59 protein-coding genes (2 of these 59 running past the window's edge) are annotated in these 55,177 nt (G+C 61.7%); 38 read left to right on the forward strand and 21 right to left on the reverse strand.

Annotation, left to right across the window (positions count from 1 at the left end; genetic code table 11):
* Positions 1–478: the 3' portion of a DUF2946 family protein gene (locus tag VI26_RS08280; protein ID WP_048409330.1), read on the forward strand. 47 nt of this gene lie to the left of the window's left edge; the window shows 478 of its 525 coding nt (coding positions 48–525); the start codon falls outside the window, past its left edge; the stop codon is at positions 476–478.
* A gap of 63 nt (positions 479–541) precedes the next feature.
* On the opposite strand, the gene VI26_RS08285 is transcribed toward VI26_RS08280, so the two are convergent.
* From VI26_RS08285 to VI26_RS08320, 8 genes are all read right to left on the reverse strand, one after another.
* Complete coding sequence (locus VI26_RS08285; RefSeq protein ID WP_048409266.1) at positions 542–1,813, reverse strand: MFS transporter; 1,272 nt, start codon at positions 1,811–1,813, stop codon at positions 542–544.
* 71 nt (positions 1,814–1,884) lie between these two features.
* Positions 1,885–2,583, reverse strand: coding sequence for a FadR/GntR family transcriptional regulator (locus VI26_RS08290; protein ID WP_053074323.1), 699 nt, complete (start codon positions 2,581–2,583; stop codon positions 1,885–1,887).
* A 93-nt stretch (positions 2,584–2,676) separates the two neighbouring features.
* Complete coding sequence (gene fliD, locus VI26_RS08295) at positions 2,677–4,155, reverse strand: flagellar filament capping protein FliD (protein ID WP_197081421.1); 1,479 nt, start codon at positions 4,153–4,155, stop codon at positions 2,677–2,679.
* Positions 4,156–4,325: 170 nt separating this feature from the next.
* A complete protein-coding gene (locus tag VI26_RS08300) occupies positions 4,326–4,589 on the reverse strand; it encodes a hypothetical protein (protein WP_048409269.1) in 264 nt (87 codons plus the stop codon).
* 179 nt (positions 4,590–4,768) lie between these two features.
* Positions 4,769–5,446 (reverse strand): molybdate ABC transporter permease subunit, encoded by a 678-nt coding sequence (gene modB, locus VI26_RS08305; RefSeq protein WP_048409270.1) that lies wholly within the window; start codon positions 5,444–5,446, stop codon positions 4,769–4,771.
* Entirely contained in the window at positions 5,443–6,171 is a 729-nt protein-coding gene (modA, locus tag VI26_RS08310; RefSeq protein WP_048409271.1) for a molybdate ABC transporter substrate-binding protein, read from the reverse strand. Before modA ends, modB begins: the two co-directional genes overlap by 4 nt.
* A 56-nt stretch (positions 6,172–6,227) precedes the next feature.
* On the reverse strand, positions 6,228–6,908 hold the full coding sequence (locus VI26_RS08315) for a DUF3313 family protein (RefSeq protein ID WP_082150956.1): 681 nt from the start codon (positions 6,906–6,908) through the stop codon (positions 6,228–6,230).
* 107 nt (positions 6,909–7,015) lie between these two features.
* Entirely contained in the window at positions 7,016–7,591 is a 576-nt protein-coding gene (locus tag VI26_RS08320; protein ID WP_048409273.1) for a DUF3313 family protein, read from the reverse strand.
* 303 nt (positions 7,592–7,894) lie between these two features.
* Here VI26_RS08320 and mltG point away from each other — a divergent pair, with 303 nt between their 5' ends.
* From mltG to VI26_RS08355, 7 genes are read left to right on the forward strand one after another with little or no spacing between them, the layout of a single operon-like run.
* The gene (gene mltG, locus VI26_RS08325) at positions 7,895–8,887 is read left to right on the forward strand and encodes an endolytic transglycosylase MltG (protein ID WP_048409274.1); all 993 of its coding nucleotides are present in this window, start codon (positions 7,895–7,897) and stop codon (positions 8,885–8,887) included.
* Entirely contained in the window at positions 8,887–9,522 is a 636-nt protein-coding gene (gene tmk, locus VI26_RS08330) for a dTMP kinase (protein ID WP_048409275.1), read from the forward strand. The genes mltG and tmk overlap by 1 nt, the downstream gene beginning before the upstream one ends.
* Positions 9,522–10,535, forward strand: coding sequence for a DNA polymerase III subunit delta' (locus tag VI26_RS08335; protein WP_048409276.1), 1,014 nt, complete (start codon positions 9,522–9,524; stop codon positions 10,533–10,535). The genes tmk and VI26_RS08335 overlap by 1 nt, the downstream gene beginning before the upstream one ends.
* A gap of 20 nt (positions 10,536–10,555) precedes the next feature.
* A complete protein-coding gene (locus tag VI26_RS08340) occupies positions 10,556–10,930 on the forward strand; it encodes a PilZ domain-containing protein (protein WP_048409277.1) in 375 nt (124 codons plus the stop codon).
* Between the two features lie 46 nt (positions 10,931–10,976).
* Positions 10,977–11,747: a TatD family hydrolase gene (locus VI26_RS08345; RefSeq protein WP_048409278.1), complete on the forward strand. Its 771-nt coding sequence runs from the start codon at positions 10,977–10,979 to the stop codon at positions 11,745–11,747.
* Between the two features lie 14 nt (positions 11,748–11,761).
* Positions 11,762–12,145 (forward strand): hypothetical protein, encoded by a 384-nt coding sequence (locus VI26_RS08350; protein WP_048409279.1) that lies wholly within the window; start codon positions 11,762–11,764, stop codon positions 12,143–12,145.
* Positions 12,146–12,175: 30 nt separating this feature from the next.
* Positions 12,176–12,952, forward strand: a complete 777-nt coding sequence (locus tag VI26_RS08355; RefSeq protein ID WP_048409280.1) for an MBL fold metallo-hydrolase — start codon at positions 12,176–12,178, stop codon at positions 12,950–12,952.
* 44 nt (positions 12,953–12,996) lie between these two features.
* On the opposite strand, the gene VI26_RS08360 is transcribed toward VI26_RS08355, so the two are convergent.
* The 5 genes from VI26_RS08360 to VI26_RS08380 all read right to left on the reverse strand — a co-directional run bounded on the left by VI26_RS08360 (position 12,997) and on the right by VI26_RS08380 (position 16,426).
* Complete coding sequence (locus VI26_RS08360) at positions 12,997–13,461, reverse strand: CreA family protein (RefSeq protein ID WP_048409281.1); 465 nt, start codon at positions 13,459–13,461, stop codon at positions 12,997–12,999.
* 92 nt (positions 13,462–13,553) lie between these two features.
* Complete coding sequence (locus tag VI26_RS08365; RefSeq protein ID WP_048409282.1) at positions 13,554–13,859, reverse strand: chorismate mutase; 306 nt, start codon at positions 13,857–13,859, stop codon at positions 13,554–13,556.
* Between the two features lie 14 nt (positions 13,860–13,873).
* Positions 13,874–14,896: a tryptophan--tRNA ligase gene (trpS, locus tag VI26_RS08370; protein ID WP_048409283.1), complete on the reverse strand. Its 1,023-nt coding sequence runs from the start codon at positions 14,894–14,896 to the stop codon at positions 13,874–13,876.
* Between the two features lie 225 nt (positions 14,897–15,121).
* A complete protein-coding gene (locus VI26_RS08375) occupies positions 15,122–15,415 on the reverse strand; it encodes a hypothetical protein (protein WP_048409284.1) in 294 nt (97 codons plus the stop codon).
* Positions 15,416–15,601: 186 nt separating this feature from the next.
* A complete protein-coding gene (locus VI26_RS08380; protein ID WP_048409285.1) occupies positions 15,602–16,426 on the reverse strand; it encodes a pyruvate, water dikinase regulatory protein in 825 nt (274 codons plus the stop codon).
* A gap of 323 nt (positions 16,427–16,749) precedes the next feature.
* On the opposite strand from VI26_RS08380, the gene ppsA reads away from it, so the two are divergent.
* From ppsA to VI26_RS08395, 3 genes are all read left to right on the forward strand, one after another.
* On the forward strand, positions 16,750–19,137 hold the full coding sequence (ppsA, locus tag VI26_RS08385; RefSeq protein ID WP_048409286.1) for a phosphoenolpyruvate synthase: 2,388 nt from the start codon (positions 16,750–16,752) through the stop codon (positions 19,135–19,137).
* Positions 19,138–19,280: 143 nt separating this feature from the next.
* Positions 19,281–19,664 carry a hypothetical protein gene (locus VI26_RS08390; RefSeq protein WP_156183807.1) on the forward strand — a complete coding sequence of 128 codons (384 nt, stop codon included), beginning with the start codon at positions 19,281–19,283 and terminating at the stop codon, positions 19,662–19,664.
* A gap of 61 nt (positions 19,665–19,725) precedes the next feature.
* Entirely contained in the window at positions 19,726–20,073 is a 348-nt protein-coding gene (locus tag VI26_RS08395) for a NirD/YgiW/YdeI family stress tolerance protein (RefSeq protein WP_048409288.1), read from the forward strand.
* Between the two features lie 73 nt (positions 20,074–20,146).
* On the opposite strand, the gene VI26_RS08400 is transcribed toward VI26_RS08395, so the two are convergent.
* The 4 genes from VI26_RS08400 to VI26_RS08415 form a co-directional block, all read right to left on the reverse strand.
* Positions 20,147–20,737, reverse strand: a complete 591-nt coding sequence (locus tag VI26_RS08400; protein WP_197081422.1) for a thiol peroxidase — start codon at positions 20,735–20,737, stop codon at positions 20,147–20,149.
* Between the two features lie 126 nt (positions 20,738–20,863).
* Positions 20,864–22,201, reverse strand: coding sequence for a dicarboxylate/amino acid:cation symporter (locus VI26_RS08405; RefSeq protein ID WP_048409289.1), 1,338 nt, complete (start codon positions 22,199–22,201; stop codon positions 20,864–20,866).
* Between the two features lie 453 nt (positions 22,202–22,654).
* The gene (locus VI26_RS08410; RefSeq protein ID WP_019100349.1) at positions 22,655–23,257 is read right to left on the reverse strand and encodes a MarC family protein; all 603 of its coding nucleotides are present in this window, start codon (positions 23,255–23,257) and stop codon (positions 22,655–22,657) included.
* A 194-nt stretch (positions 23,258–23,451) separates the two neighbouring features.
* Positions 23,452–23,766 (reverse strand): DUF1484 family protein, encoded by a 315-nt coding sequence (locus tag VI26_RS08415; protein WP_048409290.1) that lies wholly within the window; start codon positions 23,764–23,766, stop codon positions 23,452–23,454.
* Between the two features lie 979 nt (positions 23,767–24,745).
* Here VI26_RS08415 and VI26_RS08420 point away from each other — a divergent pair.
* The 10 genes from VI26_RS08420 (at position 24,746) to VI26_RS08445 (ending at position 33,282) form a co-directional block, all read left to right on the forward strand.
* A complete protein-coding gene (locus VI26_RS08420; RefSeq protein WP_369799199.1) occupies positions 24,746–28,096 on the forward strand; it encodes a DUF6531 domain-containing protein in 3,351 nt (1,116 codons plus the stop codon).
* An 11-nt stretch (positions 28,097–28,107) separates the two neighbouring features.
* Positions 28,108–29,028 carry an RHS repeat-associated core domain-containing protein gene (locus VI26_RS23790; protein ID WP_082150959.1) on the forward strand — a complete coding sequence of 307 codons (921 nt, stop codon included), beginning with the start codon at positions 28,108–28,110 and terminating at the stop codon, positions 29,026–29,028.
* Positions 29,029–29,034: 6 nt separating this feature from the next.
* The gene (locus VI26_RS08430) at positions 29,035–29,337 is read left to right on the forward strand and encodes a hypothetical protein (protein ID WP_156183808.1); all 303 of its coding nucleotides are present in this window, start codon (positions 29,035–29,037) and stop codon (positions 29,335–29,337) included.
* A 64-nt stretch (positions 29,338–29,401) separates the two neighbouring features.
* The gene (locus VI26_RS24450; protein WP_156183809.1) at positions 29,402–29,593 is read left to right on the forward strand and encodes a hypothetical protein; all 192 of its coding nucleotides are present in this window, start codon (positions 29,402–29,404) and stop codon (positions 29,591–29,593) included.
* A complete protein-coding gene (locus tag VI26_RS24455; protein ID WP_156183810.1) occupies positions 29,590–29,961 on the forward strand; it encodes a DUF6869 domain-containing protein in 372 nt (123 codons plus the stop codon). Before VI26_RS24450 ends, VI26_RS24455 begins: the two co-directional genes overlap by 4 nt.
* Positions 29,962–30,233: 272 nt before the next feature.
* Entirely contained in the window at positions 30,234–30,635 is a 402-nt protein-coding gene (locus VI26_RS08435) for a hypothetical protein (RefSeq protein WP_048409294.1), read from the forward strand.
* A gap of 227 nt (positions 30,636–30,862) precedes the next feature.
* Positions 30,863–31,180 carry a hypothetical protein gene (locus tag VI26_RS08440; RefSeq protein WP_156183811.1) on the forward strand — a complete coding sequence of 106 codons (318 nt, stop codon included), beginning with the start codon at positions 30,863–30,865 and terminating at the stop codon, positions 31,178–31,180.
* 581 nt (positions 31,181–31,761) lie between these two features.
* Positions 31,762–32,139 carry a hypothetical protein gene (locus VI26_RS24460; RefSeq protein WP_156183812.1) on the forward strand — a complete coding sequence of 126 codons (378 nt, stop codon included), beginning with the start codon at positions 31,762–31,764 and terminating at the stop codon, positions 32,137–32,139.
* A gap of 224 nt (positions 32,140–32,363) precedes the next feature.
* Positions 32,364–32,732 (forward strand): hypothetical protein, encoded by a 369-nt coding sequence (locus tag VI26_RS24465; RefSeq protein ID WP_156183813.1) that lies wholly within the window; start codon positions 32,364–32,366, stop codon positions 32,730–32,732.
* A gap of 229 nt (positions 32,733–32,961) precedes the next feature.
* On the forward strand, positions 32,962–33,282 hold the full coding sequence (locus tag VI26_RS08445) for a hypothetical protein (RefSeq protein ID WP_048409296.1): 321 nt from the start codon (positions 32,962–32,964) through the stop codon (positions 33,280–33,282).
* A gap of 231 nt (positions 33,283–33,513) precedes the next feature.
* On the opposite strand, the gene VI26_RS25310 is transcribed toward VI26_RS08445, so the two are convergent.
* Entirely contained in the window at positions 33,514–36,291 is a 2,778-nt protein-coding gene (locus tag VI26_RS25310) for a THUMP domain-containing protein (protein WP_048409297.1), read from the reverse strand.
* 126 nt (positions 36,292–36,417) lie between these two features.
* On the opposite strand from VI26_RS25310, the gene mutY reads away from it, so the two are divergent.
* From mutY to VI26_RS08525, 15 genes are all read left to right on the forward strand, one after another.
* Positions 36,418–37,458, forward strand: a complete 1,041-nt coding sequence (gene mutY / locus VI26_RS08455) for an A/G-specific adenine glycosylase (RefSeq protein ID WP_048409332.1) — start codon at positions 36,418–36,420, stop codon at positions 37,456–37,458.
* A 44-nt stretch (positions 37,459–37,502) separates the two neighbouring features.
* Positions 37,503–39,707 carry a bifunctional (p)ppGpp synthetase/guanosine-3',5'-bis(diphosphate) 3'-pyrophosphohydrolase gene (locus VI26_RS08460; protein ID WP_048409298.1) on the forward strand — a complete coding sequence of 735 codons (2,205 nt, stop codon included), beginning with the start codon at positions 37,503–37,505 and terminating at the stop codon, positions 39,705–39,707.
* A gap of 312 nt (positions 39,708–40,019) precedes the next feature.
* Complete coding sequence (deoC, locus tag VI26_RS08465) at positions 40,020–40,787, forward strand: deoxyribose-phosphate aldolase (protein ID WP_048409299.1); 768 nt, start codon at positions 40,020–40,022, stop codon at positions 40,785–40,787.
* 100 nt (positions 40,788–40,887) lie between these two features.
* Complete coding sequence (deoA, locus tag VI26_RS08470; RefSeq protein WP_048409333.1) at positions 40,888–42,213, forward strand: thymidine phosphorylase; 1,326 nt, start codon at positions 40,888–40,890, stop codon at positions 42,211–42,213.
* Between the two features lie 15 nt (positions 42,214–42,228).
* Positions 42,229–43,443, forward strand: coding sequence for a phosphopentomutase (locus VI26_RS08475; protein ID WP_048409300.1), 1,215 nt, complete (start codon positions 42,229–42,231; stop codon positions 43,441–43,443).
* Positions 43,444–43,511: 68 nt separating this feature from the next.
* Positions 43,512–44,222, forward strand: a complete 711-nt coding sequence (gene deoD, locus VI26_RS08480; protein ID WP_048409301.1) for a purine-nucleoside phosphorylase — start codon at positions 43,512–43,514, stop codon at positions 44,220–44,222.
* Positions 44,223–44,722: 500 nt separating this feature from the next.
* On the forward strand, positions 44,723–45,151 hold the full coding sequence (gene rplM, locus VI26_RS08485) for a 50S ribosomal protein L13 (RefSeq protein ID WP_019102901.1): 429 nt from the start codon (positions 44,723–44,725) through the stop codon (positions 45,149–45,151).
* 15 nt (positions 45,152–45,166) lie between these two features.
* The gene (rpsI, locus tag VI26_RS08490; RefSeq protein ID WP_019102900.1) at positions 45,167–45,559 is read left to right on the forward strand and encodes a 30S ribosomal protein S9; all 393 of its coding nucleotides are present in this window, start codon (positions 45,167–45,169) and stop codon (positions 45,557–45,559) included.
* A gap of 156 nt (positions 45,560–45,715) precedes the next feature.
* Complete coding sequence (gene argC, locus VI26_RS08495) at positions 45,716–46,744, forward strand: N-acetyl-gamma-glutamyl-phosphate reductase (RefSeq protein ID WP_048409302.1); 1,029 nt, start codon at positions 45,716–45,718, stop codon at positions 46,742–46,744.
* Between the two features lie 213 nt (positions 46,745–46,957).
* A complete protein-coding gene (erpA, locus tag VI26_RS08500) occupies positions 46,958–47,290 on the forward strand; it encodes an iron-sulfur cluster insertion protein ErpA (protein WP_197081424.1) in 333 nt (110 codons plus the stop codon).
* A 62-nt stretch (positions 47,291–47,352) separates the two neighbouring features.
* Positions 47,353–48,204 carry a CheR family methyltransferase gene (locus VI26_RS08505; protein WP_019102897.1) on the forward strand — a complete coding sequence of 284 codons (852 nt, stop codon included), beginning with the start codon at positions 47,353–47,355 and terminating at the stop codon, positions 48,202–48,204.
* A 210-nt stretch (positions 48,205–48,414) separates the two neighbouring features.
* Entirely contained in the window at positions 48,415–49,671 is a 1,257-nt protein-coding gene (locus tag VI26_RS08510; protein WP_048409304.1) for a D-amino acid dehydrogenase, read from the forward strand.
* A 116-nt stretch (positions 49,672–49,787) separates the two neighbouring features.
* Positions 49,788–50,996, forward strand: a complete 1,209-nt coding sequence (gene purT / locus VI26_RS08515; protein ID WP_048409305.1) for a formate-dependent phosphoribosylglycinamide formyltransferase — start codon at positions 49,788–49,790, stop codon at positions 50,994–50,996.
* A complete protein-coding gene (locus VI26_RS08520) occupies positions 50,993–51,385 on the forward strand; it encodes a group II truncated hemoglobin (protein ID WP_231460869.1) in 393 nt (130 codons plus the stop codon). The genes purT and VI26_RS08520 overlap by 4 nt, the downstream gene beginning before the upstream one ends.
* Before the next feature lie 74 nt (positions 51,386–51,459).
* Positions 51,460–51,750: a hypothetical protein gene (locus VI26_RS08525; RefSeq protein WP_048409306.1), complete on the forward strand. Its 291-nt coding sequence runs from the start codon at positions 51,460–51,462 to the stop codon at positions 51,748–51,750.
* Positions 51,751–51,767: 17 nt separating this feature from the next.
* On the opposite strand, the gene VI26_RS08530 is transcribed toward VI26_RS08525, so the two are convergent.
* The gene (locus tag VI26_RS08530; RefSeq protein ID WP_048409307.1) at positions 51,768–52,193 is read right to left on the reverse strand and encodes a PaaI family thioesterase; all 426 of its coding nucleotides are present in this window, start codon (positions 52,191–52,193) and stop codon (positions 51,768–51,770) included.
* Positions 52,194–52,276: 83 nt separating this feature from the next.
* Positions 52,277–52,636: a dihydroneopterin aldolase gene (locus VI26_RS08535; RefSeq protein ID WP_048409308.1), complete on the reverse strand. Its 360-nt coding sequence runs from the start codon at positions 52,634–52,636 to the stop codon at positions 52,277–52,279.
* A gap of 73 nt (positions 52,637–52,709) precedes the next feature.
* Between VI26_RS08535 and plsY the strand changes: the two genes are divergently transcribed.
* On the forward strand, positions 52,710–53,339 hold the full coding sequence (gene plsY / locus VI26_RS08540; protein ID WP_048409309.1) for a glycerol-3-phosphate 1-O-acyltransferase PlsY: 630 nt from the start codon (positions 52,710–52,712) through the stop codon (positions 53,337–53,339).
* Between the two features lie 63 nt (positions 53,340–53,402).
* Here plsY and VI26_RS08545 read toward each other — a convergent pair whose 3' ends face one another.
* Positions 53,403–54,362 (reverse strand): histone deacetylase family protein, encoded by a 960-nt coding sequence (locus tag VI26_RS08545; protein ID WP_231580980.1) that lies wholly within the window; start codon positions 54,360–54,362, stop codon positions 53,403–53,405.
* A 73-nt stretch (positions 54,363–54,435) separates the two neighbouring features.
* Here VI26_RS08545 and VI26_RS08550 point away from each other — a divergent pair, with 73 nt between their 5' ends.
* Positions 54,436–55,177, forward strand: partial view of a MoxR family ATPase gene (locus VI26_RS08550; protein ID WP_048409310.1) — the 5' portion only. The gene runs 155 nt beyond the window's last position; 742 of the gene's 897 nt are visible here — the first part of the coding sequence; the start codon lies at positions 54,436–54,438; the stop codon falls past the right edge of the window.

Here is a 55,177-nt window from a genome sequence, read left to right on the forward strand (position 1 = left end):
GGCGGTGTTCGGCTGGCTGCGGCTGGATGCGCGCGGCCAGTGGTGGATCAAGGACGAACGTCTGCAACACGAGGCGATAGTGGAGTTTTTCGGCCGCAACTACAGCCGCGACGGACTGGGGCGCTGTTATGTGCAGAATGGGCCGCAGAAAGTCTATGTGACGCTGGACGCTGCGCCGCTGGTGGCACGGCGCACGCCATCGGGCTGGAGCACGCTGCCCTACGACGACGACGTGCCGGCGCGCGCCGCCTGGTTGACGCCGGAAGGCATGCTGCTGATCGAGATCGGCGGCGAACTGGCGGCGGTGGACGACCGCGATCTGGCCGCGGTGCTGGACGAGGGCGCGCCGGGATGGAATGGTGAGATGGCCTCGCTGCCGGCGCGCTTGGCCTTGGGCAAGGCGATGATTCCGCTGGGGCAGGCCAGCCTGCCGGATCTGTGGCAGCGCTACGGCATCATCGGCCGGCCCAAGGGCTGAGCCTGGCCGTCAAGCACAAAGAAACCCCGGGGCGCGCCCCGGGGTTTTTTGTCGCCAGTTGGTTTATAGCGGGCGGGATTCCACCTGCACCAGGCGCTTGCGTCCGGCCAGCATGCCCATCGCGCAGGTGGCGGTGGAAATCAGCAGGAACAGCAGGCCCAGCGGCCACAGGCTGTGGGTCTGGTCGCGGATCAGGCCCACGCTGAGCGGGCCGAGCGAGGCCAGCGCATAGCCGACGCCCTGGGCCATGCCGGACAGGTGGGCGGCGACATGGGGATCCGGCGAGCGCAGCGCCAGCAGGCTCAGCGCCATGCTGAACAGGCCACCCTGGCCCAGGCCCAGCAGCACCGCCCAGAGCAGCAGGCTGTCGGTGGGAGCGAACAACATGCCCAACAGGCCGCTGAGCACCAGCGCCACGGTGGCGGCGATAGGCGGGCGCTGATCGCGGCAGCGCTGTCCCAATGCCGGCACCAGCAGCGAGGAGGCCACTTGCACCATGATGGAAATGGACAGCAGCAGGCCGGCGTGCAGCGGCGTTTCGCCGCGGTCTATCAGGATGGACGGCAGCCAGCCGAACACGATGTAAGCCATGGACGACTGCAAGCCCATGAACAGCGTCACCTGCCAGGCCAGCGGGTCGCGCAGCAGGCCGCGCACCAGCCATTGGCCGTGGTGGGCCGCTTGTTGTTTTCGCGTCTGCGGCCACCAGGCCAGCAAGGCCAGCAGCGCCGGGGTCGCCCAGATCGCCAGCGCGCCCTGCCAGCTGTCGCCCATCCAGTGCATCGCCGGCACGGTCAGGCCGGCGGCCAGCGCCGCGCCCAGGCATAGCGCCATGGTGTAGACCCCGGTCATCAGGCTGACCTGACGCGGAAAGTCGCGCTTGACGATGCCGGGCAGCAGCACGCCGATGATGCCTATGCTGGCGCCGGCCAGCGCCGAGCCGGCGAACAGGCCGAATTGGCCGAACTGGGTGCGCAGCAGGATGCCCAGCGCCAGCGTCACCAGGATTAGCGCGATGGTCTTTTCGCTGCCCCAGCGGCGGGCCAGCCGCGGCGCCAGCGGGCCGAACAGGCCCAGGCAAGCGACCGGCAGCGTGGTGAGCAAGCCGGCCATCATGCCGCTGAGCCCGCGGCTGGCGGCGACATCGCCCAGCACCGGGGACAGGCTGGACAGCGCCGGGCGCAGATTGATGCCAACCAGCATCAGGCCCAGCAGCAACAGCCAGGGCCGGCTTGGCGCGGGATTCTGGCTTTGCACGCCGGCGTCGTCGATCTCGGCGTCGATCAGCGTGTCTTCTACCGGCAGGTGATCCGGCATGGATTTGGGTGTGGACATGGGTTTTCCTTCTGCGCTTTTGTTGTTGTCGGAGCCGGCTCCCCGCGCCTGGGGGCCGGCTCGAATCAGGCTCAAATGGTGCTGGGACGATCCAGCAAGCGGTCCAGTGCCTCCAGCAAGGGGCGGGTAATGGCGGCGGCGGCTTGCCCGGCTTCATCTGGCCGCCGCTGGCGGATGGCTTCGTAAATGGCCTGGTGGGCGGCGAGGTCGGGGTCCGGCAGTGCCTCGTCCAGGATGGACTGCTGCACATGCTGGCGCACCGCGCGCGAAAAATAGGCGTAGAGCTCGGCCAAGGCCTGATTGCCGCTGGCGTTGGCGATGGCGAGATGAAACGCCAGGTCGCGCTCGATGAAGGCTTCCAGCGGCTCCTGCGGCAGGCGCTCGCCGCGCAGCGTCAATGCGTCCGCTATCGCGCTGAGGTCCGCTTCCGGGCAGCGGCTGGCGGCCAGCCGCGCGGCGGCTTCTTCCAGCATGCAGCGCACTTCCAGGTGTTCGCGCAGGCTGGCGCGGCTGATGGCGCGCATCGCGTCGCCGGGGTTTACGGTGGCGCGCACATAACTGCCATCGCCCTGGCGCACTTCCAGCAGCCCGGCATACAGCAGCACCCGCACCGCTTCGCGCACGGTGTTGCGGCTGACGCCCAGTTGTTCGGCCAGCTCCGGTTCGGTGGGAATGCGCGCGCCCAATGGCCAATCGCCGTCGGCCAGCCGTTTGGCGATGTTCTCCACCGCGATATCGACCAGCGAGCGTTTGTAAGGTGAGGCCGTCATGGCTCGCTCCTTATTCATCCAATCATCCGATGAATTTTAGCGAGACAATACTGGCTAGGCAATGCCGATGTGAAAGTAAATAGCGGATATCAATCAGGCATAAGTGGAAATGCCGTTGCCGCTGCTATTGCCGGGCAGGCCCAGGCCGTTGTTCAGAATCTGGGCGTTGATGGCATAGGGCGCGCCCAGCGAATACACCATCGCGTACAGCGACAGCGCGGTGATCTGCTGCGCGCTCAACTGGATGGTGCCGCTCTGGCCCGAAGTCAGCGATGCCAGATTGGAGGGGATGGTGTTGGAGCGTGGCGTGGCGGATTGGCCCAGCTGCTGGCTGATCTGCATGTTCTGCAAGGCGGTCAGCGTCAGCGGAATGGTGCCGTTGCCATAGGAGGCGTAGCTATTGGCCAGCCAGTTCAGCGCGCGCGCGGAGGCATAGAGCAGATTGGCCGTGCCTTGGGAGTCGCCGCTATAGGCGCTTTGCAGGCTGCTGGCGTTGAAGCTCAGGCTGCCCATCTGGCCGAACTGCTGCGGGTACTGGAAGCTGAGGCCGATCTGGTTCAGATTGCTCAGCAAGGAGTTGCCGTTGCTATAGCTGGCGGTGGCCTGTTGATTCAGGCTGACCGCCACCTGTTTGGCGATGGGATCGTTGGACAACAGGCCGCCGCGGATCAGCAGCGCGTTCAGGCTGCCTTGCAGCGTGTTGTAGGCGTCGGCCAGCGATTGCGCGTGATCGTTGAGGCCGCTCAGATCGATATTGACCGCGACATTGGTGCTGCCGGTGGACAGCAGGTTCATCGATACCGAGGAGCCCAGCGTGATGCCGCTATTATTGGCGCTGGAACCGGAGGCGCCATTGATCAGGAAGTTGGCGTTCTGCGCCGCCTGGGTCTGGCTCAGGTTCTGGCCGCTGCCCACTGCCTGGGTCTGGTCGAAGGCCAGCCGCGACAAACCGTTCTGATCGGTGTTGTTGCCGTCGTTGTCGCTGACCAGGATCTGGAAGTTGTTGCTGGCGCCGGTTTCGGCGGAACTGACTTGCAATTGGTAGTTGCCGGCGGCGTTTTGCACGATATTGGCCACCACGCCGATGCCGGCGCCATTGATCGCGCCGGCGATGCTGGACAGGGTACCGTTGCTGATGGACAGCGTGGCCGAGCCGTTGGAGGTGAAGCTGGTGGCCGAGGTGGGCGAAGTGTAGGCGTAGCTGCCGGTCTTGATGGTCAGACTGCCACTGCCCACGACGCTGCTATTGGTGTCCGGCAGCGAAAAGGTGGAGAGCGCGCTTTGCGCCTGCGCCAATTGCGACACCGACACGCTGTAGTTGCCGTTTTGCGCGCCGGCGGCGGCGGAGACGCTGGCGACCGACGGATTGCTGCTGGTGGCGCTGATGGAGTTGCTGATCGAGTAGGGCGAGTAAATCTGCTGCAGGCTGGTCTGGAAGATATTGAGGCTGGACAGCAATTGGCCCAGGCCGGAGATCAGCACCACATTGGGATCGGTGCTGGCGCTCTGGGTGCTGGACGCGCCGTTGATCAGCGGCACGATGGGCGAGCTGGCGCCCAATAAACCACTCAAGCTTTGGCTGTTATTGCCGAAAAGCGATAACAGTGGATTGTAATTCCCAAGGATAGTGTTTGCCATGGCTCACCTGCTGAATCCCTGTTGCCACCTCTCAGTGTAGGCGATCAATCAGGGATTTGCCGGCAAGCGGGCTGTACCGGCGGCCAGGCCGCCGGCTAGCGGGATTACTTGGCCGGAGCCGCGTCCTTCACGCACTTCTTCACGAAGCTGCTCTTGGCCGCGCCGGCGAGTTTCTTGTCGGCGGCCTTGGCGTCGCAGGTCTTCTGGGCATTGGCGGCGGCGCTGTCCTTCTCGCATTTCTTCAGGAAGCTGGTCTTGGCGGCGCCGGACAGTTTTTTCTCGGCGGCCTTGGCGTCGCAGGCGGCGTCGGCCAGGGCGAGGTTGGCGGAGGTCAGGGCCAGAACGGCGATCATCAGGTATTTGCGCATGGTTCATCCTTGTGAGGGTTGGCAGGCCCATGACGGGCGTGGAAAACGATACTCCAAGTCATGGCGCATGAAAACAGCATTTTGTTGACGCTATGTAACGGTTTGCATCGACAGATATCAGCAATTAGAACAAGCACTGCGACGCAGCCCCCGAGCCAGGGTGGGGCGGGGCTTCCCGCTCAGCCGTCATAGCGTCGCTGGCGCGCATTGAGGCGATACACCAGCGCCAGCGTGGAAAAGGCGAACAGCACCAGCAACAGGCCGAGCCGGTGGGCGCTGGCATAGTCCGCCTGCTCCACATGGTTATACAGCGCGATGGATATGACCCGGGTTTCGCCCTCGATATTGCCGCCTATCATCAGCACCACGCCGAACTCGCCCACGGTGTGGGCAAAGCCCATGCTGGCGGCGGCCAGCACGCCGGAGCGGCAACTGGGCAGGATGACCCGGCTCAGCCGCTGCCAGCGGTTGGCGCCCAGCACCATCGCGGTTTCGATTTCCTCGCGCCGCACCGCGTTGAAGCTGACGATCAGCGGTTGCAGCACGAAGGGCAGCGAATACAGCACCGAGGCGATGATCAGACCCTGGAAGGTAAAGGCGAGGCCGGGCCAGCCCAGCCAGGCGGTCAGCTGGCCGATGGGGCCGTGCGGGCCGAAGGCGACCAGCAGGTAAAAGCCCAGCACCGTGGGTGGCAGCACCAGCGGCAGCGTGGCGCCGGCTTCTATCATGGGCTTGAAGCGCGAACGCGTGCGTGACAGCCACCAGCCCAGCGGTATGCACAGCAGGAGCAGGATCAGGGTGCTGATGGCGGCCAGCTTCAGCGTCAGCGCGATGGCCGCCCATTCGGATGTGCTCATTGGGCGAAGTCGTAGCCCGCTTTCTTGATCAGCGCGCGCGCCTTGTCTCCCTTGAGGAAGGCGAGGAAGGCCCTGGCCGCCGGCGTGTCGCGCACCAGCAGCGCATCCTGGCGTATCGGCTGGTGCAGCTTGGCCGGCACCAGCCAGTAATGGTTGCCAATGCCTTGTTCCAGCAACTGGGCGTAAGCGACGAAGGCGAAGTCGGCGCCGCCGACCTGGGCGAATTGCATGGTCTGGCTGATATTGTCGCCGGTGACGAATTTGGGCTTGAGGGTATCGGCGAGTTTCAGCGCGGCCAGGGTTTCCATTGCCGCGCGGCCATAGGGCGCGGCCGCGGGGTTGGCGATGGCCAGCTTGTTGAAGTTGCCGCCGCGCAGCACCGCTTCGCCGGCGTCGTCGCGCAGCTTGCTCCACAGCACCAGCTTGCCGATGGCGTAGGTGAAGCGGCTGTCGGCCTTGCCTATCTTATCGCGCAGCAGCTCGGCCGGGCGCTCGTCGTCGGCGGACAGGAACACGTCGAATGGCGCGCCCTGGCGGATCTGGGCGGTGAGCTTGCCGGAAGCGCCGCCGCTGGCCTTGATGTCGTGGCCGCTGGCGGCCTTGAACTCCACTGCGATCTTGTCCAGCGTCTGCTGGAAATTGCTGGCCACCGCCACGGTGACGGTGTCGGCGGCGGCGAACAGTGGGGACAGCAACAACAACAGGCTCAATATCTTGCGCGGCATGGTTGGCTTCCTGAGAAGAGCAAAACGCCCATTATGCCGGCAGGCTGGACGACGGCCTACCCCCCAAACGGCGTAGCGGCCGCCAGGTGCTGGGCCATCTGCCGCGCGTGATGGCGGCTCCACAGGTCAACGCGTTGCTGCAGCCACTCCGCGCTGGACGGCTGCGCATCGGTGGGTGCCCTGTCATTCCCCAGCAGGTTGACGCCGCCGGCCAGCAGCAATCCGGATTCGGAGTCTTCCAATTGACCGATGGTGGAAACCTGGGCCAGGTAGGGGTCGATGTCATCGGCGAAGCGCGCCAGATTGAGCGCGGTTTTCATGGAGCGATGGGCATCGGGTTCGGCCAATTCCCACAGCTTATAGCCCACCGCCACGCGCAGCCGCGCGATGCCGGGGCCGGGCGCGGCTGCCACCGGCAGACCTTCGCGGCAGAGCGCATGGGCCAGGCTGCTGTGGTAGCAGGCGTCGAAACGATTGTGCTCGTCGGCCGTCGCCGCCCGCCATTGGCCGTCCGCTTGGCGGCCCAGAAAGATCAGCGGCTCGATCAGGATGCCGTGATAGTGCTTCAGATCGACGCCGGGCTGCAGATACAGCACCTGGCCGGCATGGTCCGGGCTGGGATGGAAGGCCTCGCTGGGCAGCAGGACCAGATTCTCCGGCTTGTCCCCGGCGTGGCTGATATTGGCCAGCAAGGCGGAGGCCATCAGCGCGCAGGCAAGTTTAAAGAATGGTTTCATGATGCGGGCTCGGTGGCGGATTCAGAAGGTGATGGACTGTGCCCGCCACGCGGTGTTCCATCGATATTGTTGCGACTTTGTGACGAAGCGGACTATCTCCATACGGTTTATTGCGCCGACGAAGCCGCGCCGCGCCGCGTCGCCGGACCCAGTTGCCGGCACAGCAGCGGCGACCAATCCTGGACCAGCAATTGCCGCCAGCCGTCGCCATCGTCGGCGTCGCCGGCCTCCACTTGCGACTGCATGGTGACGCCGCCGGCCACCACGCCTTGCTCCATCGCGTCTTCCAATTGGGACACCGAGGACACCAGCTGCAGATAGGGTTCGATATTGGAGGCCATGCAGGGCAGCTGCAAAGCCACATGGCTGCTGCTCAGCGGCTGGCCGCCCTGGGCGATCCGCGATTGGCGCGCCGCCACCGCGATGCGCAGCCGCAGCACGCCGGGGGTGGCGACATCGGTCAGCGCGATCGGCCACGGCTGCAGCAGGGCGGCAACCTGTTGCCGCACGATCTGGTTGGCGGATTCCTGCTCGGCGATTTGCAGCAACTGCCAGCCGCCGTCCTGCTGGCGGTTCAGCAGCAGCAGGGGTTCGACGATCAGCGCGTGATAGTCGCTCAGCGCGGTGGGCGACTGCTGATACGTCAGTTGTTGGGCATGCCGGCCTGGCCGGAACGCCTCCATGGGCAAGCGCCATAAATTTCTGTCGGTCTGTCGGACTGCCGCCAATCTGGCCAGCGCCGTCCAGGCCACTAATGCGCATCCCAGATTGAAGAATGGCTTCATGAAAAGACTCGCATCATTTAAGCAGTCCATTTAATCAGATATAGAACGCGAGCAAAACTATGCAAAATGGAAAGGTGGCCAGTTGATCTGGCGCAAACTTTGCTTGATTGCAAAGGCCCGGCCTGACATGTCGATCAGGAGGGCTTGTCTGGTATCATGCGCGCTCGTCCCGCTGCGTTGTTTTACTCTTCCCGCCATTAAATGATGAAAACACTGTTTCGCCTGTTGTTGCTGTGCCTGGCGCTGGGCTGTGCCTGGCTGGCCTGGGTGGTTCTGCTTCCGGTTGGCCTGCCGGAAGCCGGCTATAAGCTGACCGTTGGACCCAATCGCACCCTGAGCCAGGTGGCGCGCGGTCTGGAGCAGGAAGGCGTGATCCGCAGCCGCCAGGTGATGGTGGCGCTGGCGCGCGCGCAAGGGGTGGACCGCAAGATCAAGGCCGGCCTGTATCGTTTCGACGGCCAGACCTCGATGCTGGAGATTCTGAACCGGTTGGCCGACGGCCACCCGGACGAAGCCAGCCTGACGGTGATAGAGGGCTGGACCTTCCGCCAATTCCGCCAGGCGATAGACCGCAATCCCGATATCAAGCACAGCGCCAAGGGCTGGAGCGATGAGGAGATCATGCAGCGGCTGGGCTTTGGCGACGCCAAGCCCGAGGGCCTGTTCTTCCCCAGCACCTATTTGTTCTCGCCCGACACCGAGGACGTGGAGCTGTACCGCCAGGCCTTCGGCGCGATGCAGCAGCGGCTGGAAGCGGCCTGGGCGGCGCGCAAGCCGGAGCTGCCTTACCGCACGCCTTATGAACTGCTGATCATGGCCAGCCTGATCGAGAAGGAAACCGGACAGGACGCCGACCGTCCAATGGTGGCGGGAGTGTTCGTCAACCGCCTGAAGCAGGGCATGCGCTTGCAGACCGATCCCTCGGTGATCTACGGCATGGGCAGCTTGTACCAGGGCAAGATAGGCAAGGCCGACCTGCGCCGCGACACGCCCTACAATACCTATACCCGCGCCGGCCTGACGCCGACGCCCATCGCCTTGCCGGGCAAGGCGGCGCTGGACGCGGCGGCCAATCCGGCCGCGACCAACGCCTTGTACTTCGTCGCCCGCGGCGACGGCACTTCGCACTTCTCGGCGACGCTGGACGAGCACAATCAGGCGGTGCGCAAATATATCTTGAAGAAAGGACAGTAATGGCGCTAGAGCAGCAACGCGGCCGTTTCATCAATCTGGAAGGCATAGACGGCGCCGGCAAAAGCACCCACCTGGCCTTCATCCGCGACTGGCTGGCGCAACACGGCGTCGACGCCGTCTTTACCCGCGAGCCGGGCGGCACCCCGCTGGGCGAGAAAATCCGCGAACTGCTGTTGGCGGTGGATACTGAGGTGTCGCTGGACGCCGAAACCCTGCTGGTGTTCGCCTCGCGCCAGCAATTGCTGCACAGCGTGATCGAACCGGCGCTCGCCGCCGGCCAGTGGCTGGTGTCGGATCGCTTCACCGATTCCACCTTCGCCTTTCAGGGCGGCGGCCGCGGCGTGCCGGCGGAGCGCATCGCCGCACTGGAACAATGGGTGCAGCATGGCTTGCAGCCGGATCTGACCTTACTGTTCGATCTGCCGCTGGAAGTGGCGGCCGAACGCATGTCCAAAACCCGGCAGCTGGACCGCTTCGAACAGGAGAAGGCCGATTTCCACGTGCGCGTGCGCGAAGCCTATCTGCGGCGCGCCGCCGGCCAGCCGCGTTTCGCGGTGCTGGACGCCAGCCGCTCCATCGCCGAAATCCAGGTCGACATCGCTGCCTGCCTGCAACGCCTGCTGGAGGCTAACTGATGCTGCTGCCCTGGCAACACCAAGATTGGGAACGGCTGAACGCCGAGCGCGAGCGCCTGCCCAATGCCTGGCTGTTCACCGGCGCCGCCGGCATCGGCAAGCTGGAGTTCGCCGAGCACCTGGCCCAGTCGCTGCTGTGCGAGCGGCCGCGCGCCGGCCACCAGCCCTGCGGCGAGTGCGAGGCCTGCCGCTGGTATCGGCACGGCACCCACCCGGACTTCCGCCGCTTGTCGCCGCTGTGCGATGAGGAAGAAGAAGGCAAGGACGGCGCCGAGGGCAAGAAAGTCAGCCGCAAGCTGCCGGTAATCAAGATCGAGGCGGTGCGCGAAGTGATCGAATTCGCCCATCTGAGCGCGCATCGCGCCGGCCGGCGCGTGGTGCTGGTGGAGCCGGCGGAAAGCCTGAACCCTGCCGCCGCCAACGCTTTGTTGAAAATCCTGGAGGAGCCGCCGGCCGAGGTGTTGTTCCTGCTGGTGGCGCACGCGCCGCAACGCTTGCTGCCCACCATACGCAGCCGTTGCCGCCAGTTTCCGCTGACCCGGCCGGATCAGGCGCAGGCGCTGGCCTGGCTGCGCGAGCAGGGCGTGGCCGACGCCGAACTGGAACTGGCGCACAACGGCGGCGCGCCCATGTTCGATCACGACCCGGCGCTGGCCAAGCTGCGCGGCCAGTTCGTGCAGGGCCTGGTCCAGCCCAGTTTCGCCAATGTGCTGCAGCTTGCCGAGGCGGTGGACAAGCAGAAACTGCCCTTGCTGCTGCCCTTGAACTGGCTGATGAAGTGGCTGCATGATCTGGCGGGTTTGAGACTGGCTGGTCTTGTCCGCTATTATCCAGATCAGGAGCGCGCCTTGCAGCAGCTGGCCGCGCGCGCCGATATCGCGCAATTGATGGAATGCCAGCAAACGCTGAGCCAGTTGGCTCCGTTCGGGCAGCATACCTTGAATACCCGCTTGCAATTGGAAGCGGTGCTGATGGACTATCTGAAGATATTCGCCAGCGGCAAAGCCGCCTGACACAGAGGTTAAGCCACGCTATGGACAACTCCGCCTCCCGCCCGGACCTCAATCCCAACCGACCCGGGGTGCTGTCCCTGCACATCAAGGAGCGCAGCGCGCTGTTCGCCGCCTATATGCCCTTTGTGCGCCACGGCGGCATTTTCATTCCCACCAACAAGGAAATGAAGCTGGGCGAGGAGGTGTTCCTGCTGCTGACGCTGATGGACGACCCGCAACGCATCGCGGTGCAGGCCAAGGTGGTGTGGCTGACGCCGGCCGGCGCCAACAACAGCCGGGTGCAGGGCATAGGCGTGGAGTTCGTCGCCGGCGACGCCGGCAAGCAGGCCAAGGACAAGATTGAAGCGCTGCTCAGCGGCGTGCTCAACTCCAGCCGGCCCACCCATACCATGTGATTGTTTTCGCGGCGCGCGTGTGCGCCGCAGCCTGATTGACGCAAAAATGTTTATCGATTCCCACTGCCATATCAATTTCCCCGATCTCGCCGCGCGCATGCCGGAAGTGTTGGCCAATATGCAGGCCAAGCAGGTCAGCCACGCGCTGGTGATCGGCGTCAGCCGTCCCAAATATCCGCAAGTGCTGGAACTCGCGGAGAGCCACGGCAATCTATACGCCACCGTGGGCGTGCACCCGGACGATCCGGAGGCCGAAGAGTACAGCGAGGACGAACTGGTGGCGCTGGCCGCGCATCCGCGCGTGGTCGGCATCGGCGAAACCGGGCTGGACTACCATTGGTGCAAGGGCGATCTGGAGTGGCAGCACCAGCGCTTCCGCACCCATATCCGCGCCGCCAAGCGCGTCGGCCTGCCGCTGGTGATCCATACCCGCGAGTCCGCCGAGGACACCATCCGCATCATGCGCGAAGAAAACGCCGAGGTGTGCGGCGGCGTGATGCACTGTTTCACCGAAACCTGGGAAGTGGCGCAAGCCGCGCTGGAACTGGGCTTCTACATCTCCTTCTCCGGCGTGGTCACCTTCAAGAACGCGGCCCAGGTCAAGGACGTGGCGCAGCGGGTGCCGCTGGAGCGGATGCTGATCGAAACCGATTCGCCGTATCTGGCGCCGGTGCCGTTCCGCGGCAAGGTCAACGAGCCGGCCTATGTGCGCCACGTGGCCGAGCACATCGCCGAGCTGCGCGGCATCGAGCTGGCCGAAGTGGCGCGCGCCACCAGCGATAATTTTTTCCGGCTGTTCGCCAAGGCCAGCCGCTGAACCAGGGAAAGCGCATGAAGCGAATCTTGCTGGCCTTGCTGACGGTGTTGCTGTCGGCCCAGGCCTGGGCCAACTGCATCAACCTGAATGGCCGCAGCTATTGTTCCGAGGATGGCGGCATTGCGCTATTGCAACGGGGACAGGCGGTGTGCGGCAAGGGCGAGTGCGCGATCGACGAGTTCGGCAATGCGCTGTGCTCGCCCTATGCGGGCGGCGGCGTGGTGCGCGCCGGCGGCGCTACCTACACCGGTCCTGGCGCCTGCGTGCTATCCCGCGACGGCAACGCGTATTGCGCCAAGCAGCCACGCGGCAGCTGCCAGCAGGATGCCGACGGCAGCGTCCGCTGTGACGGCGGCTGGGTGCGGGAGGCGGCGGTGCGTCCTCCCCTCTGCCGTTGACTCGACGGCGTTTACACAGGAAATCACGCATTGGGTTCGCTTGAAGTCACCATTCTGGGCTGCGGCTCCAGTTCCGGCACGCCGGCGATAGGCTGCGACTGCGCCACCTGTCTGTCGCCGGACCCGCGCAATCGCCGCACTCGCGCCAGCGCCTATATCAAGGTGGGAGGCCAGGGCCTGCTGATCGACACCGGGCCGGACCTGAGGCAGCAGGCGCTGCGCGAAGGCATACGCCAGGTGGACGCGGTGCTGTACACCCATCCGCACGCCGATCATCTGAACGGTATCGACGATCTGCGCGCCTTCTGCTATGTGAAGAAAGGCCCGATCACGCTCTACGGCAATGCCTTCACCCTGGACAATATCAAGACCCGCTTCGACTACGCCTTGCTGCCGCCGTCCAAGATGTGGGACAAGCCGGTGCTGCTGCCGCAGCAGGTGGACGGGCCGGTGGATTGCGGCGGCGTCACGCTGACGCCGGTGCCCCTGCAACACGGTTCCTGGCCCTGCCTGGGCTGGCGCGTCGGCGACATGGCCTGGCTGACCGATGTGTCCGATATCCCGGACAGCAGCCTGCCCTTGTTGCAAGGACTTAAGCTCTTATTCCTGGACTGCCTGAACCACGATCCCTATCCGTCCCACCTGGGCGTGCAGCAATCCTTCGCCTGGGCCAAGCGCATCGGCGCCGAACGCACGGTGCTGATCCATATGACCCACCGCCTGGAGTTCGGCGCGCTCAGCGCCGAGTGCCCGCCCGGCATCGAGGTGGGGCATGACGGGCTGCGCATCGAGCTGCCGTTTAGCTGATGCCCGTCATGCAAAGAAAGCGTTAATAATCAATCGCTTTTATTTCAGGGTTGCAGCGGGATCTTTTGGTCCAGCACCGCCACCGCGGTCAGCGCATTGTCCGGGCTGCCGTCGATCAGCTTGTCCGAGTAGCTGAGATAGGTCAGCGTATTGCGTTTGGCGTCGACGATGCGCACCACCCGCACATGCTTGAAGATGAAGGACGCGCCTTCCTTGAACACCTGCTCCTGCTTGGGCAAGGGCCGCGAGAACTTGATCGCGCCCACCTGGCGGCAGGCCACCGAGAAGCGCGACGGATCCTTGGCCAGGCCCAGCGCGCCCTTGTAGCCGCCGGTCTTGGCGCGCGAGATATAGCAGGCCACGCCTTGCACCGCCGGGTCGTCGAAGGCTTCCACCACCACCTTGTCGTTGGGGCTGAGCAGCTTGAAGGTGGTGGACACCTCGCCCACTTCCTCGGCCATCGCGGGCGCGGACAGGCAGGCGAGCAGAAACAGGGCAATCTTGTTCATTCAGGTTCTCCGGCGGCGGGAAAAGAGCCGGCCGCGAGAGGCGGCCGGTGGTTAGCGGATGAAAGCGATTGTAGGGAAAGCCGGGCTTCGCCTCAATCGGCAGCCGCTTTGGCGCGGAAGGCCGCCATTTCATCGGCGATGAAGTACTCTATCATCGTGCGGTAGACCGCCGCGGTCAGCGCCGCGTCGGCGCCCAGTTCGCCGGCCAGACGCTCGACGCGGCGCATCACCTGATCGACGCGTTTGCCGCCTTCCACTTCTTCCCGGCTGTGCTTGAACGCCGCCGCCTGGCGCACGTAAAGGCCGCGCTCGGCGATCAGCGCCACCAGCGCGCGGTCGATGCGGTCGATCTGGCCGCGCACCTCTTCCAGGTTTTGGCATTGGTAGAGTTGTTCCATTCCGAGGCCTTCTTTTAGTAGTAGTTCAAGCCCATCGCCGCCTTCACCTCGGCCAGCGTGGCGGCCGCCACTTCGCGCGCGCGCTGGGTGCCGGTCTTCAGCATCGCCATCACCGCGGCCGGGTCGCGCGCGTACTGCTCGCGGCGGGCGCGGATCGGCTCCAGCAGTGTCTGCAGGCATTCTTCCAACTGCTTCTTGATCACGGTGTCGCCCAGGCCGCCGTGGCGATAATGCTCCTTCCATTCCGCCACCTGCTCCGGGTCGGAATGGAACACGTCCAGATAGGTGAACACCACATTGCCTTCCACCTGGCCGGGATCGGCGACGCGTAGGTGATTGGGGTCGGTGTACATCATCTTCACCGCCTGGCGGATATCATCCGGCGTGGCCGACAAGGTGATGGTATTGCCCAGCGATTTGGACATCTTGGCCTTGCCATCGATGCCAGGCAGGCGCGAGCCTTGCTCCGGCACCACCGCCCGCGCTTCCACCAGCACCGCCTGATCCACGCTGCCGTTGAAGCGGCGCACGATCTCATTGGTCTGCTCGATCATCGGAATCTGGTCTTCGCCCACCGGCACGATGCTGGCCTTGAAGGCGGTGATGTCGGCGGCCTGGGCGGCGGGATAGGTGAGGAAACCGGCGGGGATGTCGCGCTCGTAGCCGCGCTGCTTGATCTCGTCCTTGATGGTGGGGTTGCGTTCCAGCCGCGCCACGGTGACCAGATTGAGGTAGTAGGAAGACAGCTCGGTCAGTTCCGGCACCAGGCTCTGGATGAAGATGGTGCTTTTCTCCGGGTCTATGCCCACCGCCAGATAGTCCAGCGCCACTTGCAGCACATTGTCGCGCACCTTCAGATAGTTGCCCATATTGTCGGTCAGCGCCTGAGCATCGGCGAGCAGCAGGAACTGGCGGCAACGGTCTTGCAGGATCACGCGGTTGCGTAGCGAACCGACATAGTGGCCCAGATGCAATTGCCCGGTGGTGCGGTCGCCGGTGAGGATGATGTCTTTGGCTGTGATGCTGTCCAGATTCATAACAGTGGTCTCCAGTAAGCTTGAGCTTGTTGGAAACTGCCGATCCGGGGAGGAGTGCTGCTGGAAACCCTATGCCGCCGTATCGGCAGCTTCCGGGTTTGGGGTATGCAAACGCCGGTGCCGCCTTAGTTCAGGCGCCACCACCAAAAGAAGGTTGCGGATGCGGTTGCGTAGTTCATGGGCTTTATCAGAGCACGGCGGGCAAAGCAGCGTCAAGTGCCGCGTTCACACCGCCACGTGCAGCAGGCTGCCGGCGGGGGGCATGGTTTCCTGCGCATAAGGCATTGCGGCGTCCTGGCGCGCCGCGGCCTGAGCCTGGCGCAGCAATCGGGCGAAAGCCTCGCCATGGGCGCCGGGGCGCTCGCCCGCGGAGGATGGCGGCGGCGCGGCGAACTCGGCCATTTCCTTGCGCGGGTCGCTGGCGGCGGCGCGGCTGTCGCTCTTGGGCGCCACCGCGCCCACTTCCTTCAGCGGGGAAACGGTGGGTTTGGCGAGCGCGGCGATGGAGACGATCTGCATCGGATGTCCCGGTCCAGGGATTCAAGATGCTTGTTCGAGAGCGGCTGCTTGCTATATGTTCCGGAGGGAATTGTAAAAAAATGATAAGAAACAAAGTGCTATCTGGATATTGGCGCTGATTGCACCAGGCATCGGGCATGAAAACGGCCGGGCGAAGCCGGCCGGGTCCGTGGCGTGTGGGCCGTGCTAGAAACGGCGGCCCAGCGCGGCCTTGTGCATGATGGTGGACGCGATTTCCTCGATCGACTTATGGGTGGTGCTGATGAAGGACACGCCATGGTGGCGGAACATGGACTCGGCCTCGTTCACCTCGCGGCGGCAGTTGTCCATGCTGGCGTATTTGGAATCCGGCCGGCGCTCGGAACGGATGTGATGGAGGCGGGCGGGGTCAATGGTCAGGCCGAACATCTTGTCCTTGAACGGCAGCAGCATCTTGGGCAGCGTCGGGCTGCCCAGGTCTTCCGGCGTCAGCGGATAGTTGGCGGCGCGGATGCCGTATTGCAGCGCCAGATACAGGCAGGTTGGCGTCTTGCCGGAGCGGGACACGCCGACCAGGATCACGTCCGCCTCGTGCAGGTCCTTCAGCTTGACGCCGTCGTCGTGGTTCAGCGAGAAGTTCACCGCCTCGATGCGATGATCGTACTTTTCCTCGTTGACCATGCCGTGAGCCTTGCCCACGCTCAGCGACGCGCGCTGACCTATCTCCTGTTCCAGCTGGCCGATGAAGGTGTCGAAGAAATCTATCATCACCGCGTTCTCAACCTGCAGCGCGCTGCGCACCTCCGGGTTGATGATGCTGGTGAACACCAGCGGCTTCAGGTGATCGGTTTCCGACACCTGGCGGATGACTTCCGCCAAGGCCTGCGCTTTTTCCACGGTATCGACGAAGGGAATGGTTTCGCGCTTGAATTCCACGGTGTCGAACTGGGTCAGCAGCGTGTGGCCCAGCGATTCGGCGGTGATGCCGGTTCGGTCGGAAACGAAGAAGGCGGAACGGAGGTGGTGTGGCATGCAAGCACCTGTATTGCGAGTGAACGAGGCCGGAACCGCGTCTGCCGCGCAGTGGCGGCGCGCCCGGAGTTGTGGGAATTCTATACTTTGAATGGCCGCGGCGACAGCCAACGATGCCTGATTACGCGCAATGTAGTGAGGGAATTACACGGTTTTGACAATCATTTTCATCAGGAATGCTCGTCAACTTATTGATTCTGTTGCAATGCTTGTCCTTGTCAGGCCGAAAACCCGTGTTGCGCTGCAAAAGACGCTACGCATTCGGCACGTAATTCGGCTAGAATGCGGCCCTATCGTCCCAATCCAACACAGGAAGTGAAGTGATGGCTGAGAACTACGTCATCTGGTTCGAGAAACTGCGCATGACCGATGTGGAGCAGGTAGGCGGCAAGAACGCCTCCCTTGGTGAAATGATCAGCCAACTGGCTGGCTCCGGGGTTCGCGTCCCGGGCGGCTTCGCCACCACAGCGCAGGCTTACCGGGATTTTCTGCAGCACAATGGCCTGGCCGACAAGATCAGCGCCGCGCTGGCCAAGCTGGACATCGACGATGTCAGCGAACTGGCCAGGATAGGCAAGGAAATCCGTCAATGGATCATCGACACCCCGTTCCCCGCCAAGCTTGATGCCGATATCAAAGAGGCCTGGGATCAGATGGTGGCCGATGCCGGAGGCGCCGATATCTCCGTTGCAGTCCGTTCCTCCGCCACCGCAGAAGACCTCCCCGACGCCTCGTTCGCAGGCCAGCAAGAAACCTTCCTGAATATCCGCGGCCTTGACAATGTCAAGGATGCGATGAAACACGTTTTCGCCTCCCTCTACAACGACCGCGCCATTTCCTACCGCGTGCACAAAGGCTTTGAGCACGACGTAGTGGCTTTGTCCGCCGGCGTGCAGCGCATGGTGCGCTCCGACTGCGGCGCGGCCGGCGTGATGTTCACCATCGACACCGAATCCGGCTTTGACGACGTGGTGTTCATCACCGCCTCCTACGGCCTGGGCGAAACCGTGGTGCAAGGCGCGGTGAATCCCGACGAATTCTACGTGCACAAGCCGACGCTGAAAGCCGGCCGTCCGGCGGTGCTGCGCAAGACCATGGGCTCCAAGCTGATCAAGATGGAGTTCACCGACGCCTCGCAAGCCGGCCGCTCGGTCAAGACCGTGGACGTGTCCCCGGCGGAGCGCCAGCAGTTCTCCATCAGCGACGCCGAAGTGGCCGAACTGGCCGAATACGCGCTGATCATCGAGAAGCACTATGGCCGTCCGATGGACATCGAATGGGGCCGCGACGGCCACGACGGCAAGCTCTACATCCTGCAGGCGCGTCCGGAAACGGTGAAGTCGCAGGAAGACCGCAAGGACACCCTGCGCCGCTATCGCCTGAACAGCAAATCGCAAGTGCTGTGCGAAGGCCGCGCCATCGGTCAGAAGATCGGCCAGGGCGTGGTGCGCACCATCAAGGACGCGTCCGAGATGGACCGCGTCAAGCCGGGCGACGTGCTGGTCACCGACATGACCGACCCGGATTGGGAACCGGTGATGAAGCGCGCCGCCGCCATCGTCACCAACCGTGGCGGCCGTACCTGCCACGCGGCCATCATCGCGCGCGAGTTGGGCATCCCGGCCGTGGTGGGTTGCGGCGACGCCACCCAGGTATTGTCCGAAGGCATGCAGGTGACCGTATCCTGCGCCGAAGGCGACACCGGCAATATCTATGACGGCCTGCTGGACGTGGAAGTGATCGATCTGGAACTGGACAAGATGCCCAAGGCCCCGGTCAAGATCATGATGAACGTCGGCAACCCGGAACTGGCTTTCGACTTCGCGCAGCTGCCGAACGAAGGCGTGGGCCTGGCGCGCATGGAATTCGTGATCAACCGTCAGATCGGCATCCACCCGAAAGCGCTGCTGGAGTTCGACAAGCTGCCGGCGGATCTGAAAGCCACCATTAGCGACCGCATCGCCGGTTACGCCAGCCCGGTGGACTTCTACGTCGACAAGATCGCCGAAGGCGTGTCCACCCTGGCCGCCGCCTTCTATCCGAAAAAGGTCATCGTGCGCATGTCCGACTTCAAGTCGAACGAGTACGCCAACCTGATCGGCGGTCAGCTGTACGAGCCGCACGAAGAAAACCCGATGATCGGTTTCCGCGGCGCCGCCCGCTACGTGGCCGAATCCTTCCGCGATTGCTTTGAACTGGAATGCCGCGCCATCAAGAAAGTGCGCGACGTGATGGGTCTGACCAATGTGGAAGTGATGATTCCCTTTGTGCGCACCCTGTCCGAAGCCGAGCAAGTGGTGGAGATCCTGGCCGCCAACGGCCTCAAGCGCGGCGAAAACGGCCTGCGCCTGATCATGATGTGCGAACTGCCGACCAACGCCGTGTTGGCCGACAAGTTCCTGCAGCATTTCGACGGCTTCTCCATCGGCTCCAACGACATGACCCAGCTGACGCTGGGCGTGGACCGCGACTCCGGCGGCCCGATCGCCACCACCTTCGACGAGCGCAACGAAGCGGTCAAGGTCATGCTGCACATGGCGATCCAGGCTTGCCGCAAGCAAGGCAAGTACATCGGCATCTGCGGCCAAGGCCCGTCGGACCATCCGGACTTCGCCAAGTGGCTGGTGGAAGAGGGCATCGAAACCGTGTCCCTGAACCCGGACACCGTGGTGGAAACCTGGTTGTACCTGGCGCGCGAACTGAACAGCTAAGCTCGCTGTCTCGCCGCTTTCAAACCGCCCGCTTGCCGGGCGGTTTTGTTTTGTCCGGCGTTTCTTGCAAGCCGGCGCGGGAACGGATGCATATGCTGGGCGGCATCAATGATCTGATTCATCACCTTTATCAGGATGCTCCCATGCGACTCCCCTTCCTCCCGGTTTCCCATCACACACTGGATGTCTTGATCCCGCGTTATCTGAACGCGCCGCAGGCCAAGGAAGCCAGCGCGCTGGCCAAGGTATTGACCGCGTGCTCCAATCAGGCGGTGGAGCGCGGCAGCTATGCCAATCTCGGCGCCTTGCGCGATGCCATCGCCGCCGAGATCAAGCCGCTGCCGGCGAGTTTTGGCCATAAACAGCTGAGATTGAATACCGAGCTGCAAGTGGCGCTCAAGGGCGTGAACAAGCGCATCGCCAGCGAGCAAGCGCATTACCGCCAGCAACTGAGCCACGCCCAACAAGGCTATGCGGTGGATCTGGCTCATTCGAGCCGCTTATTGGGAGAGCAGGCCAACGCTTAAGCTTGGGTTAAGCCGACACTGTTTTAATGGCACCGTCAACCAACGCTTAAGGAAGCACCACATGAAAACCATCACCGTTCTGCTCACCGCCGCCGCGCTGTCCCTGCCTTTCGCCGCTCAGGCCGAATTCGCCGGCCCCGGCGTGCCGGCCGCCGTCACCACCGTGGCCGCCGCGCAGAAAGCCGCCGACGATACCCCGGTGACGCTGGAAGGCAAGATCGTGCGCCAGATCGACCACAAGCGTTACGAATTCCGCGACGCCACTGGCACTATGACGGTGAAGATCAGCCAGAAGCGCCTGCCGGCGCAAAAGTTCGACCAGAACAGCAAGCTGCGCATCGTCGGCGAAGTGGACAAGGAACTGACTTCGACCAAGGTGGACGCCAAGCTGGTGGAAGTGCTGCCGTAAACCGTTGTCCCCCTGCAACGCGAACGGGCCCGGCGCTGCGCAAGCAGGCCGGGCCCGTGTCTTTACTGGGGGCTTACTGTGATGGCCCTTCGTCCTTCAACTGTTCCTCATGCTCCAACTCCTGCTGCGCCTCCAGCGCCTGCTCCTCGGCCTCGCGCAGCATATGGTTGATCTGGTCGAAGTCGAACAGATCCTGAGTATTGCGCAGCCGCTCGGCGTAATGAATGACGTTGCCGCCATCGGCCAGCAGCAAGGAAGGCGCGGTATAGCCGCTGAGCGGATACTCGCGGATCAGCACCCCGTAGTGCTTGTGGAAATCGCGGCCGCGCAGCGTGGACAGCAGGGTGACATGGGGCAGGCCGTGTTCGCGGCGCGCGCGCGCCAGCGAGGATGGCGAATCCACGGTGATCACCACCAGGCCGATCTGCGGCCAGCGCTCCAGAAAACGCCGCGTCTCCTGCAATAGATACTGGCCGCCATGTTCGTATTCATCCAAGGACAGCAAGGTCAGGATCAGCTTGGGCACGCCGCCCAGGCTTTCCAGCGCCACGTCCTGCTTGCCATCGCCCACCAGCATGAAACTGGGCAGATAAGCGCCCACCTGAGGGAAATCCCCTTCCACCGGCAGCAGCTCATCGCCGTATTGCAACATGAAGTCGCTCATTCTCTGTCTCCCTATACCCCAGTTTCTATCGTGGACCACGCGGCGGCAAAAGCAAGGCGGCACTGCGCCGCGGGCATAAAAAAAGCCTGCGCGAGCGCAGGCTATAACGGCTGGGAAAACAAAAGCTTAGGAGCGGGCGCCGTCTGTCGCGGCGGCCAGTTGCGGCTGCAGCGGCGCGGCGGTGGCTTCCTCCGGCAGCACCGGCTCGCCGGCCAGCACGCGGCGCATGCGTTCTTCGTCCAGCGCCTTCTCCCAGCGCGCCACCACGATGGTGGCCACGCCGTTGCCGATCAGATTGGTGATGGCGCGGGCCTCGGACATGAAGCGGTCGATGCCGATCAGCAGCGCCAGGCCGGACACAGGCAACTTGCCGCCCAGCGTGGCCAGCGTGGCGGCCAGGGTGATGAAGCCGCCGCCAGTCACCGCCGCCGCGCCCTTGGAGGTGAGCAGCAGCACGCCTAGCAGGCCTAGCTCCTCCGCCAGCGTCAGGTCCACATTGGTGGCTTGGGCGATGAAGATGGCGGCCATGGTCAGATAGATGGAAGTGCCGTCCAGATTGAAGGAGTAGCCGGTGGGAATCACCATGCCCACCACCGGCTTGGAGCAGCCCAGGTTTTCCAGCTTCTTCATGATGCCCGGCAGCGCGGATTCCGACGAAGACGTGCCCAGCACCAGCAGCAGCTCTTCCTTGATGTAGACCAGGAAGCGCCACAGACTGAAGCCGTTGAGCTTGGCGATGGTGCCCAGCACCACGAACACGAAGGCGAAGCAGGTCAGGTAGACGCAGAGCATCAGGAAACCCAGCTGTTTCAGCGAACCCACGCCGTATTTGCCGATGGTGAAGGCCATCGCGCCGAAGGCACCGATGGGGGCCAGCTTCATCAGCATATTGATCACGCCGAACAAGGCGTGGGAGAACTCGTCCAGGATGTGGACGATGGTCTTGCCGTTGTCGCCCATCTTGGTCAGCGCCAGGCCCAGCAGCACCGAGAAAGTCAGCACCTGCAGGATTTCGCCGTTGGCGAACGCGCCCACCACCGTATCCGGAATGATGTGCATCAGGAAATCAATGCTGCTCATTTCCTTGGCGTTGGCGGCGTACTTGGCCACCGAGTGCGCGTCCAGCGTGCTCGGGTCCACATTGAGGCCGGCGCCGGGCTTGAGCACATTCACCACCACCAGGCCGATCACCAGCGCCAGCGTGGTGACGGCTTCAAAGTAGAACAGCGCTTTCACGCCCACGCGGCCCACTTCCTTCATATCGCCCATCTTGGCGATGCCCACCACCACGGTGGCGAAGATGATGGGCGCGATCATCATCTTGATCAGCTTGATGAAGGCGTCGCCCAGCGGCTTCATCTTCGCGCCCAGATCGGGAACGAAGGCGCCGAGCATCACGCCGAGGAAAATGGCCAGCAGCACTTGGAAATAGAGGCGCTGGTAGAGAGGGGTTTTGGTCTGCATCGCGATCCCTGTAGCGTTGTCTGACTCCGGCTCGGGGCGGGCCGGAGTTGTTATGCAATCAAAAGCGGGCTCTTAACGGCCCATGACTGCGGATGCTAGCAAGAGGCGGGGCGGTGACGAATTGCCGATATCCCTATGCGGGATAACCCCAATGCGAACAAATTCATGTGCTTGGCATTGGGAATGGCGCGCCGCGGACGAAGCCGGGCGGCGCGGTTGAGGCAAGCCTTTGTGACGGGAGAAGGGAAAGCTAGAGGGCGGATGAGCGTTTAAACGCCATTCTTAAAGCCCTTTACTAGTCCTCCCGCCGAGGCGCCGCAGATAATTGACCAACTGTTTAGACCCGCTAACAAAACCCCTGATCCCGCGTTGCGCCTCCTTGTCGTACGACTGGTACTGCCTGCGTCGGCGCGCCTTGGCTCAGGTTCTCTGCGAGGTTTTATTTAGCGGCTCTTAATGGAATTGCTTGATGTAGGACGCCACGCCGCCCAGCAGCATCTCGATCGAGATCGCGGTCAGCACCAGGCCCATCAGCCGCTCCAGCGCGGTGATCGCCTGTTCGCCCAGCAGCTTTTGCAGCTTGCCGGAAAACAGGAACACCAGCAGCGTCACCAGCATGCAGATGGTCAAGGCGCCCAGCCATTCCAGCATCCGTTCCGGCTCGCGGGTGGACATCAGCAGCACGGTGGCCATCGCCGACGGGCCGGCGATCAGCGGCACGGCGATCGGCACGATGAAGGGTTCGCCATGCATCTTGTCGCCGCCGAACACGCTGCCCTCGCCGGGGAAGATCATCTTGATGGCGATCAGGAACAGAATCACGCCGCCGGCCACCCGCATCGAATCATCGGTCAGATGCATCAGGTCCAGGAAGTTGCGGCCAAAGAACATGAAGGCGGACAGCACCAGGAAGGCGATCAGGCATTCGCGGTAGACCACGCGGCGGCGGCGCTCCGGCTTGACCTGCTTGAGCGCGGCGATGAACAGCGGAATATTGCCCAACGGATCGGTGATCAGGATCAGCAGGACGGTAGCGGACAGAAAAGAGGTTTGCATGGTGTGTGCTTGCGGCGTTGGGGGGTGACGATGGCGCGCAGGCCCTGAGTGCAAGGCTCTGTAATTATTAAGCGCGCGTCCGGGCGCGATTATCTCATGCGGATGCCGAATGGGTGAATCCGGATTGCGACGGTTTTATTTGCCTGGCGGCACGCGGCAAGCCCCGGCCGGCGGGGCTTGCGTGGATTAAGGGATTAAACCAGCCGTTGCAACTGCTCGGACGATTGTCGCAAGCGGCGGGCGAAGGGTTCCAACAGGCAATACACCTGCTCGCATTCCAGGCTGTCCAGGCCGGACTGGTCCAGCATGCTCAGCAGGCCGGTCAGCGCGCTGCTGATCTGGCTGAGCTCCAGCGCGACGGCATGGCTGGTGTCGTGGATGTGCTGGCTGCAGTATTCCAGCCGTTTCAGCGCGGGATCGATCAGGTGCAGCGCCTCGTGTTGCTGGCGCAGCGTTTGCAGGCCGTGGACGATGCGGTTCAGTTCAACGGCGGTGGGCGTGGCGTTCATTGCTGAGCCTCCTCTATCCGGGGCCGGACTGGCGCGCCTGGAGGCGGAGGGGCATTGAACAAGGTCAAGGTCAACATGGCAAAGCTCCTTTTTCGTGGTCCGCCTGCCTGCTCGCTGTCAAACGGGCAGGCAGGCGCGTGACGAGGTTGACAGACCGGGAAAAAGGGAACCGGCAGGCGCTAGGCCTCCCCGCCACGGCCCGCCGGATGGCAAGACAATGGCATTCCGGACGCGTCTGCCTAAGCAGCGGCGCCCGCCCTAATTCCGATTGGACTGTCAAACCCAGCGCCGTTAAGTGAAACGGCACCTGGCGATTGTTGCTGAAGGGGATGACGGGGTCAAGCGATGGGGTCCGGCACAAGCGACAGCGAGAGGTTCAAGGCCTGGCTCGGCTGCGGCCATGAGCTTGAACGCGGGAGGAACAGCGCCTAAGCCGCGCGCGTGCCCAGCTAAGCCAATGCCAAGAACTTGCGTGATATCAATGGAAATACGCATCCCAACCGCGCCGCCTTGCTTTTGAAATGATGTGGGCATAGCGTGTCTGCGCTCAATGCCAAATGGTCGTCCGTCGAGAGGCGTGCACGCCGGCGTGCTTTTAGCTGCCGCGGGCTGTTTTGCTGCTGTCTTCTCCTCCAGGCATCAAGGTCTGCTTTAAGGTCGCTTAATCACTGCCGCTTCCGGTTTGCATGGTCGTGAAGGCGTGATTGGCTCAATTCCCGGCGATGAGAGCCTTAGTGCCGAAGTGTGATGCTGGATGGTGAAAACCGATCACCAAATCAGAACGCTTGCCACGAAGTGAGTTTGCACAGCTCCACGTTTTCCCTATTCGAAGCATTAGCTGCTCTTGAAACACCAAAGGTGATGAATGATGAAACTCAGGCGTATCGTGTTACTCGCTTTTATTTTGAATGAGGCTTGTGGTATTGCTCAAGCGGACGTGCAGACCCCTGACTACTCTAAATTCCGTGGATGGGATCAGATGGTGGGAGCCTATACTACGGTTGATTTACATATATTGGGATGTCATGCGTGGTACCAGAGGATCGATCCAGAGCGGGCGCCACGATGTGATCTTAGGCTTTCATATTATACCCGTGAGTGGTGCCCAGGCTATAATTACCAATACCCCTGCTATGACCTTCTTGTGGGCAGCTATTGGGGGGGCGGGTTGGATGTGCTGCCTAATAGTGCTCCTATCTGTCCAGAAGGTTATTCCATTGGCCAAGATGCCTTATGCCACTCCTCCCCAAAGGGTCAAAGAAATTTTGGCGAAGCAAGGTGTGATAAATCATTGTTGAAGCTGGACCCTATCAATATTGCCACTGGCAATGTTTTTGAGTCTTACCACGACTCAAACACCCTGGGTTTGGTTTTTTCCAGATTCTATAACTTTACCAATGATCCAGGGGTATTGGGTTATGGCTGGCAGCATAATTACAATCGTAAAATCAGCATGGTGTGGTCTGCTAGTGGGATCGCAAGCGCGAGCGTGATGCGATCTGATGGAAATAGTATTCCATTTTCCTTGAGTGGAAATGGATGGACGCCGCCATCGGACATAAAGGATTCCCTCTCCAAGCAAACGGATGCCAATGGCACAACAACCGGCTGGCAATACCGGGTAGCTAGTAGCGGAGATATCGAGTTCTACAATGCCTACGGTCAATTGATTCAAGTGCAGCGTTTGAATGGCCAAACTGAAACCCTCAGCTACAACTATGCTAATGGGCAACTGATCTCGGTAAAAGACCAGTGGGGTAATGCTCTCAGTTTCACTTACAACACGAGTTCACTGTTGAGCACCATGGCGGATGGAGCGGGCCAGCTTACCCAGTACAACTACGATGCGGCTAATAATCTCTCTACGGTGACCTACCCCGATGGAAAATCCATCCAGTACTTGTATGAAAACACGGCCTTTCCACATGCGTTGACGGGCCTCATCGACGAGAATGGCAATCGCTACTCCAACTGGGAATATGATCCGCAAGGCAGGGCAGTCGGCAACAGCCATGCCGGAGGGGCGAATGCGGGTACCGTCAGCTACCTTTCTCCTACCAGTTCCGCGGTAACCGATGCCCTGGGAGCCACCCGCACTTACCACTACACCACCATTAACGGCCTCAAGCTGCCCACCGGCACCAGCCAGCCTGGCGGTTCCGGCTGCGCCGCGGCCAGCTCCGCGATCAGCTATGACGATCAGGCGAACATCGCTGCCCGCACCGACTTCAACGGCGTCAAAACGACTTACCAGTACGACCTGAGCCGCAACCTGGAAACACAGCGCATTGAAGCCGCCGGCACGCCGCAGGCGCGCACCATCTCCACGCAATGGCACGCCAGCCTGGCGCTGCCGCTCAAGATAGCCAGCCCCAAGAAGCTGGAAACCTACGCCTACGATGGCCAAGGCAACCTACTGACGTATACCGAGCAGGCCACGGAAGACGCCACGGGCGGCGCGGGCCTGAATGTGGCCGCAATAGGGGAGGCGAGAAGCTGGAGCTACACCTTCAATCGTCATGGCCAGGTGCTGACCATGACCGATCCCATGGGGGCCAAGACCCGCTATGGCTATGACGACAAAGGTAACCTGACCCAGGTCGTCAATGCGCTGGAGCAAGTGACAACCCTGGACCAGTACGACGCCAATGGCCGGCTGGGGCGCCTTACCGACGCGGCCGGCATCGTCACCCGCTACCGTTATGACCCGCGTGGCCGCCTGCTGGAAACCAGCCGCTACGCCAGCGCCAAGCCCGACGCCGTGACGACGACGAGCTACCAATACGACGGCGTGGGAAACCTGAACCAGATCGTCTTGGCGGATGGCTCGCTGCTGTCCTACCGCTACGACGCCGCCCACCGCTTGACCGGCATCACCGACGCGCAAGGCAACCGCATCGACTACCAACTGGACAATGCCGGCAACCGCACCCAGATCAAGGTGAGCGATCCGGCGGGCAAGCTGGCCCGGCAGCAGAACCGGGTGTACGACCAACTGGGCCGCTTGCAACAGATCATCGGCATGGCGGGACAAAGCTACAGCTATCAATACGATGCCAATGGCCGGCTGACGCAAGCCAGCGATGCGCTGAACCGGACCACGATCAATCAATACGACCCGCTGGGCCGCTTGATCAAGCAGACGGACCCGCTGGGCGGCGTGAGCCAGTACGGCTACGACTTGCTGGACCAACTGAGCAGCGCAACCGACCCGCGGCAACTGACCACCCGCTACACCACGGACGGCCTGGGCAAGCGGAGCGTATTGACCAGCCTGGATAGCGGAGAGAGCCGCTATGTCCATGACGCGGCGGGCCGCCTGACGCAAATGACGGATGCCCGCAAGGTGAGCGCGCATTACCAGTACGACGCCCTGGGCCGGATCACCGCGACGCGCTACCCGGACCAAACCGTCAACTACGTTTGGGACGACAAGCTGCCGGGCTATCTGAGCCGCATCAGCGACCAAAGCGGCACGCTGGCTTACGACTACGACGCGCTGGGCCGGATCAGCCAACTGACGCACACCTTGCCGGCCGCGGCCTATGCCGGCGCCCCGGGACTGAGCGTCCAGTACGCCTACAACCCCGCCAACCTAGTGCAGCGACAGACGCTGCCGTCCGGGCAAGTGCTGAACTACCAGTACCAGCACGGCGAAGTCAGCGCCATTGTCCTGGGCGACAAGCCCTTGGTCAGCAACATCGTCTACTTCCCGCTGGGCGGGGTGCGCAGCTACCGCTACAACGGCGCGCAAGTATTTGCCCGCAGCCAGGACGCGGATGGCCGCATCAGCTCCACCTCCAGCCCGGCGCTGAACAAAAGCCAGCACTACGACGCGGCGGATCGCCTGCTGCAGTTGCGGGACGAAGGCGCGCCGGCTCGCACCCAGGAATACGGCTATGACCCGCTGGACCGCCTGCTCAGCCAGCGGCTGGGCACAAGCAACTGGAGCTACCAATACGACGCGAACGGCAACCGCACCCAGGCCGGCAGCAATGGCGGCACGCTGGCGCAGACCCTGGCGGCGGACAGCAACCGCTTGCTGCAAATGGGCGGCAAAACCTACCGCTACCTGGAGGATGGCAAGCAAAGCAGCGACGGCCGGCTGGAAGACAGCTACGACGGCGCGGGCCGCCTGAGCAAGACCCTCCAGGGCGGGGCGAGCCACCGCTATCTCTACAGCGCCAACGGACAGCGGAGGGTGAAGAACGACACGCGCTATGTGTACGACCAGTGGGGACATCTGCTGGGCGAATACAGCCTGCAGGGGCAGCCACGGATGGAGTATGTGTGGCTGGGGGATGAAGTGGTGGCGGTGCTGAAATACTGAGGGAGCGGAGCATGATGAAAAGAATGATTGCGCGGCTGACGCGCTTGGGTGGCTTGGCAGCGCTGGTGTTGATCAGCCACTGGGCGTGGGCGGCGACGCCGGAAGTGTTCTATGTCCACAACGACCAGCTGGGCACGCCACGAGCGGTGGTGGACGGCAATAATGTGGAGGTATGGCGCTGGGAGGGAGATGCCTACGGCGAACAGCCGCCGGAGCAGGACCCCTCGGGGACGGGCCAGGCGTTTGTGTTCAACCTGAGGTATCCCGGACAGTACTATGATGTCGAGACGGGGAGGATGTACAACGGCTGGCGGGATTATGATCCGTCGACGGGCCGGTATGTGCAGAGTGATCCTTTGGGTTTAGAGGGAGGGCAGTGGTCGACGTATGCTTATGTTGAAGGAAATCCAGTACAGGGAGTTGATCCGCTGGGATTATGGGAAGTGGCTGACGTGTTTCCTGATCAAGCGCCAATTGTTACGATCGGCCGCGCTATGGGCGGAGTGGCTGCATACATGGCTGGGATGCTCTCAGGGGACCAGATGCTTGCCAGTACCGCATTGCAGGGCTTGTCAGAAACTCGAGATAAAAATACGGAAGTGCTCGTTACTCTGGCGACAATGGGCCGGTGGCGAGGGGCTGCACAAAGCGAAGCATGTCCAGCAGCGACATTCCCTCGAGGAGGTCCGCCGCGAGATCCGAAAACAGCAAACTATTTGCCACTACCAGGAGCAGAGGGGGCTCATACCACGTTAGGGACCAGAACGGGGCGCAACGGAAGCTATACGCAGGGAGCAACGTTCGGCGAGAAAGGAAATTTCCTGGGGAGAACCGATGTGACAAACCACGGCCGCGGTGATCACACAAACCCACACTGGCATCCGGCACTTGGACCAAATTCTGTCGGGTCTGCGCAACCACTACCTTGGTAAAACATCATGTGGAAACCAATTGATGAAGCAAAAATGTGGGCTCAACTTCAAGTCGACATCCTGGAGTTGTCACCTGTCGCGCGATCGTTGCTTCCCGAACTGTCGCGTCCTCTAGTTGCTCTGGGCTGTGAGAGGATAAAGGGAAGCACTGAGCAGCTATTCGTTGTTGCTCGTGTAGGCAACAAAGCTTTGATTTATGACGATGTAGAGGACGAGTATGCAATTGCAAATATTCCTCATGCCGGGCCTTTGCGTCATTGGCAGCTCTTCGGGCCTCTGGAGGCCGCTCTACTTGCTGCCTTTGGCTAAACGTCTACAAAGGCAGTGCCGTAAGCGCAGCAGCGATGGGTATGAGCGATTGTAGGTGCCAATGATGAATGGATCGATTCTCAACTGGGTGGCGCATCCGTGGAATCGCCTGTTTACGGGCAAAAAGCTGTTGCCTTATGAACGTCTGGTGCTGGATGCGTGGAGAGCCTCACTACCGGGGGAAGGTCAGCGTATTCTCGACGCGCAGCTCGAAGCTGTCTCGTTCGTTCAGCATCAAGCTGGTGGTATGCCATGATCGATATTAAAAATACGGCCGAGTCATGGATTCTCATGCACCATGCAAAAGAAGGGTCTAGTACATATACAGAAAATTTTTGGGCTTTTGATGCGCTATCAAACCTTTGTGATAGCTCTCCAGAGCAATGTTTGGCGGTAATTAATCAAATAATTTTAATTGACGCCAGTGATGTTGTTCTGTCCAATTTGGCTGCTGGACCAGTTGAAGATTTACTTGTAGAGCATGGTGAGCAGGTTATCTCATCAGTAATACAGTCGGCAAAGAAAAGTACAGACTGGGAAAAAATGCTTGGGGCTGTATGGAAAAATGACATTTCTGATCATATATGGCAACAACTAAAGTCGGTGGCAAATTCTAGCTGGTGATTAATAACGACGACTTTAACTAAAGTAGCCGCTATGGGAACTCGGTTTCCTAATTTTTGGGTGGGACTGCCTCGTGGCCTAACCGATGCAAAAAAATTTACGACAGTCTCTAGTTGATTGGCTCACTTAACTGGCTGTACTCGTGTTCTTGGTGCTGCTCTGAGAATGGGCGGTCGTATTTGCTCCCTATTGTGGATTGCATATGGTAGTTACATGGCAGGCGTTACTGCGGTTTGTGCTGCAGATTGTGTGAGCCAGTATGAGGTATAACAATGAAGTTATTGCTGTTTGTCGTGGTGGCTTTGTTGATAGGTGTTTGTTACTTTCTGGATTGGCAGAGGCGTAACAAGGTATTGCAATTGAAGCCTGACCGAGAAGAGCTGGATGATTTGTCGGTGTATCAACAGTTTTATGCTACAGCGGAGTTAATGGAGCCGGATGTAATAATGCTGTGGCATGAGATTGCTGACACATTAAAGGTGCCTGCAGGGAAAATTCGTCCAACAGATGTTTTTGGTGAAGACATTGGGGGGGGCGTTCTTGTTACCACTGAACTCGATGAATTGTCCTGGCTGGGTGCCCAGAGGGCAAGAGGGCTGAAGTTGTCAATAGATCTCCAAGCGGTCAAGACAGTTGATGATTATATTCGGACATTTGCCAGGAAAGTCAATTAGCTAGGAAGTGCAAGCTTCAAGACTACACGCCAGACAAGGTTTTGTTGTGGTTTTGTTCTAGCTGGTGCACGGACCAGGCTAGGTAATATGGGAGCAGGAGGCGGCCTCGCGCCGATACTGCAATGTTAAGCTTTAGCCTGATGAATCATACGGCGGCAAGTCGCGAGTGGTATTCCGTTGCAAAGCGGAGCAGTATTGCCGACGTTCTAGTGATGGGGCATCTTTAAATGAAAAGTGAAATGATAACTCCTGAAATTATCAGGGTAGTGCAAGTTGCTTTACAGACAAAGACAAGCTTCAAGAACGATGAGATTGCATATGAAATTCAAGACAACCATCAGCATTTGCTGATATCAATCCAAGTTGCTAGTAATGTTGGCACTTCTCAATCTGTTCGCGATTTTAAGCTGATTGCAAAAATGTTGGACTCTATAATTCCGCGCCGCAGTGGCGAGTACACTTGGATGGTGAACTTTTATAATAAAGAAACATTGCTAGACAGCTACTTTGGTGGAGATTCGGACTTTCCGGATTCTGGCTTGTAAGGGCGGTCGCTAATATAAGCCTGAATCGCTCAACTTTTCCTAGACACCTCAAGACCCCACACTAGGCTCTGCAGTGAGTTGTCAAGTGCCGTATTGAGATTAGGCTGTGAAACTGGAGGGTGGGCTCCGTGGAATCAGTGCCAATCATTTGTTAAAGATGCGATTGCGGAGTGTACGAAATGAGTGAATTTCCAAGAATCATAAAAACATACCTTTCGATTTTTGTCTTGGCTATAAGCTGCCTAGTGTTTTTATATTCGATCCTTGGTATATTTCAGGCTATAGATTTAGGTGTTGGACCTGGCTATTCAAGGGGTAGGTTGCTTACGAATTTAGGTGTATGGGGCTTGCTGTCTATTATTAGTCTTTGCGTAATTTTTTTGTCTTTTAAAGATGTTGTATTTTTTATGAAAAAGACATGATTCATTGGGTGAATCAGCATGATCTGGGAAGAAAATCTTGCCTAATATGATCATAGGTATGTCTTTGTGTGCTGGATTGCACACGCTTGTGCATGAAAACTTGCTGATAAGTATTGTAAATTTGAGATGGTAAATTTTGGGTTGGGGTGATGTTTCAAAATGCAAAAATTTTCCTCGGTTTTTCATGATAAATTTGGAGTGTCTCCCTATGATTGCATTGAGCTAAAAGACTCTTGCAATGGTTTGGAAATTATTTTGATCGATGAAAATGATTGCAAGCTTATTGTTAGATTCGAAACGCATCTTGCATACCGGCGTATTGATGAGGGGGATGCATTGGTGACGCTTGCTTTTTTAAAAAAAATAGGTTGTTCTGGTGGTCCATTTTATCAAGTTAAAAACTCTAATTTCCTTAGATGGTTTAATCGGGAGAGTTGTGGTATGCATGATGGGCAGCCATTAAAGCACTATGCAATTATTGCAATGAATGATGTGATTGATGTGATTGCGTGCGATGAGCCTGTACTGATAAAGTAATTGGTCGGGCTTGGTGCAGGGTAGAATAATTGATTTGGCTCTGCTGGTGGTATTTTTTGCGGATTATAATAGTGATTTATAAATCTGCTGTTGCTATGGGAGTTATGTTAAGGAGCTCCGCTGTCGTAGGGACATTCTCAATGAGGTGTGCGATTCAGGCTTGCATGCGGGATAAGGTCAGTGATGGTTTATTTTGTCTGCCACAGCAAAAGAAAGCTTAAAGCATGAGCTTTGATATTCGGCCGGAAACATCTGTCGCCGTGTTATTCTATGTTGATGCGGGGGAGAGGATGGAAGCTCTTGTTGGGAAAATGCCAGTTTGGGTAGTCGATAGTGCTAAAAATAGAGACGCAGTTCAAAGAGTAAGAAGTCACTATAAACTATCTAATATTACTTTGTTTTTTGATTTTGAAGGCGAGTCAAAAACATCAATGTGCTCAAGGCTTATTTATGATATCAGTGACCATCATGAATTCTCCACAATTGAGCTGCATGGCATCGCAGTTGCCGATGTGAACCAAGATATTATTACTGATTTGGAGTTTAAAAGGGTGGTCCCAACTCATTATGGGTGTGTGCTTATTAAGGTGTAGACGAGATGGCCTGATGCTCTATCAAACAGCGCTTTTTGTTATTGAGGCATGTAGGAGCATATGATCAGCAAGTGGTGAGCGCACCTTTTCATCTCTGTATCTTGCGTAATGACATAGGATGACTCGGGGGCGAGTAAGGGCGCTTGTTACTGATGGATTGTACAACTAGTACGTAATCGACAAGGCCGCATCTCGATGCGACTTCGAGCTGTGGCTGTGGAGATAAGCAATGGTGCCTCATGAAGATTTGATTCGTAGCTTGTCTCTAAAGCGTGTTGCGTGTCTGTTCAACGTTGCTGTCGAGTCACTGAGTCTCGATGCGCGATTCGGAACAGACTTACATGCGAAGCCCCGAAGTTTTTTCAGAGATAATGAATTTGATGAGATCGAAGGCGATATTATGGATGTGGCTGACAAGAAACTGCGGAACGAGATGGGACGAGGCGAGTACAAAATTTGTACGGTAGGGGATTACTGTGAGCATATGGTTCGATGTTACTCCTTGAGGCCCAAAGTGGTTGAGAAGATTCTTGGTTTGATGGATGTTTGATTGCACAGACTTTGTTGCAAAAATAAAATTGGATTGTGAATCGCTCCTCCTTTCCTAGACATCTCAGGATCCTACACTAGGCTCTGCAATGAGTTGCCAAGTGCCGCAGGGTTTAGGGCGCGGCGATCAAGTGGGAGAAAAGCAACTGATTGCATTGCGCCTCCAGCTTACTTGGAGGTACCAAGAAAAACGGCGAGCCATGGCTCGCCGTTTTGCTGTCCGCGCGCAGAGTTATTCCGCGGCGTGATCGTCCTGCTCGATGATTTCAGCCTGCTCGCCCGGTTTTTCCTTGCGGGCGCTGCCTTCCACCATATTGATGACGAACAGTCGGCATTGCAGCGAGCCGTTGTACAGCGGAGTACGGCGCTTGGGCGACAGGTGGATTAGCTTGGCCAGGCGCAGGTCGCCGCTGAACAGGTTGGCGTGCCAGCCGGCGAAGTGGGCTTTCAGCCAGTCGCCCAGCAGCGGATACCATTCGGCCAGTTGCTCCAGTTCGTCCATGCGCACGCCGTAGGGCGGGTTGGCCACCAGGATGCCGTTTTCGCCGTTGGGGCGGGCGTCCAGCACGTCCATCGCTTGCAGTTCCACCAGGCCGGAGAGGCCGGCGCGTTCCAGGTTGTCCTTGGCGACGTTGATGATGGCCTGGTCGCGGTCGGAGCCGTTGATCGCCAGCTTGGCCAGCGGTTTTTCCGCGTGCTGGGCGTCCAGCAGCAGCGCTTCCCAGCTGGCGGAATCGAAGCCGCGCAGTTTCTGGAACGCGAATTTGCGTTGGCGGCCGGGCGCGCGGTTGAGCGCGATGTCGGCGGCTTCCACCAGGAAGGTGCCGCTGCCGCACATCGGGTCCAGCAGCGGCTGGCTGCCGTTGTAGCCGGTCAGCATCAGGATGCCGGCGGCCAGGTTTTCACGCAGCGGCGCATCGCCGGTTTCCTGGCGCCAGCCGCGCTTGAACAGCGGTTCGCCGCTGGTGTCCAGGTAGATGGTGGCGCTGTCTTCGGTCAGGAACACATGAACGCGCACGTCCGGGTGGCGGGTGTCTACATTGGGCCGGCCCAGTTGCGCCTGGCGGAAGCGGTCGCAGATCGCGTCCTTCACCTTCAGCGAGATGAAGTCCAGGCTCTTGAAGTGGCAGCGGATGGCGTCGGTCTTCAGCTTGATGCTGTTGGATACGTCGAACCAGCGCGGCCAGTCCACATTCATCGCCAGGCGGTAGATGTCTTGCTCATTGCGGTAGCCGCCCTGAGCCAGTTGCAGCAGCACGCGGCTGGCGGTGCGGCTGTGCAGGTTGGCCGCCATCAGCAGATCGCGGTCGCCGGCGAAGGCCACGCCGCCGTCGGCGGTGGCGATGTCGCGCGCGCCCAGGCCGCGCAACTCGTCGGCCAGGATGGCTTCCAGGCCGCGCGGGCAGGGGGCGAACAAGGACAGCACGCTGTCGCGCACCTGGGTCAGGCTCGGGGCCTGGCGTTCGGTCGGCGCGTGGCGCGGCGCGTCGGCGTGGCGGTGCTCGCCGCGGGTTTCCACGCGGTGTTGGTCGCCCAGCGGTTTCAGGCTGCCGGCGCCCGGCTTGCCGAACAACTGACGGGCTTCGCCTTCGCGACGCTCGTGGCGCGGGCGTTCTTCCTGTTGCCAGCTTTGGCGCGGCGCGCGTTCGGCGTCGTCGCGGCGGACGTCGTTGTCGCGATAGGACGGTTTGCTGAACAGCTTGCGCGTGCCGCCTTCGCTACGCTCGGCCGGTTCGCCTTGCGGACGGTCCTGGTGCGGCGCTGCTTCGGCGTCGTCGCGGCGGAAGCGGTTGTCGCGATCGGCGGATTTGCCGAACAGCTTGCGCGGCGCTTGTTCGGCGTCGTCGCGCTGGAAGCGGCTGTCGCGGTCGCCGTGCTGGCGTTCCTGCCAGGGCTTGCGCGGCGCTTGCCCGGCGTCGTCGCGGCGGAAACGGTTGTCGCGGTCGCCGTGTTCGCGCTCCTGCCACGGCTTGCGCGGCGCTTGCTCGGCGTCGTCGCGGCGGAAACGGTTGTCGCGGTCGCCGTGCTGGCGTTCCTGCCAGGGTTTGCGCGGCGCGTGTTCGGCGTCATCACGCTGGAAGCGCTGGTCGCGGTCGCCGTGCTGGCGTTCCTGCCACGGTTTGCGCGGCGCCTGCTCGGCGTCGTCGCGACGGAAGTTGTTGTCGCGATTGGCCGGCTTGCCGAACAGTTTGCGCGGACCCTCTTCGCGCTGCTCGCTGTGCTGGCGTTCCTGCCACGGCTTGCGCGGCGCCTGTTCGGCGTCGTCGCGGCGGAAGCGCTGTTCGCGGTCGGCGGACGGGTTGAACGGCTTGCGCGGCTGATCGACATGGCGTTCGCCGTCGCGTTGCTGCCAGCGCGGCTTGCCCTGCGGCGCGCCTTGCTCGCCGTCCCGCTCCAGGTGCAGCGGCTTGCGGCCGGACGGGCCGCGGTCGCGGCTATAGGGCTTGCGTTCCGGCTCCACGTCAGCGGCGGCGTTCAGCGGCTTGCGGCCGGATGGGCCGCGGTCGCGGCTGTAGTCGCGCGGTTCGCGGTCTTCGCGGTGATGGAAGGGCTTCTTGGGGCCGTTGCCTTGCGGGCGTTCTTCGCCGTCGCGGGCGAAGCTGCGCGGCTGCCAGTTGTTGCCGCGCTCTTTATTGAAGCGGTCTTTCTTGAAGCTGTCTTGGTCTTCGTTGCGCTCAAAGCGCTGCTGGCCTTGCGGCCGACGGTCGTTGCCATACGGCTTGTCGCGCCCGGCCTGTTGGTCGCGTCCTTGATAAGGGCCGCGCTTGCCGCCGTCGCGCGGAGCTTGTCCTTGTCCAGCGCCACGGTCTTGCCAATTAGGCTTGGCGTTGCCCGGACGCGGGCCGGAATAGGGCGCGCGCGGCGAGGTGTCGGCCGAGGGCGCTTTCTTCTGGATCACTGGACCTTTGCCGGCCGGGCTGTCTCCGCCTGCCGGCGAGCTGGCCTCATTGTCGCGGCTATTGAATTCGCGGCGCATAGTGGCACGCTGGCGGGAACGGAAACTGGACATGGAACTTCCTTGAGTAAGCAAACTTTTAAGCAATTCTTTGATTTTAACTTATTTGTCCGGAGGCTGCTTGGTGACAGCGAGGGTTTCCGCTACCATATCCGGTTCGATTCAAGATGATAGACGATGCTGCACAGCTCCTTCGCCGCGCGCCTGACCGCCTGGCAAAAAACGCATGGACGCCATGATCTGCCATGGCAGGTCAGCGACCCGTACCGGATCTGGCTGTCCGAGATCATGTTGCAGCAGACCCAGGTCAAAAGCGTGCTGGAATATTACCCGCGCTTTGTCGCCCGCTTTCCGGACGTGGCGGCCTTGGCCGTCGCGCCGCAGGAGGACGTGCTGGCCTTGTGGAGCGGCCTGGGCTATTACAGCCGGGCGCGCAATCTGCACAAGGCGGCGCAGATGGTGATGGCCGAGTTTGGCGGCAGTTTCCCGACCGAGCGCTTGCAACTGGAGCGCCTGCCCGGCGTGGGGCGTTCCACCGCGGCGGCGATTGCTTCTTTTGCCTTTGGCCAGCGGGAAACCATTCTGGACGGCAACGTCAAACGGGTGTTGAGCCGCTGTTTCGGCATCGATGGCTTCCCCGGCGAGAAGCCAGTGGAACAGCGTATGTGGCGGCTGGCCGAAGAGCTGCTGCCGCGGGATGCGGCGCTGATGAGCGCCTACACTCAAGGTTTGATGGACTTGGGCGCCACGGTGTGCAGCCGTGGCAAGCCGGCCTGTACCGTCTGCCCGATGGTGGACGCTTGCGTGGCGGCGCGCGAAGGGCGCACCGGCGAGCTGCCGACGCCGCGGCCGAAGAAGACGGTGCCCACGCGCCATACGGTGATGTTGCTGGCCACCCATGGCGATCAGGTGTGGCTGCTGCGGCGGCCGCCGACCGGCATCTGGGGCGGTTTGCTGTCCTTGCCGGAGTTCGAGACTTCGCTGCAGATCGAGGACTGGCTGGCGCGCAACGGCCATGGCGATGTGTTGCCGGCCTGGCCTGAGCTGGAGCATGTGTTCACGCATTACCGTTTGATCATTACGCCGGTGCCGGTGCGCTTGGATGCGCTGCGCGCTGAGGCCGTGATGGAGGACAGCGGGCAGTGGCTGTCCTTGTCCGCCGCTCCGGACGCCGGGGTGCCGGCGCCGGTGCGCCGGCTGCTGTTGCGCTTGGCCGAGTAGCCGGGCGCTGTCGAAACACGATTTGATTGAGTTACTGGGTTGATATGGTTTCCGTAGTTCGTTCGATGGCAGATACCCTGGCCGACGCGGCCAATCCGCAGCGTTGGCTGGAGGGCTTGTCTTCTTCGCTGAGCGGGGAAGAGCAGGCGATGCTCACCCGCGCCTTTGACGAGGCGCGGACGCTTTACTGCGGCAAGACCATGGCCCAGACCGGCGAGGACTTGTTCAATCACGCGGTGGCCGCTGCCGCCATCGTGGCGGATCTGAACCTGCTGCCGGACGCCATCGTCGCCACCTTGATGTTCGCCGCTTCGGATTACCGCGAGGACTGGCAGCCCTGGCTGAGTGAAACCTTCAACCCCACGGTGGCGGTGTTGGTGGAGGGCGTCAACGGCGTGCGCCGCATCACCGAGCTGGCGCGCATCGACAAGCTGTCCACGCCGGAGGAGCGCGCGCGCCAGGCGGAAACCATGCGCAAGATGCTGCTGGCCATGGTGGCCGATATCCGCGTGGTGCTGATCAAGCTGGCCTGGCGCACCCAGACCATGCATTACCTGGCCGAGGTGGAGGATGAGACGGTGCGCCGCCGCATCGCCACCGAGACGCTGGACCTGTTCGCGCCGCTGGCCAACCGCCTGGGGGTGTGGCAGATCAAGTGGGAGCTGGAGGACCTGGGCTTCCGCCATACCGAGCCGGACAGCTATAAGCGCATCGCCAAGCTGCTGGACGAACGCCGGCTGGAGCGCATCGACTATATCGACCGTTTGCTGGACACCCTGCGCGCGGAGCTGAAGAACGCCGGCGTCAAGGCGGAAGTGGCCGGCCGGCCCAAGCATATCTTCTCCATCTGGAAAAAGATGAAGAAGAAAAAGCTGGATTTCTGCGAGCTCTACGACATCCGCGCGGTGCGCATCCTGGTGGAGCGGCTGCCGGATTGCTATACGGCGCTGGGCATCATCCACGGCACCTGGCAGCCGATTCCCGGCGAGTTCGATGACTACATCTCTCATCCCAAGGCCAATAATTACCGCAGCCTGCATACCGCGGTGATCGGTCCGGAGGACAAGGCGGTGGAGGTGCAGATCCGCACCTTCGAGATGCACGAGCACGCCGAGTTCGGCGTGGCCGCGCATTGGCGCTACAAGGAAGGCGGCAAGGGCGACGCCGCCTACGAGGAGAAAATCTCCTGGTTGCGTCAATTGCTGGAATGGCGCGAGGAGATGTCGGACCGCGAGGGCCTGGCCGAGGCGTTCAAGACCGAGCTGTTCGCCGACACCATCTATGTGTTGACGCCGCAGGGCCGGGTGATGGCCTTGCCGTTTGGCGCCACGCCCATTGACTTCGCCTATTCGGTGCACACCAATCTGGGCCACCGTTGCCGCGGCGCCAAGGTGGAAGGGCAGATAGTGCCCTTGTCCACGCCGCTGCAAAACGGCCAGCGGGTGGAAATCCTCACCGCCAAGGAGGGCGGGCCGTCGGTGAACTGGCTGCACGACGGCTGGGTGAAGAGCCATCGCGCCATTTCCAAGATCCGCCAGCATATCCGCCAGCTCAACGCCGACACCGTGCGCGAAACCGGCAAGATGTTGTTTGAGCGCGAGCTGGCGCGCCACAGCCATATGCAGCCCAATCTGGGCGCGTTGGCGGAGAAGCTGGGCTACGACAAGCTGGAAGAGGTATACGGCGCGCTGGGCCACGGCGAGCTGACCACGCGGGTGGTGTCCAACGCCATCGTCAGCTTCGCGCCGCCGCCGCCGGCGGACGTGGCGCCGGAAAGCCTGGTCAAGGCCAGCAAGGGCGGCCACGATGCGGGCGGCGTGCTGATCGAGGGCGTGGACAATCTGATGACGGTGCTGGCCAAGTGCTGCAAGCCGGCGCCGCCGGACGGGGTGATGGGCTTCGTCACCAAGGGGCGCGGCATTTCCATTCACCGCACGAGCTGCCTGACCTTGAAAAAACTGTCGGTGGAAGCGCCGGAGCGCTTGATCGCCGCCGAGTGGGGCGATCAGCGCAGCAGCGTGTTCCCCATCGATATCGAGATCATCGCGATGGACCGCCCCGGCCTGTTGCGCGATCTGTCCGATGTGCTGTCGCGCGAGAAGCTGAACCTGATCGGCGTCAACACCCTGTCGCGGGATACCCGCGCCCGCATGCGTTTCACCGTGGAGGTGCGCCAGGTGCAGGACATCAGCCGGGTGCTGTCGCGGATGATGGAGTTGAGTGGGGTGCAGGAGGCGCGGCGTTTGTAAGAACTTGTTCAAAGTCTGCTGCGCTTCGGCGATACGGCGTTGAAAACAACTTCGAAATGCTCATGTACCGTGTGTACATTCCGCTTTCTCAGCCGTTTTCGCCTTGTCTCGCTCTTGCTCGCGAGACTTTGAACAGGTTCTAAGGCGCGGCCGAGTTTGCGTTGGCACAAGTTCACTGTGGCTGTGCATTGCTTTGACTTAAAGAAATTTTCATAATGGTTTTTTTGCACCGCCGCCCGTCGGCGGCGCTGAGGCTTTGGAATGGCTGGCGAAGCGCGGCTGGCCGTTCAATTTTGAAAGGTTTGTTAGCTCATGTCCGAACTGATCGCCGCGGCCCGCCGCGCCCTGTCCCTGATGGATCTCACCACGCTGAACGACGACGACACCAACGACAAGGTCGCCGCGCTGTGCCGCAAGGCCAAGAGCGGCGCCGGCACCGTGGCCGCGGTCTGCGTGTATCCGCGTTTCGTGCCCATCGCCAAGAAAACCCTGCGCGAGGCCGGCTGCCCGGAGGTCAAAGTGGCCACCGTCACCAACTTCCCGGCCGGCGATGAGGACATCGCCGTCGCGGTGGCGGAAACCCGCGCCGCGATCGCCTACGGCGCGGACGAAGTCGATGTGGTGTTCCCGTATCGCGCGCTGATGGCCGGTAACCGCGAAGTGGGCGCGCAACTGGTGGCGGCCTGCAAGGACGCCTGCGACGGCAAGATGCTGAAAGTCATCATCGAAAGCGGCGAGCTGAAGGACGAGGCGCTGATCCGCGAGGCCAGCCTGATCTCGATCCAGGCCGGCGCCGATTTCATCAAGACCTCCACCGGCAAGGTGCCGGTGAACGCCACGCTGGAAGCGGCCGGCGTGATGCTGTCCGCCATCCGCGAAACCGGCGGCGCTTGCGGCTTCAAGGCCGCCGGCGGCGTGCGCACCGCGGCCGAGGCGGCGGAATACCTGGACTTGGCAGAGCATCTGCTGGGCTCGGGCTGGGTGAGCGCCGAGCGCTTCCGTTTCGGCGCTTCCGGTCTGCTGGGCAATTTGCAGGCGGAGATTGAAGGGGGCGAGGTTAAGCCGATCAGCGGCTACTGATCGCTCGCTGTTTCAAACAATGGCCGTGGCGTTGGTCCCGGCCATTATTCATTGCTCGCGGCGCATTTCGCCGCGGCAGGCGCAAGGCAGGGAGAATGCCATGTTTTTGCCTCAGGAAATCATTCGCAAGAAACGCGACGGCCAGGCGCTGTCGCAACAGGACATCCAGCAGTTCGTCGCCGGCATCACCGACGGCAGCGTGGCGGACAGCCAAATCTCCGCGCTGACCATGGCGGTGTACTTCAACGGCATGGCGCTGGAAGAAAACGTGCACATGGCTTTGGCGATGCGCGACTCCGGCCGCCGCATGCAGTGGAGCGACCTCAATCTACCGGGCCCGGTGGTGGACAAGCATTCCACCGGCGGCGTCGGCGACGTGGTGTCGCTGATGTTGGGGCCGATGGTGGCCGCCTGCGGCGGCTTCGTGCCGATGATCTCCGGCCGTGGCCTGGGCCATACCGGCGGCACGCTGGACAAGCTGTCGGCGATCCCCGGCTACAATCCCTTCCCCAGCCCGGACGAGTTCCGCCGCGTGGTCAAGGAAGTGGGCGTGGCCATCATCGGCCAAACTTCTGACCTAGCGCCGGCCGACCGCCGCGTTTACGCGGTGCGCGATGTGACCGCGACGGTGGAATCGGTGGCGATGATCACCGCGTCCATCCTGTCCAAGAAGCTGGCCGCCGGCCTGGATGCTCTGGTGATGGATGTGAAGGCCGGCACCGGCGCCTTCATGCCGACGATGGAAAAATCCGTGGAGCTGGCCGAGCGCATCGTCAAGGTGGGCAACGGCGCCGGCGTCGCCACCAGCGCGTTGATCACCGAGATGAGCCAGCCCTTGGCCTGGACCGCCGGCAACAGCATAGAAACCCGCGAGGCGGTGCGTTACCTGAAGGGCGATGAGCGCAATCCGCGCTTGCATGAGGTGACCATGGCGCTGTGCGCCGAAATGCTGGTGGTGGGCAAGCTGGCCAAGGACGAGGCCGAGGCGCGCGACAAGCTGCAGACCGCGCTGGATTCCGGCCGCGCCGCCGAGATCTTCGGCCGCATGGTGGCCGCGCTGGGCGGCCCGGCCGACTTCATGGAGAACTATGATTCCCATATGGCGCCGGCTCCCATCGTGCGCCCGGTGCTGGCCGAACGCGCCGGCTTCGTCGGCGGCATGGACACCCGCGGCATCGGCATGGCGGTGTGTGCGCTGGGCGGCGGACGCCGCTTGCCCAGCGACGAGCTGGACTTCCGCGTCGGCCTGTCCCGCTTCGTCGAACTGGGCCAGCGCATCGACGCCGGTGTACCCTTGGCTTATATTCACGCGGCTGACGAGAACAGCTTCGCCGACGCGGAGCGCCGCCTCAAGGCGGCGATCCAGCTGGCTGACGCGGCACCTTCCGCGCTGCCGCTGGTCTATCAGAAGATTCGCCAGCAGTAATCCCGGAGCGGCAATATGAAACGAGCCATCATTTTGATTCTGGACTCGCTGGGCATCGGCGCCGCCGCCGACGCCCCGCAGTTCGGCGACGCCGGCAGCAACACGCTGGGCCACATCGCCATGGAGGCGGCCGCCGGCCGCGCCAACGTCGGCCGCAGCGGCGCGCTGAAACTGCCTAATCTGTCCCGCATGGGCCTGGGCCATGCCTGCCAGCTGTCTTCCGGCTATTTTCCGGAGGGCATGGACCCGGCCGAGCCGGTGGCGGCCTACGGCTATGCGCGCGAGCTGTCCAGCGGCAAGGACACCCCGTCCGGCCACTGGGAAATCGCCGGCGTGCCGGTATTGTTCGACTGGGGCTATTTCAGCGACCACGACAACAGTTTCCCGCAGGAGCTGCTGGATGCCATCGTCGCCAAGGCGGAACTGCCCGGCTATCTGGGCAACTGCCACGCCTCCGGCACCGAAATCCTGGACCGGCTGGGCGAGGAGCATATGAAGAGCGGCAAGCCCATCTTCTACACCTCGGCGGATTCGGTGTTCCAGATCGCCTGTCATGAAGAGACGTTCGGCCTGGAACGCTTGTACCAGCTGTGCAAGATCACCCGCGAACTGCTGGAACCCTACAATATCGGCCGTGTGATCGCGCGGCCCTTCGTCGGCGAGGGCAAGGGCCAGTTTGTGCGCACCGGCAACCGCAAGGACCTGGCGGTGGAGCCGCCGGCGACGACGGTGCTGGAAAAGCTGGCCAAGGCCGGCGGCGACGTGGTGTCCATCGGCAAGATCGCCGACATCTACGCCCATGTCGGCATCACCCACAAGCACAAGGCCACCGGCTTCGACCAGCTGTGGGACGCCACCCTGGGCGCGATGCGCGACCATGGCGAACGTCCGGCCATCATCATGGCCAACTTCGTCGATTTCGACTCCAGCTATGGCCACCGTCGCGACACCGCCGGCTACGCCCGCGCGCTGGAGGAGTTCGACGCGCGGCTGCCGGAAGTGATGGCGGCGTTGGGCGACGACGATATCCTGATCCTGTCCGCCGACCATGGTTGTGATCCCACCTGGGAAGGCACGGACCATACTCGCGAACATATCCCGGTGCTGTGCTACGGTAAGCGCGTGCCGGCGGGGCCTATCGGCGAGCGGGCAACCTTCGCTGATATCGGTCAGACCGTGGCGGCCCACCTGGGCCTGAACGCGATGGATTACGGCCAGTCCTTCCTGTGAGGCGCGGCTGAATGAAATATGCCCCGGCGCCCAGGCACCGGGGTTTTTTGAATCTAGAGGAATACATTATGGCAACTCCGCATATCAATGCCCAAGCGGGCGACTTCGCCGAAACCGTATTGATGCCCGGCGATCCGCTGCGCGCCAAGATGATCGCGGAAACCTTCCTGGAAGACGCCAAGCTGGTGACCACGGTGCGCAATGTGTTCGGCTACACCGGCACCTACCAGGGCAAGCGCCTGTCGGTGATGGCGCACGGCATGGGCATTCCGTCCGCCAGCATCTACACCACCGAGCTGATCAAGGATTACGGCGTCAAGAACATCATCCGCATCGGCTCCTGCGGCGCGGTGACGCCGGACATCAAGCTGCGCGAGTTGTTCGTCGCCATGGGCGCGTCCACCGACAGCAAGGTCAACCGCATGCGCTTCAATGATCACGACTATGCCGCGATTGCCGATTACGGCCTGCTGCGCACGGTGGTGGACACCGCGGAAGAGCAGGGCAAGCCGGTGACGGTGGGCAATGTGTTCTCCGCCGACCTGTTCTACGGCGTGCAGCCCAATATGCTGGAAGTGCTGGACAAGATGCAGGTCAAGGTGATCGAGATGGAACTGGCCGGCATCTACAGCGTGGCCGCGCAGTACGGCGCGCGCGCGGTGGGCATCCTGACCGTGTCCGACATCATCCCCACCGGCGAGGCGACCAGCGCCGAAGAGCGACAGACCACGTTCCGCGACATGATGGAAGTGGCGCTGGCCGCGGCGATCAAGCTGTAAGCATTGAGGTTTTGTCAGGCCATTGTCTGACAATGTGACGGGGCGCGCAGCGCCCCGTTTTGCTGCCCACTCCAGGGAGAGCCAGCTTTTTAGTGATGTGCTTGTTGCGTTGCAATTTGGTTTTTATCCATTGCTGTACAATGGCTTAGTATGGGGTTGTGGCAAAAGCGGTGACGTTTTATAGTGCGATGCACAAAAATCTTGCAATGCAGCAAAAGTGTGCCGATAATGAAACCTGCATCAGGACGTGGCATGCAAAGTGTGCGTTTTGGTGTTGTCTCCTCCATCCTCCTTCTTTAGGTGGAACTTGGCGCAACAAAGCTAGATGTTGCGCTTTTTTTTTGCCTATCGGCATTATTTCCTTATTTCAACGGCATTTTTCTCCTGCTTGCGCCTCCATCGTCAGAGTGTCGGATTTCTGTTGTCGCACAAGGGTTTGACAGCCGGATAAGCGCTGTAATAGAATCCGTAACTTTCAAGAATTACGATGGAAGAGTTCCATGAAGACCTTTTCTGCCAAGCCGCATGAGGTTAAACGCGACTGGTTTGTGGTCGATGCCAACGACAAGGTTTTGGGCCGCCTCGCTGCTGAGATCGCCCGTCGCCTGCGCGGCAAGCACAAGCCGGAATACACCCCGCACGTAGATACCGGCGATTTCATCGTCGTGGTCAACGTCGAGAAGCTGCGCGTTACCGGTGCCAAGGCACAAGACAAGAAGTACTACCGTCACTCCGGCTACCCGGGTGGTATCTATGAGCGCAGCTTCACCGAACTGCAGGACAAGTTCCCTGAGCGCGTTCTGGAAAAAGCCGTAAAAGGCATGCTGCCGAAGGGTCCGCTGGGCTACGCCATGATCAAGAAACTCAAGGTGTACTCCGGTTCCGAGCATCCGCACACTGCTCAACAGCCGAAAGTGCTGGAAATCTGATTTTAAGGCGTAGAAATGAACGGTAAATACTACTACGGCACCGGCCGTCGCAAGAGCTCCGTAGCTCGCGTGTTCATGCAAAAGGGCTCGGGCCAGATCATCGTCAACGGCAAGCCGGTTGATGAATATTTCGCTCGTGAAACCGGTCGCATGGTAATCCGCCAGCCGCTGGCGCTGACCGAAAACCTCGAGTCCTTCGACATCAAGGTGAACGTTGTCGGCGGCGGCGAAACCGGCCAAGCCGGCGCGATCCGTCACGGCATCACCCGCGCGCTGATCGACTTCGACACCGCGTTGAAGCCGGCTCTGTCCGCTGCTGGTTATGTGACCCGCGACGCTCGTGAAGTTGAGCGTAAAAAAGTCGGCCTGCGCAAAGCTCGCCGCGCCAAGCAGTTCTCCAAGCGTTAATTCGCCGAATTCTGTTTCCAAGAAAACCGCCTGCGTTTGCCAGGCGGTTTTTTCTTGCCTGTCGTTTCTTGGCTTCCATTCCATCGATATTGCAAGGCAGCATCGCAGTGCCTACACTGTCGTTTTTGCGACGCGCTTTTATACAAAGGAATGGGCATGATCAAGGTGGGAATCGTCGGGGGCACCGGCTACACGGGTGTCGAACTGCTGCGCTTGCTGGCGGGCCATCCGTCGGCGCGCGTGACCGCGGTCACCTCGCGCAAGGAGGCCGGCATGAAGGTGGCCGACCTGTTCCCCAGCTTGCGAGGCCGCATCGACCTGGCCTTCTCCACGCCCGATGAAGCGCGCTTGCAGGATTGCGATGTGGTATTTTTTGCCACACCCAACGGCATCGCGATGAACGAGGCGCGCGAACTGCTGGCCGCCGGCGTGCGGGTGGTGGATCTGGCCGCCGATTACCGGATCCAGGACGTCGCCGAATGGGCGAAATGGTATGGCATGGAGCATGGCTCGCCGGATCTGGTGGCGCAGGCGGTATACGGCCTGCCCGAGCTCAACCGCGAGGCCATCCGCGGCGCGCGGCTGGTGGCGAATCCGGGCTGCTACCCCACTGCGGTGCAATTGGGCTTCCTGCCCTTGATCGAAGCCGGCGCGGTGGACTTGTCCAATCTGATCGCCGACTGCAAGTCCGGCGTGTCCGGCGCCGGGCGCAAGGCGGAGGTGGGCGCGCTGCTGGCCGAGGCCGGCGATTCCTTCAAGGCTTACGGCGTGGCCGGCCATCGCCATCTGCCGGAAATCCGCCAGGGCTTGGGTCGCGCTGCCGGGCAGCCGGTGGGCTTGACCTTCGTGCCGCATCTGACGCCGATGATACGCGGCATCCATGCCACGCTGTATGCGCGGCTGAAGACCGAGGTAGACGTGCAGGCGCTATTCGAGCAGCGCTACGAGGGTGAGCATTTCGTCGATGTGCTGCCGGCGGGCAGCCATCCGGAGACGCGCTCGGTGCGCGGCGCCAATGTGTGTCGCATCGCGGTCCACCGGCCGCAGGGCGGGGATACCGTGGTGGTGTTGTCGGTGATAGACAATCTGGTCAAGGGCGCCGCCGGCCAGGCGGTGCAGAACATGAACCTGATGTTCGCTCAGCCGGAACGGGCCGGTCTCGACATCGTTCCCTTGCTGCCTTGAGGCACCGGCGCATGCGCGGAAAGAACTAGTTCGCTTGAAGACTCGCCAGCAGCCCCAATATCCGACTAAAATAGTGGGTGAATGCCGCTCTGCCGGCTTTAGAAGGAGCCTCGGGCGCCGTGCCGCATAGGGCGCAAAGCCGGTCCGCGCAGCGGGTCTTCGAGGTTCCGGAACTGAATTGCGAGGTTTGACATGACTACAGCAGCAACTGAAATGCCGTCCCCGATCAACTTCAGCGCAAGCGCTTGTGCCAAGGTGCAGGAGTTGATCGCCGAGGAAGGCAACCCCGATCTGAAACTGCGCGTTTTCGTTACCGGCGGCGGCTGCTCCGGTTTCCAATACGGTTTCACATTTGACGAAATCGCAAATGAAGACGATACCGCTATAGAGAGACAAGGCGTGACCTTCCTGGTGGATCCGATGAGCTACCAGTATCTGGTCGGCGCTGAAATCGATTACCAGGAAAGCCTGGAAGGCTCCCAGTTCGTGATCCGCAATCCGAACGCCACCACCACCTGCGGTTGTGGTTCGTCGTTCTCGGTGTGATCCGGACGCGGTAGAATACAGGCTCGGGCTATTGCCCGGGCCTTTTTTATGGGGACAACAAAATGAATAAGCTGCCACCCGTCGTCTTGCCGAAGATCGAATTCACGCGTGAATTCGCGTTTAGCGATGCCGACTTCGAGCGCATTCGCAAACTGATCTACAAGGAAGCGGGCATTTCGTTGAACCCGTCGAAGAAAGACATGGTTTACGGCCGCCTGGTGCGTCGCATTCGCGAGCTGAAGCTTCCCGGTTTCGCCGCCTACGTCGATTTTCTGGAGTCGATCAGCGGCAAGCGCGAGTTTGAACAGTTCGTCAACGCGCTGACCACCAATCTGACTTTCTTCTTCCGCGAAGAACATCATTTCCCGCTGCTGGCCGAGCATCTGAAGAAGAAAGCGACGGCAGGCGGAGAACTGGCGATCTGGTGCGCGGCGTCGTCCACCGGGGAAGAGCCGTACTCGCTGGCGATCACCGCCTTGGAGGCGGTGCCGGGCGCGCGCATCAGCGTGCTGGCCACCGACCTGGACACCAGCGTGCTGGAAACCGGGCGCAAGGGCATTTACGCCGCGGACAAGGTGGCGCGCCTGCCGCCCGGTTACGCCGCGAAGTACTTCGATAAGCAGCCGGACGGCAGCTTCCAGGCCAAGGCCCAGCTGCGCAATATGATCACCTTCCAGCGTTTGAACCTGGTGGAGAGCAACTGGTCGGTTAAACGTCAGTTCGATGCCATTTTCTGCCGCAACGTCATGATTTACTTTGATCGCGACACCCAGTTCGGCGTGCTAAAGCGCTTTGCGCCGCTTTTGAAGCCGGACGGCCTGCTGTTCGTTGGTCATTCCGAGAATTTCTATTTCGCGTCGGATTATTTTCATCTGCGCGGCAAGACGGTTTACGAGCACGCGAAGAAGCCGTAAGAACCTGCTTCAAAGTCTCGCGAGCAAGGGCGAGACAAGGCGAAAACGGCTGAGAAAGCGGAATGTGCAAGCGGCGCATGAGCATTCGAAGCCGGTTTCAACGCGGTATCGCCGACGCGTAGCAGACCATGAGCAGGTTCTAACAGCGGATTGCGGCTGGCAAGGCTAATGGGCAAGCGGGTCTTGCCCATTGGCTTTTGTGGAGAGTCGATGAGAGTAGTTGTCCTGGGCGCCGGCGTCATCGGCGTGTCCACCGCCTGGTTTTTGGCGGAGAGGGGCCACCAAGTGGTGGTGGTAGACCGCGCCAGCGGCGCGGCGAGAGAAACCAGTTTCGCTAATGGCGGCCAGATTTCGGTCAGTCAGTCCGAGCCTTGGGCTAATCCGCGCGCGCCCTGGCGGGTATTGAGTTGGCTGTTGCGCGATGACGCGCCGCTGTTGTTCCGGCCCCGGCTGGATGCGAGGCAATGGCGCTGGGGTTTGGATTTCCTGCGTGAATGCATGCCGGGGCGCAGCGAGCGCAATATGCGCCAGATGGTGGCGCTTGGCCTGTACAGCCGCGATACGCTGCGCGGCTTGCGCCGGGAACTGGGCATCGATTACCAGCAGTTGCAGCGTGGCATTCTGACTTTGCTGTTTTCGCCGGCGGAACTGGCGCAGGCCCGGAACGTCTGCGAACGGATGCGCGCGCTGGGTGTGGAAAAAAGCCTGCTGACGCCTCTGCAGGCGTTGGAGCGGGAGCCGGCCTTGGCGCGCATTCAGCCCGAGCTGAGCGGCGCGTGCTGGAGCCCGGACGACGAGTCCGGCAACGTGCATCTCTTCACCGTCGCTCTGGCCCAGGCCTGTGCGTTGCGTGGCGTGGAGTTCCGCTTTCAGACGCGGATCAATGCGCTGGAGTGCGCCGACGGCGCGGTGAGCGGAGTGTCCGTTACCGCCGCTGACGGCGCTTACGGGCGGATTGAGGCAGACGCCTATGTTTTGGCGCTGGGCTCTTATTCGCCATTGCTGGCGGCGCAGGCAGGTTTGCGCCTGCCGGTGTACCCGGCCAAGGGCTATTCCGCCACTCTGCCGATTCTGGATGCGGCCGCCGCGCCGTTGACCAGCATTACAGACGAGGCCCACAAGGTGGTGGTGTCGCGGCTGGGCAACGAATTGCGCATTGCCGGCACCGCCGAGCTGTCCGGCTATTCCACCCATCTGGAGCCGCGGCGTTGCGACTTGCTGTTGCAGCGCGGCCGCGCCTTGTTCGGCGATGCTTGCGACTGGGAGCGCGCGCGCTTCTGGAGCGGCCTGCGCCCTGCCACGCCGGGCAATGTGCCGCTGATCGGTCCCAGCAGGCTGCGGCGTCTATATCTGAACACTGGTCACGGCACCCTGGGTTGGACCGAGGGCGCCGGTTCCGGGCGCGCGCTGGCGGACATCATCAGCGGCGAAACGCCAGCGCTGGATTTCGCGTTCTGCCGCGCTTGAGCGATAGGTTCAGCTGAAGCGAGCCGATGCCCGGCGCATGGTAAAATCGCGCCGATTCGGATTCCCAAAGGCCCGCCTACGGCGGGCCTGGCCATTCATTTCCAAGGAAGATCGTCATGCGCATCGGAACGCCGCAAAGTCGCAGTGCCGTCAGGGTGATGTTGTTGGGCAGTGGAGAGCTGGGCAAGGAGGTGGTGATCGCCTTGCAGCGGCTGGGGGTGGAAACCATAGCGGTGGACCGCTACGCCGGCGCGCCGGCGATGCAGGTCGCTCACGCCAGCCATGTAATCGATATGTCGGACGCCGCGGCCTTGCGCCGGCTGGTGGAGCAGGTGCGCCCGCATCTGATCGTGCCGGAGATCGAAGCCATCGCCACCGACGAATTGCTGCGCATCGAGGCGGACGGCGTGGCCGAGGTGATTCCCACCGCGCGCGCCGCCCATCTGACGATGAACCGCGAAGGCATACGCCGGCTGGCGGCGGAGGAGTTGGGCCTGCCCACCTCACCCTATGCGTTCGCGTCCAGCCAGCAGGAGTTGCAGGCCGCCATCGACGACGGCATCGGCTATCCCTGCCTGGTGAAGCCGGTGATGTCGTCCAGCGGCAAGGGCCAGTCGCTGCTGCGCGGGCCGGAAGACGTGGCCGAGGCCTGGCGGTACGCGGCCAGCAGCGGCCGGGTGGACATGGGGCGGGTGATCGTCGAGGGCTTCATCAACTTCGATTACGAGATTACGCAGTTGACGGTGCGCGCGTCGGATGGTGTTGGCGGCATCGCCACGCATTTCTGCGCGCCGGTAGGTCATTTGCAGCGCAGCGGCGATTATGTCGAAAGCTGGCAGCCGCAGCCGATGAGCGAACTGGCCTTGCTGCGCGCGCGTGAAGTGGCCAAGTCGGTGACCGACGCGCTGGGCGGCCGCGGCCTGTTCGGCGTCGAGCTGTTCATCAAGGGCGATCAGGTCTGGTTCTCCGAAGTCAGCCCGCGGCCGCACGATACCGGCCTGGTGACGCTGGCCACCCAGCGCTGGTCCGAATTCGAGCTGCACGCGCGTGCGATCCTGGGCCTGCCGGTGGAGGCGGGCATGCACAGCGCCGGCGCGTCTGCGGTGATTTATGGCGGTTTGGACGAGGCCGGCATCGTTTTCGATGGCGTGGACCAGGCCTTGCAAGTGCCAGGCGCGGATCTGCGTCTGTTCGGCAAGCCGGAAAGTTATCTGAAGCGCCGCATGGGCGTGGCCTTGGCCACGGCGGATACGGTGGAGCAGGCCCGCGAGCGGGCCAGAACAGCGGCCGCGCTGGTGCGGCCGCAGACGGGGAAAGAGGCGTGAGCGAGGAAGTGCAGGCAATGACGCCGTACCAGTTATTGGGCGGGGAAGGCGTGGTGCGTTGGTTGACGGATCGCTTCTACGACATCATGGACAGCGATCCGGCGGTCAAGCCGCTGCGCGACATGCATCCGCAGGATCTGGCTGGTTCGCGCCAGAAGCTGTTCATGTTCCTGTCCGGCTGGCTGGGCGGGCCGTCTCTGTATATGGAAGCCTTCGGCCATCCGCGCTTGCGCATGCGCCATATGCCGTTCGCGGTGGACGAGGCGGCGCGCGATCAATGGATGTCCTGCATGCGCCGCGCGGTGGATGAGCTGGTGGTGGAGGATTGGCTGAAGCAAAAGCTGATCGAGGCCTTCCATAACACCGCCGACTTCATGCGCAATCAATAAAAAACTTGCGGCCGGCGCGGCATTGTCCATGATGAGTGGAGGTTCACGCATTTCATCGGGCGGAGGCGCGGCGCATGCTGGGCAAGCTGTTGGGGCTGTGGCTGGGATTGAGCTGCTGCGCGGGCGCGGCGGCGGCTTGCCTGCCGCAAGCCTGGATCTGTGCTTCCCCGGCCGACGAACTGGTCAGGCCCAGCCAGCCCGATGGCGACAAGGACATTGTGATCGGCGGGCTGCGCTTCGAGCGCGAGGCGATCAGCAAGCGCCTGTCCTTGTCTCCGGTGCTGGACTTGAGCAAGCAGGCGCATTTGTCCTTGCAGTTGGCGCCCAAGGATATCGGGCTGCGGCTGAAAGTGAATACCGATTGAGCGCGCGCGCCGCGGGCTCAGTGTCCGGACAGCGGCGGAATCGAATAAGTGCCGGTGACATGAGCCACCGGCTCGTCCAGTTCGGCCGACAGCAGCAAGACTTCTCCCACCGCCAGGCGTTTACCCAGCTTCAGGATGCGGCCTTCGGCGATCACGTCCGCCGGCGGCGGCTTGCGCAGGAAATTGATGTTGAGGCTGGTGGTCACCGCCAGCTCCACCTGGCCTATCATGCCCAGCACCACCGCGTACAGCGTGGCGTCGGCCAGCGCCATCAGCGCCGGGCCGGCGATGGTGCCGCCCGGCCGGATCAGGTCCGGGTTGAAATGCATGCGCATGACGGCCTCGCCGTGGCCTATCGATACGGCGCGCATGCCGAACAAGTGCACCAGGGGCAGTTCCTTGTCGATCAGGCGCTGGAATTCAAGCACTGAGATGCTGGGCATGCGGAGTCTCCGTGTTATGACGAAAACATCATCTCCGCATCGGCGGGGCCGCGTCAATGCCTGACACGGCGCTCCGCCGTGTGTCAGCGCGGACGGTGGCCGCGTTCTATCTGCACGCCCACGCGCTTGACGCCGGGCAGTATGCCCAGCTTGGTGACGGAGACGCGGGCCCAGGGGGCGCCGAAATCTTCGCGGATCACCTTGGCGATATATTCGGCCAGCGCTTCCAGCAGCAGGAAATGCTGCTCGGACAGCGCCTTGCGCAGCCGTTCCACCACCACGCCGTAGTGTATGGTGTCGCCGATATTGTCGCTATGACAGGGCGCTTCGCTGGGAATGCCGATTTCCAGGTCGATTTCAATGGTCTGCGGGGCTTTCCGCTCCCATTCGTAGACACCGATAATGGTGTCGGCGCGCACTTCGCGCAGGAATATGATGTCCATCAGTTTGTCTGGGAGTTGGGGTTTGCCGCCCGATACCGTAAAATCCGAAGCCTTCTATTCTAATGGATACACCATGACCACGACAGCCTTTGCCTTTGTTGTTGCGGCCTATCTGATCGGCTCGCTCTCGTTCGCGGTGATTGTCAGCAAGGCCATGGGCATGGCCGACCCGCGCAGTTACGGTTCCGGCAACCCCGGCGCCACCAATGTGCTGCGCAGCGGCAAGAAGCTGGCGGCGGCGCTGACCTTGCTTGGCGACGGCGTCAAGGGTTGGGTGGCGGTGGCGCTGACCGCCTGGTTCGGCCCGCAATACGGCCTGGGCGAGCAGGCGATCGCGATGGCGGCGCTGGCGGTGCTGATCGGCCATATGTGGCCGGTGTTCTTCGGTTTCAAGGGCGGCAAGGGCGTCGCCACCGCGGTGGGCGTGCTGCTGGGCTTCAGCCCGTGGCTGGCGCTGGCGGCCTTGGCCACTTGGTTGTTCGTCGCCTTCGTGCTGAAGATTTCCTCGCTGTCCGCCATCGTCGCCTGCGTGCTGACGCCGGTTTACGCCTACTTCATCGTCGGGCCGCAGAGCGTGTATTTCGGCAGCTGCATCATCATCGCCATCCTGGTGGTGCATCGCCACAAGTCCAATCTGATCAAGCTCTTGACCGGGCAAGAGGACAAGATAGGCGACAAGGGCACGGACAAGAGTTCTTCCTGAGCCTTGCTTAAGCCATGAAAAGGCCGTCTCTTGGACGGCCTTTTGTTTTGGCGGCAGTTCGAATCAGCCGTCGGACAACACCCGCAGATGGGCGGCGACGCTGCGGCCCAGCGCCGACAGATCATAGCCGCCTTCGAGCACCGAAACGACGCGGCCGTCGGCGTAGAGGTCGGCGATCTGCATCAGATGGCGGGTCACCCACTCGTAATCAGCTTCCACCAGGCCCAATGAACCCATATCGTCCTCGCGGTGCGCGTCGAAGCCGGCGGAGATGAACAGGATTTGCGGTTTGAAGTCGTGCAGCAGCGGCAGCCACACCGTTTCCACCGCTTCGCGGAATTCGCGGCCGCCGCTGCCGGCCTTGAGCGGCACATTGTGCATGTTCGGGCCCTGCGCTTCGTCGCCGCAATAGGGGTAGAACGGATGCTGAAAGATGGACACCATCAAGACCCGCGGATCGTCGCGCAGGATTTCCTCGGTGCCGTTGCCGTGGTGGACGTCGAAATCTATCACCGCCACCCGTTCGAACTGATAGTGGGCCAGCGCGTGGGTGACGCCTATCGCCAGATTATTGAAAAAGCAGAAGCCCATCGCCTTGCCGCTCTCGGCGTGATGGCCGGGCGGGCGAACCGCGCAGAAGGCGTTGGGCGCCTTGTCCTCGGCCACCAGCTCCACCGCCTTGACCACGGCGCCGGCGGCGCGGCGGGCCGCTTGCAGCGTGCCGGCGGACATCGCGGTGTCCGGGTCCACGCGAAAAGTGCCTATGCTGGGAGAGCAGGCCTCCAGGTATTCGAGATAATGCGGCGGATGCACGCGCGCCAATTGCTGTTCGGTGACTTCCGGCGCTTCTATCTCCTGCAGTCCGTCCAGGATCTGCGAAGCCATCAGTTGATCACGGATGGCGATCAGACGTTCCGGGCATTCCGGATGGCCGACGCCCATATTGTGCTGCAAGCAGTCCGGGTGGGTGATGTAGGCGGTGAGCCCTGAGCGTTGCAAGCGATTTTTCAGCCAGGTCAACACGTGCGATTCCTTGTTGCGTACAATGGGCGCGGGATATGTGATATCGATAAATAGTGCGCGTAAGCGGGTGCAAATGCAATCTCTCTCCATTGCCTATCGTCAACTGAATCAATTGATCCTGGGCAAGCCGCAGGCCATCCGCCTGGCTCTGGCCTGCCTGATCGCCCGCGGCCATCTGCTGATCGAGGACGTGCCCGGCGTGGGCAAGACCACGCTGGCCCATGGCCTGGCCGGGGTGCTGGGCCTGGAATACCGCCGGGTGCAGTTCACCAGCGACCTGCTGCCGTCCGACATCCTCGGCGTCAACATCTATCAGCGCGACTCCGCCGCTTTCCACTTCCACCAGGGCCCGGTGTTCTCGCAAGTGCTGCTGGCCGACGAGATCAATCGCGCATCGCCCAAGGTGCAGTCCGCCTTGCTGGAGGCGATGGAGGAGCGCCAGGTGTCCATAGACGGCGCCACCTACCCCTTGCCCGAGCCTTTCTTCGTCATCGCGACCCAGAACCCGGCGGAGCAGGCCGGCACCTTCCCCTTGCCGGAATCGCAGCAGGACCGTTTCCTGATGCGCGTCTCCCTGGGCTATCCGCCGCGCGAGGCGGAATTGGCCCTGCTGCAGGGCGAAGACCGCCGCCAGTTGCTGGCGCAATTGGTGCCGGCGCTGAAGCCGGGCGAGCTGATCGCCTTGCAGCGCCAGGCCGCGAAACTGACGGTCAGCCCGGCGCTGGCCGCCTATGTGTTGGCCTTGGTGGAAGCCTCGCGCCGCGACAGCCGTTTCGCTGCGGGGTTGAGTCCGCGTGGCGGTCTGGCGCTGGTGG

This window comes from Chromobacterium sp. LK1, assembly GCF_001043555.1.
Lineage (GTDB): Bacteria > Pseudomonadota > Gammaproteobacteria > Burkholderiales > Chromobacteriaceae > Chromobacterium > Chromobacterium aquaticum.

Excerpts from the sequence above, each read along its gene's own strand:
- purT (WP_048409305.1), top strand. The coding sequence starts at position 49,788 with ATGCGCATCGGAACGCCGCAAAGTCGCAGTGCCGTCAGGGTGATGTTG.
- deoA (WP_048409333.1), top strand. The coding sequence starts at position 40,888 with ATGTTTTTGCCTCAGGAAATCATTCGCAAGAAACGCGACGGCCAGGCG.
- VI26_RS08415 (WP_048409290.1), bottom strand. The coding sequence starts at position 23,766 with ATGAACGCCACGCCCACCGCCGTTGAACTGAACCGCATCGTCCACGGC.
- rpsI (WP_019102900.1), top strand. The coding sequence starts at position 45,167 with ATGAACGGTAAATACTACTACGGCACCGGCCGTCGCAAGAGCTCCGTA.
- VI26_RS08420 (WP_369799199.1), top strand. The coding sequence starts at position 24,746 with ATGGTGGGAGCCTATACTACGGTTGATTTACATATATTGGGATGTCAT.
- VI26_RS08300 (WP_048409269.1), bottom strand. The coding sequence starts at position 4,589 with ATGCGCAAATACCTGATGATCGCCGTTCTGGCCCTGACCTCCGCCAAC.
- deoC (WP_048409299.1), top strand. The coding sequence starts at position 40,020 with ATGTCCGAACTGATCGCCGCGGCCCGCCGCGCCCTGTCCCTGATGGAT.
- tmk (WP_048409275.1), top strand. The coding sequence starts at position 8,887 with ATGGCGCTAGAGCAGCAACGCGGCCGTTTCATCAATCTGGAAGGCATA.
- VI26_RS23790 (WP_082150959.1), top strand. The coding sequence starts at position 28,108 with ATGATGAAAAGAATGATTGCGCGGCTGACGCGCTTGGGTGGCTTGGCA.
- VI26_RS08360 (WP_048409281.1), bottom strand. The coding sequence starts at position 13,461 with ATGAACAAGATTGCCCTGTTTCTGCTCGCCTGCCTGTCCGCGCCCGCG.
- VI26_RS08445 (WP_048409296.1), top strand. The coding sequence starts at position 32,962 with ATGGTGCCTCATGAAGATTTGATTCGTAGCTTGTCTCTAAAGCGTGTT.
- VI26_RS08510 (WP_048409304.1), top strand. The coding sequence starts at position 48,415 with ATGAGAGTAGTTGTCCTGGGCGCCGGCGTCATCGGCGTGTCCACCGCC.
- VI26_RS08435 (WP_048409294.1), top strand. The coding sequence starts at position 30,234 with ATGAAGTTATTGCTGTTTGTCGTGGTGGCTTTGTTGATAGGTGTTTGT.
- VI26_RS08475 (WP_048409300.1), top strand. The coding sequence starts at position 42,229 with ATGAAACGAGCCATCATTTTGATTCTGGACTCGCTGGGCATCGGCGCC.
- VI26_RS08285 (WP_048409266.1), bottom strand. The coding sequence starts at position 1,813 with ATGTCCACACCCAAATCCATGCCGGATCACCTGCCGGTAGAAGACACG.
- VI26_RS08410 (WP_019100349.1), bottom strand. The coding sequence starts at position 23,257 with ATGCAAACCTCTTTTCTGTCCGCTACCGTCCTGCTGATCCTGATCACC.
- plsY (WP_048409309.1), top strand. The coding sequence starts at position 52,710 with ATGACCACGACAGCCTTTGCCTTTGTTGTTGCGGCCTATCTGATCGGC.
- VI26_RS08395 (WP_048409288.1), top strand. The coding sequence starts at position 19,726 with ATGAAAACCATCACCGTTCTGCTCACCGCCGCCGCGCTGTCCCTGCCT.
- modB (WP_048409270.1), bottom strand. The coding sequence starts at position 5,446 with ATGAGCACATCCGAATGGGCGGCCATCGCGCTGACGCTGAAGCTGGCC.
- VI26_RS08525 (WP_048409306.1), top strand. The coding sequence starts at position 51,460 with ATGCTGGGCAAGCTGTTGGGGCTGTGGCTGGGATTGAGCTGCTGCGCG.
- modA (WP_048409271.1), bottom strand. The coding sequence starts at position 6,171 with ATGCCGCGCAAGATATTGAGCCTGTTGTTGTTGCTGTCCCCACTGTTC.
- VI26_RS08505 (WP_019102897.1), top strand. The coding sequence starts at position 47,353 with ATGAATAAGCTGCCACCCGTCGTCTTGCCGAAGATCGAATTCACGCGT.
- VI26_RS24450 (WP_156183809.1), top strand. The coding sequence starts at position 29,402 with ATGAATGGATCGATTCTCAACTGGGTGGCGCATCCGTGGAATCGCCTG.
- VI26_RS08375 (WP_048409284.1), bottom strand. The coding sequence starts at position 15,415 with ATGCAGATCGTCTCCATCGCCGCGCTCGCCAAACCCACCGTTTCCCCG.
- VI26_RS08345 (WP_048409278.1), top strand. The coding sequence starts at position 10,977 with ATGTTTATCGATTCCCACTGCCATATCAATTTCCCCGATCTCGCCGCG.
- VI26_RS25310 (WP_048409297.1), bottom strand. The coding sequence starts at position 36,291 with ATGTCCAGTTTCCGTTCCCGCCAGCGTGCCACTATGCGCCGCGAATTC.
- erpA (WP_197081424.1), top strand. The coding sequence starts at position 46,958 with ATGCCGTCCCCGATCAACTTCAGCGCAAGCGCTTGTGCCAAGGTGCAG.
- VI26_RS08340 (WP_048409277.1), top strand. The coding sequence starts at position 10,556 with ATGGACAACTCCGCCTCCCGCCCGGACCTCAATCCCAACCGACCCGGG.
- deoD (WP_048409301.1), top strand. The coding sequence starts at position 43,512 with ATGGCAACTCCGCATATCAATGCCCAAGCGGGCGACTTCGCCGAAACC.
- VI26_RS08460 (WP_048409298.1), top strand. The coding sequence starts at position 37,503 with ATGGTTTCCGTAGTTCGTTCGATGGCAGATACCCTGGCCGACGCGGCC.
- mltG (WP_048409274.1), top strand. The coding sequence starts at position 7,895 with ATGATGAAAACACTGTTTCGCCTGTTGTTGCTGTGCCTGGCGCTGGGC.
- VI26_RS24465 (WP_156183813.1), top strand. The coding sequence starts at position 32,364 with ATGAGCTTTGATATTCGGCCGGAAACATCTGTCGCCGTGTTATTCTAT.
- rplM (WP_019102901.1), top strand. The coding sequence starts at position 44,723 with ATGAAGACCTTTTCTGCCAAGCCGCATGAGGTTAAACGCGACTGGTTT.
- VI26_RS08400 (WP_197081422.1), bottom strand. The coding sequence starts at position 20,737 with ATGAGCGACTTCATGTTGCAATACGGCGATGAGCTGCTGCCGGTGGAA.
- VI26_RS08335 (WP_048409276.1), top strand. The coding sequence starts at position 9,522 with ATGCTGCTGCCCTGGCAACACCAAGATTGGGAACGGCTGAACGCCGAG.
- VI26_RS24460 (WP_156183812.1), top strand. The coding sequence starts at position 31,762 with ATGCAAAAATTTTCCTCGGTTTTTCATGATAAATTTGGAGTGTCTCCC.
- VI26_RS08440 (WP_156183811.1), top strand. The coding sequence starts at position 30,863 with ATGAAAAGTGAAATGATAACTCCTGAAATTATCAGGGTAGTGCAAGTT.
- argC (WP_048409302.1), top strand. The coding sequence starts at position 45,716 with ATGATCAAGGTGGGAATCGTCGGGGGCACCGGCTACACGGGTGTCGAA.
- trpS (WP_048409283.1), bottom strand. The coding sequence starts at position 14,896 with ATGAATCTGGACAGCATCACAGCCAAAGACATCATCCTCACCGGCGAC.
- VI26_RS08380 (WP_048409285.1), bottom strand. The coding sequence starts at position 16,426 with ATGCCACACCACCTCCGTTCCGCCTTCTTCGTTTCCGACCGAACCGGC.
- ppsA (WP_048409286.1), top strand. The coding sequence starts at position 16,750 with ATGGCTGAGAACTACGTCATCTGGTTCGAGAAACTGCGCATGACCGAT.
- VI26_RS08405 (WP_048409289.1), bottom strand. The coding sequence starts at position 22,201 with ATGCAGACCAAAACCCCTCTCTACCAGCGCCTCTATTTCCAAGTGCTG.
- VI26_RS08315 (WP_082150956.1), bottom strand. The coding sequence starts at position 6,908 with ATGAAACCATTCTTTAAACTTGCCTGCGCGCTGATGGCCTCCGCCTTG.
- VI26_RS08530 (WP_048409307.1), bottom strand. The coding sequence starts at position 52,193 with ATGCCCAGCATCTCAGTGCTTGAATTCCAGCGCCTGATCGACAAGGAA.
- VI26_RS08290 (WP_053074323.1), bottom strand. The coding sequence starts at position 2,583 with ATGACGGCCTCACCTTACAAACGCTCGCTGGTCGATATCGCGGTGGAG.
- VI26_RS24455 (WP_156183810.1), top strand. The coding sequence starts at position 29,590 with ATGATCGATATTAAAAATACGGCCGAGTCATGGATTCTCATGCACCAT.
- VI26_RS08535 (WP_048409308.1), bottom strand. The coding sequence starts at position 52,636 with ATGGACATCATATTCCTGCGCGAAGTGCGCGCCGACACCATTATCGGT.
- VI26_RS08350 (WP_048409279.1), top strand. The coding sequence starts at position 11,762 with ATGAAGCGAATCTTGCTGGCCTTGCTGACGGTGTTGCTGTCGGCCCAG.
- VI26_RS08390 (WP_156183807.1), top strand. The coding sequence starts at position 19,281 with ATGCGACTCCCCTTCCTCCCGGTTTCCCATCACACACTGGATGTCTTG.
- VI26_RS08365 (WP_048409282.1), bottom strand. The coding sequence starts at position 13,859 with ATGGAACAACTCTACCAATGCCAAAACCTGGAAGAGGTGCGCGGCCAG.
- VI26_RS08430 (WP_156183808.1), top strand. The coding sequence starts at position 29,035 with ATGTGGAAACCAATTGATGAAGCAAAAATGTGGGCTCAACTTCAAGTC.
- VI26_RS08320 (WP_048409273.1), bottom strand. The coding sequence starts at position 7,591 with ATGGAGGCGTTCCGGCCAGGCCGGCATGCCCAACAACTGACGTATCAG.